This is a genomic window from Bacillus sp. FJAT-49711 (assembly GCF_018343715.1).
Lineage (GTDB): Bacteria > Bacillota > Bacilli > Bacillales > Bacillaceae_C > Lederbergia.
The window spans coordinates 832840-890510 of the sequence record NZ_JAGYPL010000001.1 but is presented as its reverse complement, the minus strand read 5'-3'; the positions used below and the strand labels follow the sequence as shown (position 1 = coordinate 890510).

The 57671-nt window shown below is 35.6% G+C and carries 50 protein-coding genes, 1 pseudogene and 1 other annotated feature (1 of these 52 running past the window's edge); of the genes and pseudogenes, 10 read left to right on the top strand and 41 right to left on the bottom strand.

What is annotated here, in order from left to right; genetic code table 11:
• The 14 genes from KHA96_RS04350 to KHA96_RS04285 form a co-directional block, all read right to left on the bottom strand.
• Positions 1-252, bottom strand: the start of a protein-coding gene (locus KHA96_RS04350) for an ABC transporter ATP-binding protein (RefSeq protein ID WP_349305673.1). It extends 795 nt beyond the left edge of the window; the window shows 252 of its 1047 coding nt (coding positions 1-252); it begins with the start codon at positions 250-252; the stop codon falls past the left edge of the window.
• Between the two features lie 15 nt (positions 253-267).
• On the bottom strand, positions 268-1416 hold the full coding sequence (locus KHA96_RS04345; protein ID WP_213128044.1) for an ABC transporter permease: 1149 nt from the start codon (positions 1414-1416) through the stop codon (positions 268-270).
• Positions 1413-2411: an ABC transporter permease gene (locus KHA96_RS04340; RefSeq protein WP_213128043.1), complete on the bottom strand. Its 999-nt coding sequence runs from the start codon at positions 2409-2411 to the stop codon at positions 1413-1415. Before KHA96_RS04340 ends, KHA96_RS04345 begins: the two co-directional genes overlap by 4 nt.
• Before the next feature lie 83 nt (positions 2412-2494).
• Positions 2495-4435 carry an ABC transporter substrate-binding protein gene (locus KHA96_RS04335; RefSeq protein WP_213128042.1) on the bottom strand — a complete coding sequence of 647 codons (1941 nt, stop codon included), beginning with the start codon at positions 4433-4435 and terminating at the stop codon, positions 2495-2497.
• Between the two features lie 123 nt (positions 4436-4558).
• Positions 4559-5941 (bottom strand): sulfatase family protein, encoded by a 1383-nt coding sequence (locus KHA96_RS04330; protein WP_213128041.1) that lies wholly within the window; start codon positions 5939-5941, stop codon positions 4559-4561.
• A 237-nt stretch (positions 5942-6178) separates the two neighbouring features.
• The gene (locus KHA96_RS04325; protein ID WP_213128040.1) at positions 6179-7039 is read right to left on the bottom strand and encodes a dimethylarginine dimethylaminohydrolase family protein; all 861 of its coding nucleotides are present in this window, start codon (positions 7037-7039) and stop codon (positions 6179-6181) included.
• A gap of 256 nt (positions 7040-7295) precedes the next feature.
• Complete coding sequence (locus KHA96_RS04320; RefSeq protein ID WP_213128039.1) at positions 7296-8525, bottom strand: MFS transporter; 1230 nt, start codon at positions 8523-8525, stop codon at positions 7296-7298.
• A gap of 39 nt (positions 8526-8564) precedes the next feature.
• A complete protein-coding gene (locus KHA96_RS04315; protein ID WP_213128038.1) occupies positions 8565-9569 on the bottom strand; it encodes an ROK family transcriptional regulator in 1005 nt (334 codons plus the stop codon).
• 140 nt (positions 9570-9709) lie between these two features.
• Entirely contained in the window at positions 9710-10249 is a 540-nt protein-coding gene (locus tag KHA96_RS04310) for a DUF1572 family protein (protein ID WP_213128037.1), read from the bottom strand.
• 107 nt (positions 10250-10356) lie between these two features.
• Positions 10357-11439 (bottom strand): branched-chain amino acid aminotransferase, encoded by a 1083-nt coding sequence (locus KHA96_RS04305; RefSeq protein ID WP_481748205.1) that lies wholly within the window; start codon positions 11437-11439, stop codon positions 10357-10359.
• A gap of 24 nt (positions 11440-11463) precedes the next feature.
• Positions 11464-12711, bottom strand: coding sequence for a glutamate-5-semialdehyde dehydrogenase (locus KHA96_RS04300; protein WP_213128036.1), 1248 nt, complete (start codon positions 12709-12711; stop codon positions 11464-11466).
• An 18-nt stretch (positions 12712-12729) separates the two neighbouring features.
• Positions 12730-13830, bottom strand: a complete 1101-nt coding sequence (gene proB, locus KHA96_RS04295) for a glutamate 5-kinase (protein ID WP_213128035.1) — start codon at positions 13828-13830, stop codon at positions 12730-12732.
• A 60-nt stretch (positions 13831-13890) separates the two neighbouring features.
• Positions 13891-14102 (bottom strand) — a binding site (T-box leader).
• A 44-nt stretch (positions 14103-14146) separates the two neighbouring features.
• Complete coding sequence (locus KHA96_RS04290) at positions 14147-14428, bottom strand: DUF6509 family protein (RefSeq protein ID WP_213128034.1); 282 nt, start codon at positions 14426-14428, stop codon at positions 14147-14149.
• 9 nt (positions 14429-14437) lie between these two features.
• Positions 14438-15049, bottom strand: a complete 612-nt coding sequence (locus KHA96_RS04285) for a DedA family protein (RefSeq protein WP_213128033.1) — start codon at positions 15047-15049, stop codon at positions 14438-14440.
• A 132-nt stretch (positions 15050-15181) separates the two neighbouring features.
• Here KHA96_RS04285 and KHA96_RS04280 point away from each other — a divergent pair, with 132 nt between their 5' ends.
• Together KHA96_RS04280 and KHA96_RS04275 are read left to right on the top strand one after the other, a co-directional pair.
• The gene (locus tag KHA96_RS04280) at positions 15182-16564 is read left to right on the top strand and encodes an amidase (protein ID WP_213128032.1); all 1383 of its coding nucleotides are present in this window, start codon (positions 15182-15184) and stop codon (positions 16562-16564) included.
• Positions 16565-16864: 300 nt separating this feature from the next.
• Positions 16865-17245 (top strand): VOC family protein, encoded by a 381-nt coding sequence (locus tag KHA96_RS04275; RefSeq protein ID WP_213128031.1) that lies wholly within the window; start codon positions 16865-16867, stop codon positions 17243-17245.
• 103 nt (positions 17246-17348) lie between these two features.
• Here KHA96_RS04275 and KHA96_RS04270 read toward each other — a convergent pair whose 3' ends face one another.
• Both KHA96_RS04270 and KHA96_RS04265 read right to left on the bottom strand, forming a co-directional pair.
• Positions 17349-17897 carry a hypothetical protein gene (locus tag KHA96_RS04270; RefSeq protein WP_349305672.1) on the bottom strand — a complete coding sequence of 183 codons (549 nt, stop codon included), beginning with the start codon at positions 17895-17897 and terminating at the stop codon, positions 17349-17351.
• Between the two features lie 41 nt (positions 17898-17938).
• On the bottom strand, positions 17939-19432 hold the full coding sequence (locus tag KHA96_RS04265; protein WP_213128030.1) for a flavin monoamine oxidase family protein: 1494 nt from the start codon (positions 19430-19432) through the stop codon (positions 17939-17941).
• Positions 19433-19739: 307 nt separating this feature from the next.
• On the opposite strand from KHA96_RS04265, the gene KHA96_RS04260 reads away from it, so the two are divergent.
• Positions 19740-21131, top strand: coding sequence for an MATE family efflux transporter (locus KHA96_RS04260; protein WP_213128029.1), 1392 nt, complete (start codon positions 19740-19742; stop codon positions 21129-21131).
• Positions 21132-21319: 188 nt separating this feature from the next.
• On the opposite strand, the gene KHA96_RS04255 is transcribed toward KHA96_RS04260, so the two are convergent.
• From KHA96_RS04255 to KHA96_RS04205, 11 genes are all read right to left on the bottom strand, one after another.
• Complete coding sequence (locus tag KHA96_RS04255) at positions 21320-22201, bottom strand: TIGR01777 family oxidoreductase (RefSeq protein WP_213128028.1); 882 nt, start codon at positions 22199-22201, stop codon at positions 21320-21322.
• Between the two features lie 219 nt (positions 22202-22420).
• Positions 22421-22924, bottom strand: a complete 504-nt coding sequence (locus KHA96_RS04250) for a PTS sugar transporter subunit IIA (protein WP_213128027.1) — start codon at positions 22922-22924, stop codon at positions 22421-22423.
• Between the two features lie 21 nt (positions 22925-22945).
• Positions 22946-24397: a glycoside hydrolase family 32 protein gene (locus KHA96_RS04245; RefSeq protein WP_249315258.1), complete on the bottom strand. Its 1452-nt coding sequence runs from the start codon at positions 24395-24397 to the stop codon at positions 22946-22948.
• A 97-nt stretch (positions 24398-24494) separates the two neighbouring features.
• Positions 24495-25901, bottom strand: coding sequence for a sucrose-specific PTS transporter subunit IIBC (locus tag KHA96_RS04240; RefSeq protein WP_213128026.1), 1407 nt, complete (start codon positions 25899-25901; stop codon positions 24495-24497).
• A gap of 191 nt (positions 25902-26092) precedes the next feature.
• Positions 26093-27082 carry a LacI family DNA-binding transcriptional regulator gene (locus tag KHA96_RS04235; protein ID WP_213128025.1) on the bottom strand — a complete coding sequence of 330 codons (990 nt, stop codon included), beginning with the start codon at positions 27080-27082 and terminating at the stop codon, positions 26093-26095.
• A 247-nt stretch (positions 27083-27329) separates the two neighbouring features.
• Positions 27330-28289 (bottom strand): UV DNA damage repair endonuclease UvsE, encoded by a 960-nt coding sequence (gene uvsE / locus KHA96_RS04230; RefSeq protein ID WP_213128024.1) that lies wholly within the window; start codon positions 28287-28289, stop codon positions 27330-27332.
• Between the two features lie 76 nt (positions 28290-28365).
• Complete coding sequence (locus tag KHA96_RS04225) at positions 28366-28866, bottom strand: hypothetical protein (protein ID WP_213128023.1); 501 nt, start codon at positions 28864-28866, stop codon at positions 28366-28368.
• Between the two features lie 232 nt (positions 28867-29098).
• A complete protein-coding gene (locus KHA96_RS04220) occupies positions 29099-30877 on the bottom strand; it encodes a DUF4153 domain-containing protein (protein WP_213128022.1) in 1779 nt (592 codons plus the stop codon).
• A gap of 232 nt (positions 30878-31109) precedes the next feature.
• Positions 31110-31745, bottom strand: coding sequence for a hypothetical protein (locus KHA96_RS04215; protein WP_213128021.1), 636 nt, complete (start codon positions 31743-31745; stop codon positions 31110-31112).
• A gap of 210 nt (positions 31746-31955) precedes the next feature.
• Entirely contained in the window at positions 31956-32345 is a 390-nt protein-coding gene (locus KHA96_RS04210) for a hypothetical protein (RefSeq protein ID WP_213128020.1), read from the bottom strand.
• A gap of 547 nt (positions 32346-32892) precedes the next feature.
• Positions 32893-33180 carry a hypothetical protein gene (locus KHA96_RS04205; RefSeq protein ID WP_213128019.1) on the bottom strand — a complete coding sequence of 96 codons (288 nt, stop codon included), beginning with the start codon at positions 33178-33180 and terminating at the stop codon, positions 32893-32895.
• Between the two features lie 725 nt (positions 33181-33905).
• Here KHA96_RS04205 and KHA96_RS04200 point away from each other — a divergent pair.
• Positions 33906-34844, top strand: coding sequence for a DNA/RNA non-specific endonuclease (locus KHA96_RS04200; protein ID WP_213128018.1), 939 nt, complete (start codon positions 33906-33908; stop codon positions 34842-34844).
• Between the two features lie 335 nt (positions 34845-35179).
• Here KHA96_RS04200 and ltrA read toward each other — a convergent pair whose 3' ends face one another.
• From ltrA to KHA96_RS04175, 5 genes are all read right to left on the bottom strand, one after another.
• Positions 35180-36442, bottom strand: a complete 1263-nt coding sequence (ltrA, locus tag KHA96_RS04195; protein ID WP_213127439.1) for a group II intron reverse transcriptase/maturase — start codon at positions 36440-36442, stop codon at positions 35180-35182.
• A gap of 758 nt (positions 36443-37200) precedes the next feature.
• Positions 37201-37572 carry a VOC family protein gene (locus tag KHA96_RS04190; RefSeq protein WP_249315257.1) on the bottom strand — a complete coding sequence of 124 codons (372 nt, stop codon included), beginning with the start codon at positions 37570-37572 and terminating at the stop codon, positions 37201-37203.
• Positions 37573-37776: 204 nt separating this feature from the next.
• Positions 37777-38160, bottom strand: coding sequence for a MarR family winged helix-turn-helix transcriptional regulator (locus KHA96_RS04185; RefSeq protein WP_213128017.1), 384 nt, complete (start codon positions 38158-38160; stop codon positions 37777-37779).
• Positions 38161-38906: 746 nt separating this feature from the next.
• A complete protein-coding gene (locus KHA96_RS04180; protein ID WP_213128016.1) occupies positions 38907-40019 on the bottom strand; it encodes a YcjF family protein in 1113 nt (370 codons plus the stop codon).
• Between the two features lie 965 nt (positions 40020-40984).
• Positions 40985-41716, bottom strand: coding sequence for a restriction endonuclease (locus tag KHA96_RS04175; protein ID WP_213128015.1), 732 nt, complete (start codon positions 41714-41716; stop codon positions 40985-40987).
• Between the two features lie 379 nt (positions 41717-42095).
• Here KHA96_RS04175 and KHA96_RS04170 point away from each other — a divergent pair, with 379 nt between their 5' ends.
• A complete protein-coding gene (locus tag KHA96_RS04170) occupies positions 42096-44249 on the top strand; it encodes a DEAD/DEAH box helicase (RefSeq protein ID WP_213128014.1) in 2154 nt (717 codons plus the stop codon).
• Positions 44250-44639: 390 nt separating this feature from the next.
• Here KHA96_RS04170 and KHA96_RS04165 read toward each other — a convergent pair whose 3' ends face one another.
• The 3 genes from KHA96_RS04165 to KHA96_RS04155 all read right to left on the bottom strand — a co-directional run bounded on the left by KHA96_RS04165 (position 44640) and on the right by KHA96_RS04155 (position 47008).
• Positions 44640-45014, bottom strand: coding sequence for a nucleotide excision repair endonuclease (locus KHA96_RS04165; protein WP_213128013.1), 375 nt, complete (start codon positions 45012-45014; stop codon positions 44640-44642).
• Positions 45015-45083: 69 nt separating this feature from the next.
• Positions 45084-45692, bottom strand: coding sequence for a branched-chain amino acid aminotransferase (locus KHA96_RS04160; RefSeq protein WP_213128012.1), 609 nt, complete (start codon positions 45690-45692; stop codon positions 45084-45086).
• Positions 45693-45721: 29 nt separating this feature from the next.
• Positions 45722-47008 (bottom strand): DEAD/DEAH box helicase, encoded by a 1287-nt coding sequence (locus KHA96_RS04155; protein WP_213128011.1) that lies wholly within the window; start codon positions 47006-47008, stop codon positions 45722-45724.
• Between the two features lie 331 nt (positions 47009-47339).
• Between KHA96_RS04155 and KHA96_RS04150 the strand changes: the two are divergent.
• Positions 47340-47429: pseudogene (locus KHA96_RS04150) on the top strand (SDR family oxidoreductase); the annotation flags it as partial.
• Between the two features lie 187 nt (positions 47430-47616).
• On the opposite strand, the gene KHA96_RS23465 reads toward KHA96_RS04150, so the two are convergent.
• The 6 genes from KHA96_RS23465 to KHA96_RS04125 all read right to left on the bottom strand — a co-directional run bounded on the left by KHA96_RS23465 (position 47617) and on the right by KHA96_RS04125 (position 54753).
• Positions 47617-47739, bottom strand: coding sequence for a DUF6884 domain-containing protein (locus KHA96_RS23465; RefSeq protein ID WP_481748204.1), 123 nt, complete (start codon positions 47737-47739; stop codon positions 47617-47619).
• 187 nt (positions 47740-47926) lie between these two features.
• Positions 47927-49237 carry a hypothetical protein gene (locus KHA96_RS04145; protein ID WP_213128010.1) on the bottom strand — a complete coding sequence of 437 codons (1311 nt, stop codon included), beginning with the start codon at positions 49235-49237 and terminating at the stop codon, positions 47927-47929.
• A 545-nt stretch (positions 49238-49782) separates the two neighbouring features.
• Positions 49783-51285 carry a serine/threonine-protein kinase gene (locus tag KHA96_RS04140; RefSeq protein WP_213128009.1) on the bottom strand — a complete coding sequence of 501 codons (1503 nt, stop codon included), beginning with the start codon at positions 51283-51285 and terminating at the stop codon, positions 49783-49785.
• Positions 51286-51525: 240 nt separating this feature from the next.
• Complete coding sequence (locus KHA96_RS04135; protein WP_213128008.1) at positions 51526-53457, bottom strand: DUF2075 domain-containing protein; 1932 nt, start codon at positions 53455-53457, stop codon at positions 51526-51528.
• A gap of 716 nt (positions 53458-54173) precedes the next feature.
• Positions 54174-54419 (bottom strand): hypothetical protein, encoded by a 246-nt coding sequence (locus KHA96_RS04130; RefSeq protein ID WP_213128007.1) that lies wholly within the window; start codon positions 54417-54419, stop codon positions 54174-54176.
• Positions 54420-54456: 37 nt separating this feature from the next.
• Positions 54457-54753, bottom strand: a complete 297-nt coding sequence (locus KHA96_RS04125; protein ID WP_213128006.1) for a hypothetical protein — start codon at positions 54751-54753, stop codon at positions 54457-54459.
• Positions 54754-55121: 368 nt separating this feature from the next.
• Between KHA96_RS04125 and KHA96_RS04120 the strand changes: the two genes are divergently transcribed.
• The 4 genes from KHA96_RS04120 to tnpC all read left to right on the top strand — a co-directional run bounded on the left by KHA96_RS04120 (position 55122) and on the right by tnpC (position 57574).
• Positions 55122-55286 (top strand): hypothetical protein, encoded by a 165-nt coding sequence (locus KHA96_RS04120; protein WP_213128005.1) that lies wholly within the window; start codon positions 55122-55124, stop codon positions 55284-55286.
• 82 nt (positions 55287-55368) lie between these two features.
• Positions 55369-55563 (top strand): hypothetical protein, encoded by a 195-nt coding sequence (locus KHA96_RS04115; RefSeq protein ID WP_213128004.1) that lies wholly within the window; start codon positions 55369-55371, stop codon positions 55561-55563.
• The gene (tnpB, locus tag KHA96_RS04110; RefSeq protein ID WP_213128003.1) at positions 55560-55913 is read left to right on the top strand and encodes an IS66 family insertion sequence element accessory protein TnpB; all 354 of its coding nucleotides are present in this window, start codon (positions 55560-55562) and stop codon (positions 55911-55913) included. The genes KHA96_RS04115 and tnpB overlap by 4 nt, the downstream gene beginning before the upstream one ends.
• Before the next feature lie 89 nt (positions 55914-56002).
• A complete protein-coding gene (gene tnpC, locus KHA96_RS04105; RefSeq protein WP_213128674.1) occupies positions 56003-57574 on the top strand; it encodes an IS66 family transposase in 1572 nt (523 codons plus the stop codon).
• Positions 57575-57671: the final 97 nt, after the last annotated feature.

Sequence of the window (57671 nt, the reverse complement as noted above, 5' to 3'; positions counted from 1 at the left end):
TCCTTCAACTCGTCCAGGGGATTCAACAATTTGCATAATTGCTTTTGCTGTAACACTTTTACCACTTCCACTTTCGCCGACTATTCCAAGTGTTTTCTTTTTCTTAATCCTTATATCTACACCATTAACAGCTTCAAGCAACCCTTCATCAAGCTTAAAATGTACCTGTAGATCTTTTGTGTCTAGAATGATCTCATTATCATCCTCTATATGGGAATCAATATTTTGGTCTTTTGCTTTAATTGTCTCCACTTTCACCATCCTCCTTTATTTATAAGGATCTGCTGCATCTCTTAAACCATCACCAAGGAAATTAAATACGAGAACTGCTACTACAATAAATGCAGCAGGCCAAAGCAGCCATGGGTGATGAGCTAAATTTTCTAATTTTTGTGACTCACCTAATAAAACTCCCCAACTCACCACTGGAGGCTGAAGTCCTAGACCTAAGAAACTCAATGATGTTTCGCCTAGAATTGTCGCCGGAATTGAAATCGTGACACTAATGATGATGTAACTTGCAAATGATGGTATTAAATGTTTTGTTATTATCCTCATATTGCTTGCTCCCGCAAGTCTTGCTGCCATTGTAAAATCTTCTTCGCGAAGTGATAAAATTTTCCCCCGGACTACGCGAGCTAAACCGGTCCAACCAATGATAGAGAATATCATAACCATTCCTAAATATATTTTGGCTGGTGACCAGTCGGATGGTAGAGCTGCCGCAAGTGCCATCCATAAAGGGATAGTCGGAATACATAATAATAAATCGATTATACGTTGAATCACTGTATCGGTGACTCCACCAAAATAACCAGAGATTCCACCTAGAATAATTCCTAGAATAACCGTCAGGATGATACCGAGAAACGCAAAGGATAAGGATATTCTGGAACCGTAAAGTGTTCGAGTAAATAAATCTCTACCTAATGAATCCGTTCCCATTATAAAAAATGGAGCATTTGGATCCTTTAATCCAATAATGTGGGTTTTTGTTTTAAACAATCCCCAAAATTTATATTCCTTTCCTTTTACAAAGAAATGAATAGGATGAGTTTTAGTCGTATCCTCTGCATATGTTCGACGGAATGTTTTTTCATCCATTTCTTGTTTCAAATCATAAACAAAAGGACGGAGGCTAAATCCTTTTTCAGGGTGAATGAAATGCAGTTTTTGAGGTGGTGCATATTTATAATCCGAAAAGCGCTCCAAAGGCAAATGTGGGCTTAAAAATTCAGAAAATGCTGCAATAATAATAAGTAGTGTCAGTACAGGCGCTGAAATAATAGCTAATTTATGCTTTTTAAATTTCCACCACATTAACTTCCATTGGGAGGCGACCTCGTAATCTTCTTCTATTTTGTTATTGTTTAGTGAAACGGCAGGGGTCGTCTTTTTATTAAAAACTAGCTTCATTCCTGAACACCCCCAAACCTAATCCTTGGATCGATCCACGCCAGCAAAATATCAGAAATTAATGTTCCAATAACAGTTAAGACGCTAAGTATGAATATAAAACTTCCAGCTAGATACATATCTTGCGTCATTAATGCATCTAACAGCATTGGTCCAGTTGTTGGTAAATTAAGTACGATGGAAACAATTGCTTCACCAGATATAATCGCAGGAAGTGTCCATCCAATGGTACTAATCAATGGATTAATTGCCATTCTTACAGGATACTTAAACAATAATTTTCCTTCTTTTAATCCTTTCGCACGTGCTGTAATGACATATTGTTTTTGCAACTCGTCCAACAGCATTCCGCGCATAACCCTTATCAAACCAGCAGTTCCAGCAGTTCCAATTATGAGAATAGGAACCCAGATTCTTTGCAGCATATCCAATAATTTGGCTATACTCCATGGTGCCGAAGCGAATTCGGGTGAAAATAATCCCGTTATGGCTACTCCAGTATTTACAAAGACCGTGTATATGACAACAAGTGCTATTAAAAAATTCGGCAAAGCAAGTCCGATAAATCCTATTAACGTAAATACGTAGTCAAGGAATGAATATTGACGAACTGCTGAATAAATCCCTATTGGAATGGCGACAATCCATGTAAAAATGAGAGTCATAATTGAGATAACAATCGTTAATCCGAGCCGTTCTCCGATAACATCAGCAACAGGTTCATTCCAAGTGAATGAACGACCAAAATCACCATGAAAGACAATATTTTTAATCCAAATAAAATATTGAACATATATCGGTTTATCTAATCCATATTGTCTTTTTAAACTTATTACTGTCCCTTCTGATACATCAGTGCCTGATAACTCTAACTGATTAATATAAGTAGTTAAATAATCGCCTGGGGGTAATTGAATGAGTGCAAAGGAGATGATACTGATGGCGATCAGCAATGGGATTAATTGTAAAAGTCTTTGCCCAATATATGTAAGCATCTTTGAATCTCCTTTATTTCATATTTTTTAAGGAAAAACTTAGGCAGTGTTTCATCATCCTACCTAAGTTTTTTGTTTATCGATTATTCTTTAAAATACATTTGTTCACCGGCAAAGTTAATGCTGATTGCGGTCCCTTTATCTGTTATATTCCCTAGCTTGGAATTGACAATTAGTGGTTGTTTTACATTTTCAATGTGTACGAAATAATAAATATTTTCTTTCATTTTATCGCGCAGCGTATCCATGATTTGTACGGCCTCTTCTGGCGGGCTAACATTCATTTTATTCATTAATTGATAGAATTCTTTAACATCCTCTGGCGGCTCTTCACCTTTTTCTCCACCTGAATTCCACCATGTATTCCAAAGATTTCCCCAGAAGCCCTGTCCCCAGTCTTGCATGTAATACAAAGGCGTATGCGTCCAAATGATCGTTGCCTGAAGCTCGTTCGCAGAATTTCTTGTTCCCCATAATGCTGAATCCAAGGTTTTAACTGTTACATGGATGCCAATTTCCTTCCACATTTCTGTAAGCAATTCAGCTAATGGAACAATATCTGGTGCTGCTGCTTGGACTTCGAACGGAATCGTAAATCGCTTTCCGTCGGGCCCTTTCCGGAAGCCGTCGGAACCTTTGTCCATCCCCATCTCATCTAATAAAGCATTCGCTTTATCTAAATCGAATGTACTATCGATAACGGTGGATGGTTCTGCAAAGCCATAATAGAGTGTGTCAATAATCTCATCACGGTCAATTGCATAGTTTAATGCTTTTCTAAAGCGCACATCTCTGACTACTTTACGCCAATTTTCATTATCATAAGTTAAATTAAACATGACATCAGTTGGAGTTAAATGCATATTTGCAAGTAATGCTTCATATCCACCTTTTTCCGCGTTTTCTCGATAGACAGGCATTTTTGATAAAGCTGTTGCTTCACGGTTGAAATCAACTTCCCCTGCAATCGTTTTCAAACCTGTCATTTCGATGTCTTGAACGATGGCACTTTTAACCATGTCGATGTAAGGTAACTGATTACCCGCTGTATCAACTTTAAAATAATAAGGATTTCTTTCATAAATACCAAATGTTTTCGTCATTTCTTTGAGTTTCCATGGATATAAAACCGGAAAACCTACCGCGTTCGGGTGACTCATTTCTCTTTCAGTAATGTCCATATAGTTAAATAGATTTACCCAACTCACTTCTTGATCTTCTTCAAATTTATGCTCGGCAATTAATTTCTTCAGATCAGCTTCATCCGCGTATTCCTTATGGAATTGCTTAAGATAATGAGCTGGTTTTAGAAGATCTGCGTAACCTCTCCAGTTTTGAATAGCAAGACTGATAGGGAAACCACCATTAGGTTCGTCAAAGGAAATCTTAAATGTGTAATCATCTACAATTTCCAGCTTTAATGGGCTTCCTTCAACATTTCCACCAGAATGAAGCCAGGCAGGTAAAATTGGCACTAATTCCTTATTGAGCTGGAAATCTTCAATTGCAAATCTTACATCCTCTGTCGTGACTGGCTCGCCATCAGACCATTTAAGCCCTTCCCTTAAATAAAACGTAAATTCCTTTTCATCATCTGATACTTCATAATCTTTTAAAACGTTTCCTGTTACTTCTTCACCTAGAATCCCCGGAGTGTTTAACAATGGTTCATTGCTCATAACAAAAAAGTCCGGATCCCATGTAGGAGATTGAGCTACTGTATTCAAAGTGCCTCCATATTTCCCAATTTCAAATTGAAGATATTCAGGCGGCATCTCGTTCGGAATTTTAGGTTCTTTCGGCAGTCTCTCCTTCACATCTGGCAAATCCATTTCATCTAGCATAGGCGATTGCTTAAACTCAGTAATATCTGAAACATCTACTTCTGGCTGCGTTTTATCGTCGCCATCAGGGCTTTCTTTTTGCGGCTCGTTTGATGTTTGATTACTTTTCGGAGAACAGCCGACGATAATTAATGAAAAGATTACAAGGAACATAAAGCACAGTTTAATGGATGACCTCATGAACTTCCCCCCTACATTTTTTTTGAACAGTTCCATTGTTTTTAATATTGAATAAATTCTTTTTACAACTCCTTTCTTTTTTTAGAATGTCCTGCATTTTCCCTTCATAGCAGTCTTTCCTATTTATGTTTTCCTTGTTGCTAAATCAATTCTTTCTCTTCTAGGATTTGCCTTCCATTCATCCCAAGTTAATCCGTACTCTTCAAGCACTTTTTCTATTCTTCGTTTAAATGGTAAGCCCTGCTTTCTTAGGACATACTCCATAGGATCTTCGGAAAATTTGATTTTATCATTCACCCAATTGGATAATTGTTTTTGAAATCTATTAGCCTGTTCTAGATGAGTTTCAATGAGATTATTCTCCTCTTTAGGATCATTATTTATGTCATAAAGCTCTGCTGGAGGTCTTGTAAAAGGACCCGAATCATACGTTTCTATATATTTGTAATTCTCTGTGCGAATCCCTCGCGATGCCTGCCATGCACATTCACTTAAATAGATTTCAGAATGGTTTTTGTCGACAATTTCGTCTATTAATGGGAAAAGACTTTTTCCATCCAAATCTGAAGGAATTTCAAGATTAAGAGCTTCAAGTAAAGTCGGCATAAGATCAGCATGTTGCACTAAACTTCTAATCCTTTTTCCAGCTGGTATAAAATTGGGCCATCTTATGATTAATGGAATATGAACAGTTTGATCATATAGACCACAATGGTCCCAATAAATATCATGCTCTGTTAAGCTTTCTCCATGATCGCCAAATAAAACAAGCATGGTCTCATCTTGAATGCCCAGCTCGATAAGATAATCATCCAAATCTTTTAATAAATCATCTAAATATCTTATTTCCGCATCATAAAGTGCGTTCACATAGTTCGTATCAGTAATTTTTCCGAGCAGGTCGTAATGGTGATATTTAAAAAATGGATAAGCAGGATGATTAAACGCTGATTCCATACTTTTATTCGTTGGGTCATATTGGTTTTTACTCGAATCATAAAATGTTGGGATGTAATCTTTAGGTGGTAAATAAGGGGTATGAGGATCCCAATAATGAAGAAATAAAAAGAAATCCTTGTCTTTATGTTCGTTAATCCATGGTTTTGCAAGGGTATTGATCGTTTGGCCATCGATCCATCTCGTTTTTCCAACCGTATTGATATAATATTGGTAGCCTCTTGCAAACCATTCCTTTAAATTGTATAAATTATCTACAGCTGCAGTTGTATATCCTGCATTTCGCAATATGGTGGGCAGCCACTTTACCTCTTTAGGCAAGTAAGTTAATGATGATCCATGTGAGACCACCCCAGTGGTTAAACCAACTTTACCGGTAAATATACTTGTATGGGCTACCTCAGTAGGAATATCTGATGCGAAAGCGCTTTCAAAAAGTACACCCTGTCCCGCTATCTTATCGATATATGGGCTCGTCGGAAGATGATAACCGTAACAGCCAAGTCTATTTGCTCTTAATGTATCTAATGAAATAAAAATTATTTTCATACTAGCCCCCAAGATATGTGATAGGAATTTACTATTTTAAGTTAAGTATCATTTTACGTTTAAAAAAGTCATAATTCATGGTCGAAATGGACATTTTGAAGGTGTATCTGGCCAAAAATTGGATATGCTTCCGATTTTCTTTATATGTGAATACTTTTTCAATGAAAATAAAAGTAAAAGTAAATGAAAAAAGGCAAAGTCAAAATGACTCTACCTATTTTAAACGATTCATATTCTTTAATTCCTCTCTCTTAATACTGGCAATGTGCAGCAGCGAAATGAGCCTCCTGATTTTATTATTTCTGAAATGTTTACTTCTATTACAGAATAACCTAACTCCTTCATTCTATTATTTACGTTCGGATTTATTGGTAAACTAAAGACTCTTTTTTGACCTATTGAAAGCACATTAGTCCCAAGTGTAAACTGTTCTTCTTCCGTTACTTCTATTAATTGAAATTGAGTCTTTAATTGATCAATTGTGTTACGATTTAGAGCTCCTGGGAAATATAATGCTTCATTTGGAGAAATAATATTAAATACGCAATCTAGATGAAGATATTTTTCATCGAATGGAATGGTAATTATTTCATATTCATGTAAAAGACTTTTCATTTGTTCAACAGCCTTAGCGTTTGTTCGACTGCTGATCCCTATATAGACGGTGTTTTTATTAACAATAACGTCTCCGCCTTCTATATATCCTTTCGTTAAGTCATAAAAAGGGATTCCTTTTTCCTTTAATAAATCCTTTAAAACCTGTTCCTCTCCTAATCTAATCTCTTTTGCCATTTCTGCTACAAATAATGTGTTTCCAATTGTAAATCCAATATCACGGGTAAAAACTTGTTCAGGATATTTTTCAGATGGAGGGATAAGAATCACTTCTATTCCCTGATTTTCCAAAACTTTAATAAAATCTTTGTGTTGCTTTGTAGCGAGCTCTGAATCAATATTTTCATTTTTATATTGCTTTTGCGTTTCATTAATCACTTCTTTTATCGCCATATATTCTGGTGGACATAAAATGACCTTATGTAATGTTTCATATTCCGAATTGCAAAAAACGTTAGACTGATTTGTAGATGCTGTAACCATGCAAAATCCTCCAATTAGTTTTATTATATGTTCTCCAGACACGTATCACATATTCCCTGTTAAGTATCTTGTCTAAACGTGAACTTAATTGAAAGGTCTTTACTGCTAAAAATATGTTGTTTCAGATTCCAATTGTCAAAGAAATCCATATTAAATTATTTGATTACCCCAACTAAAATCCAGGAATATAATAGATATACGTAATAGAAAAAAACGCTCAGCTGAATACTGAACGTTATCATTTTGCAGCATTTATTCAACTTGCCGTAGATTTTGCTGTTTTCTTAATAGAAAGTGGGTCTTTTCTTAATAGATTATTTAACTTTTCAGACCCTAGAAGCATTGCTAGAGCATAGATAACAATAAATAATGGGAGAAGCTTTATCGTGAATTGAGATGCAATAAAGCCAAACAGAGGTGGCAAGAAGGTTGCACCTGTATAGGCAACAGCCATTTGATAACCCATAATGGTTTGAGAATGTTCTTTACCAAAACGTGCGGGTGTTTCGTGCAACATACTTGGAAAAATAGGTGCTAATCCTAGACCAACTAAAATAAATCCTACTAATGAGAATCCGGAAGCAAGTGGCAAGATAAGACATAAAGCTCCAACTAAAGCAATCACTTGCCCAGCTCTGATTAACGTTTTATTGTTTACTTTTAATGTAATAAAACCTGTAATCAATCTTCCTACAGTAATTCCACCGTAATATAAAGAAACCCATCTAGCAGCAGTTTCGACAGGCAAATCCTTAACATTTACCAAGAAGCTGCTTCCCCAAAGTCCCATAGTTGATTCCGCACCACAGTAGAATAAAAATGCAATAAGTGCTAACTTAACTCCTCTGATTTTCAATGGCTTCGTATTTTTAGTATTTTCCTCAGCGTTAGCATTCGAATTATCAAGTTCTTCATTTAAATCATTTTTGCTTTGATTTCCAACCTTATTCCATAAAGGCAAGCTAAAAAAAAGAATGATGACGAGAGCAAACTGTATTCCAGCAATCGCAAAATATCCACTTCTCCAAGCATTTTGCCCTGTAATAAACTGTGCCATAATGATAGGACCAAGAGTGGCGCCCACTCCCCAAAAACAATGCAGCCAGCTCATATGATGGGCTTTGTAATGTGTAGCCACATAATTATTTAATGCTGCATCAACAGAACCTGCACCTAATCCAAGCGGGATCGCGAAAATAACTAACCAAATTAGAGTTGGAGCATATGAAAATCCAAGTAAAGCAGCTGCTGTCATCAATACACTAATAAATGTAACTTTACCTGTTCCGAGTTTTCCTATGACAATGCCACTGGCGAGGCTGGAAATAATTGTGCCTCCAGCTATGACCATGAATAGCAGTCCTGCCGTGTCAAGCCTTGCCCCCAATTCAGGCTGCATTGCTGGCCAAGCTACACCTAATAAAGAGTCCGGCAAACCTAAGCTAATAAATGCTAAATAAATAAGTATTAAAAAGAATGTCGCCAATTTTGTATCCACCTTTTATTATGTAATCAATTACTTTTTCTATTTATTCGAGATCATTAAATCAAGTCCGAGACTTTGTAATCCGTGCAAATAGTCGTGTTTCCAATTACTCATCGTAATTTCCGGAAGATGCTCTTTAGGTATATATTGCGAGCTTGATAGGATCATTTTTTCTAATATATATTCAGTTACTTCATCATTACAAAAAATAAAAGTATGCGGGTTGATGATGGCTGTAAATGAAGCAATTAATCTAGCTACTGCATCTATCTCTTCCTCACGAAATGATTTACTTTTATTTCCGATTGCTTGGAGAAAATTACGCTCATCGTATAAAGGAACAAATGAAACTTCTCCTGAGAAAAAAGTACTTCCTCTTACAACTTCTCCATTAATCATGATTCCTGAACCTGGCCCATTTTGTCCAGAACTTAAATAGATCAATGATTGATTTTCTTTATTTCCTTTATATTTGTAATATCCTAGTACTGCCGCGTTCATATCGTTTTCCACAACAACTGGGATAGAAAAATACTCCTCGTAATATTTTTTCAAATCAACATCTTGGAAATTTTCGTAATCAGGTATGAAAAATACCCGGCCATTATCAACAGACCCGGGAACTCCTATGGCAATAGAACTAATCTTTGGATACTTCTTTAATATCGATTCTATTAAGCTTGTAAGTTTTTGCTTATTGTCAACACTATTCGTTGTATTCTGTTCTTTTACTTCACCTAAACAATTAAAAATAGTGAAATTCGTCTCCGTTCTTTCTAAAAAGATGGCTAAACCTAACATATGCTCAGGGTTGTAAGCATATCGTTTTGCTCTTCTTCCCCCAGTAGAATCATCAAGGCCAACTGAAATAAGTTCTCCGTCCTTTTCCATTTGTGAGATAAATTTACTAATGGTTGGAAAACTAATTCCTAATGCATCGCTAAGTTCAACTTTTGTTGCACTTCCATTTTCTAAAAGGGTTGAGCGAATTCTTTGATGAATAATCCTTTTCATTGTTTTTGGTGTAACGTTATTGTCACTCAAGATAAATCACCTCATACTTATTAAACTTCTTTAATAAGTGATGTCGATAATATATCATAGTCTTTTTTTGCATGCAATAGATAAATAGAAAACGCTCAGACTTTCTTCTGAACGTTTTCAGGTTGAAGATTCAATGCCTTCTATTTAGGCTGATGTTTCTTTAACATTTCTTGTAAAAATTCATTTGACTTTCCTTTCGGAATACTTAAACTCTCCCAATTTTCACCTTTTATTTGTTTCCCGATGTAAACAATCTGCCCAATATGATATGAATAATGAGCTACCTGTCTTTCGATTGCATCGATTACCAAATGCTTCTCGCCACGAATATAAACATCTTTCAACAGATCAACTTCTTTTAAACTTTCTAGGGTGTCAAAAAGAGTATTCCAACCCTTTTCCCAAACCTCCATTATTTCGTTTTTAGAAGATAGATCATCCGAAAATTCTTGTTCCCGATTCCTATAAGGTTTTTCCCCGTCAGAATGTAAAAAGTCACTCCATCTCGAAATCATATTTCCACTTAAATGCTTCACAATAATGGCAATACTATTCGAATCATCATTTAATCTCCAATGAATATCGTCTTCTGATAATTGTTTAATTGTCTTATCTCCGAGGGATTTAACATTTTTCAACCTTTCGATTACGATTCTTAAATATTCAGCTTGGAAACTCATTGAACTCCCCCATTCTTTTATTGATAAGTTACGAAGGATGAAAAAGGAATGAAAATCATTTCTTATGTGATTTTCATCCCTAATAATAAGTCAACTCTTTATTTATGTTACTCCACTTTCACTCTCCACCCAAACGGATCTTCTTCCGTTCCTGTTTGAATGCCGGTTAATGAATCATATATTTTTTTTGATACATTGCCTGTTTGACCTTCATTAATAATGATTTTTTCACCTTGCCAAAATAACTCGCCGATTGGTGAAATAACCGCAGCTGTTCCAGTTCCGAATGCTTCTTCTAATTCTCCGGTATGATAGGCCTGGAAAATTTCATCGATGGAGATTTTTCTTTCGACGACTGGAATATCCCAATAATGTAAAAGCTCAAGGACTGATTTTCTTGTAATCCCTTCTAAAATGCTGCCATTTAACTCTGGAGTAACAACTTCTCCATTAATTTTAAAGAACACGTTCATACTGCCCACTTCTTCAATATATTTATGTTCTCTGCCATCCAACCAAAGTACTTGTGAAAAGCCTTCCGCCTCTGCTTCTTCCTGCGCTTTTAAGGAGGAAGCATAGTTTCCAGCTGTTTTAGCATTTCCGGTCCCACCTTTTACTGCGCGGACAAACTCACTTTCTACTGCTATTTTAACAGGATTGATTCCTTCCTTATAATAAGCCCCAACAGGTGACAATATGATCATAAATTTATACGTATCTGAAGGAGAGACTCCTAAATAAGGCTCATCAGCAAAAATAAATGGACGAACGTAGAGAGACGTGCCTTCTATATTCGGAACCCAATCTTTATCAATCGAAATTAACTTTTTCAAAGCAAATAAAGCAAATTCTTCATCGATTTCAGGAATACATAGTCTTTTGTTAGAGCGATTCAATCGTTTCATATTCTCATCCGGTCTAAATAAGGCGACTTCATCTTCTTTCGTTTTATATGCTTTAAGACCTTCAAAAACGGTTTGCCCGTAATGGAAAATAATCGCTGCTGGCTCCAATGAAATGGGCTGATAGGGAATAATCCTTGCATCATGCCAACCTGTTCCTTTCGTATAATCCATTACAAACATATGGTCCGTAAAAACGGTACCGAAGGAAAGCTGGTTAAATGCAGGCTTCTCTTTTTTCGTTGTGCTTAGCTGTACATCAATTTGATAATCTTTCAAAAATGCCATCTCCCTTTATGTCTTTCCTCTTAATTATATACGCACTTGCCCATTCCCATAAATAAAAAATTTGCTTGAAGTTAGGGCTTGTAATCCCATTGGTCCTCTAGCATGAAGCTTTTGCGTGCTAATGCCAATTTCAGCCCCATACCCAAATTCAAAACCGTCCGTAAACCGTGTAGATGCATTATGATATACAGCAGCAGCATCTACACTATTTAAAAAGATGGTTGCATTTTTTTCATCATCCGTAATAATCGATTCAGAATGTTGGGTTCCATATTTATTAATATGATTAATTGCCTCTTCTAAAGAAGATACAACTTTTACACTTACAGTTAATCCTAAATATTCTGTTTCCCAATCTATCTCAGTAGCCAATTTTGCAGAAGGTAATACTTGTAAAACTTTTTCATCTCCATGGATGTCTACGCCATTCTCTTGAAGTTTCATTAAAAGATCTTTGCCACATTGGTCAAACCACTTTTCATGAATGAGAATCGTCTCAATAGCATTACATACGGACGGGCGTTGTAATTTCGCATTAAAAACAATTTCTCTAGCCATACCATCATTCGCATTTTCGTCGATAAAAATATGACAATTACCGGCGCCTGTTTCTATAACTGGAACAGTCGATTCACGAACAACCGTTTCAATTAAGTTTTTCCCCCCTCGTGGGATGAGGACATCTAAGTATTCATTCAATTGGAAAAACTCTTTTGCTGTTTCACGGCTCGTATCTTCAATAAGCTGAATCGAATCTACTGGGACAACACTTTTTTTGAGTGCAGAATGAATTGATTTGATGAGTGCCATATTTGAAAATTTCGCAGAAGAACTCCCTCTTAATATGACAGAGTTGCCAGTTTTGAGTGCAAGTGTGGCAGCATCGATTGTTACATTTGGTCTCGCTTCATAAATCATGCCAATGACACCGATCGGCACTCGTTTTTTCCTAATCAGTAAACCATTATCTTTTTCAATTGTTTCCAGCGTTTCACCAATCGGATCTTTCAGTTCAATTAGTTGATGAATGGCATGGGACATATCGTTTATCCTTTTCCCATTCAACATAATCCGATCAAGAACAGCGTCTGTTAATCCATTCTTTTTTCCTTCAACTAGATCCTTTTTATTTTCTTGAAGAATAATTGCTTCATCTTCGAGCAATTGATTAGCAATTAAAGCTAAAGCAGCATCTTTCTCTTCAGTTGATAGCGTTACGAGTGAAAAACTCGCTAATTTCGCTGCCCGCCCCTTACTTTTTATCTCACTCATTTCTACCCCTCCATTAGATTAAACTTGAACCCAACGATTTCGATGTATGACTTCTACTGATGGCGCCAGAACTTCCATTCTTTTCTCATCGTTTCTTCTTTTAATTTCTTTTTTTAATTCGTCAGAAGAATAACTGACTTCTCCTTTTCCAATTAATCCATGCATTCCATAAACCTCAACGACATCTCCTTTTTGAAAGGTGCCATTAATTTTAAAAACTCCTGCAGGCAATAAACTTCTACCGTTATAAAGAATTGCTTCTTCCGCACCTTGGTCGACGTAAATTTTACCTGTTGACTCCGAATGAAAGGCAATCCATTGCCTACTCGTATTGATAGGTGAAAAATCGGAACTTGAAATGTACGTCCCGTCGCCATTTCCTTGCATGATTTCCATCAATTTATCAGGCCCATTTCCTTTTCCAATAAAAACCGGTACCCCTAGTGAGGTCGCTGTTTTAGCCGCTAATAATTTGGACCTCATTCCACCAGTGCCTACTTTAGAACCTACTTCATTCGTTGCGGCCAGCATGTCATCTGTGATGGTATTTAAATAATCTAATTTCTTAGCTAACGGATTTTGGCGAGGATTCGAATCATATAATCCATTAATATCCGTTAATATAATGAGTTGGTCTGCATGGATAAATCCACTCACTAAAGCCGAAAGCATATCATTATCTCCAAAGGTCAATTCTTCAACGGAAACCGTGTCGTTTTCATTGATGATTGGTAAAATTCCTCGCTCAATTAATTCCATCATTGTCGCGTAAGCATTCCTGTATCTTTCTCGATTGGAAAAGTCATTTCTCGTTAAAAGAATTTGAGCGGGAACAATTTGATACGCACTAAATTTTTCAATATAAGACTGAATCAATACACTTTGGCCTACGGCGGCAGCTGCTTGTCTTCCTTTTATCGTAACGGGTCTAGATGGATATCCAAGTCTTGCAAAGCCAGCTGCAACCGCACCGGAAGAAACTAGAATCACTTCATGGCGAGCTTGACGAAGCATTGCCACTGCTTGGACATGATCATTTAGCTTTTCTTGATCAATCTCCCCTTTATCGTTTGTTAAAGAACTACTGCCAATTTTCACAACAATCCGTTGCTTCCTCATTCTTTCTATCCCCTTGTAATTTACATTATATGGAAATAAAAAAAGCCCTTCATCCTTATATATAAGGACGAAAGAGCATTTCTTCCGCGGTACCACCATAATTAGATGCAAAACATCTCACTTTTCCTCATAACGCGAGGCACACGCCTATGTTTTTCATAAGACTCTGAAGGCAGGTTCTGCAGATTGGTTGTGGCGAAATCTTTCAGCTCATAAATCTCGCTCTCTATCACATCAAGTTCTGCATACTAATCCTTCATCAACGTTCATTGATTTTATAATATTATGACGATAAAAATCAGAAAAGTCAAGGAGTTTAAATAAGATGCTGCGCACAATACTCAGCGACCATACTCTTTTCATCTTCCTCTAAAGCAAAATCAAGAATTTGATTTGTCATCTGCTCAATAAAATCATAATGTGCGATGCGTTTTTCCTCTCCAATAATCGAAAAAAGAACACGTAATTGAATTCCATGTTCGGAAAAAAGTTCATCTTCTTCAGGTACATCAAGATCGAGAAAAAATTCATATCGATCGCCTTCCAGAATCCCGGTAGGATCGAGAAGCTGCTCTACACTATGTCCTGTAATTTCCATAAATAATACCTACTTCCTTAACAATCTTTTTTTCATGAATAGTATGGCTAGTATGATGACTATTACTACTAAAACAATATATATGATATTTGAGTAAACATCCATTATTTGAACGATATCTTCCCAAGATTCTCCTACAGCAGCGCCTAAATATACTAAAATAATATTCCAAATGAAAGTTCCAACGGCTGTTAATAATAGAAATAACCCGAAATTCATATGAGCCATCCCTGCTGGGACAGAAATTAAGCTTCGAATTAAAGGTATAAACCTACAGAAAAACACTGTCCATATTCCATATTTCGCGAACCACGCATCTGCCTTTTGTAAATCATCTTTCGTCAACCTTAATATATGACCGTATTTCTGAACCAGTTTTTCAAGCCTATTAATATTAATAAGATGACCAATTCCATATAAAACAACAGCTCCAATGACTGAGCCCAAAGTAGCAAACCATACAACCCCTGAAACAGTAAGGTTGGTTTTAGTCGTCATAACACCACCAAACGTTAAGATTATTTCAGAAGGGATGGGAGGAAAAACATTTTCAATCGCGATTAAAAAGAGGATTCCGATATAGCCGAACTTTTCCATTATCTCTATGATCCATGCTTCCATTTACTCACTCCCAAATAATCATTACTTTATCATATAAACGATGTACTCATTTTATTACTAGGGTTCAAAAAAGCCAAATTAATCTTATTGTATGCTAAGGTAGAAGTAGATTAATTGGTGGAGGTTTTATAAATGGAAAACTTATCAATTCGTTCATTGAAAGAAGGCTATGAGCAAAAACATTTTTCCCCAGTAGAAGTGACTAAGATGTATTTAGATAGAATGGATCATTTACAAGATTTGAATGCATACATAACAGTAACTGAAGATGTTGCACTCCAACAAGCTGAGATCGCTGAAAAAAAATATGCTGCTAATGAAGCCTCTGGAATATTAGAAGGAATCCCGCTTTCTTTCAAGGATAATCTGTATACAAAAGGCATTCGAACAACAAGCGGTTCAAAGGTGGACGAAAACTTCATCCCAAATGAAGATGCTAGTGTCGTTCGAACTCTTCAAACACAAGGAGCTATTAATCTAGGAAAAGTAAATATGCATGAATTTGCATTTGGAATTACATCGAATAATCCATTTTATGGACCTGTTAAAAACCCATGGAATAATGAGTTCACACCAGGTGGTTCAAGTGGCGGCTCGGGTGCAGCTGTTGCCGCTTCCTTAAGTGCCGCTTCAATTGGTACTGATACGGCAGGTTCTATTCGCATTCCCGCAGCATCCTGTGGAGTCATAGGCTTAAAACCGACTCACGGTTTAGTAGATGCTTCAGGAGTAAAACATATTTCCTGGACACTTGACCATATTGGTCCTTTAACTAAAAATATGGATGATCTGGCGATTATGATGGAAGCCATCACAGGTAAAAATTTTACAGTGAACTTGAACGAGGATATTCGAGGATTACGAATTGGTATTCCAAAAAACTACTTTAATGAGGGAATTGATGAAAATACAGCGTCACTTTATAAGAAGGCTTTAAAGGATTTAGAGAGTCTTGGCGCAATCCTTATAGAAATTGATATCCCCTATACTTTGGAGGATCTTGCTCTTTCCTTTGCAATCGGATTATCAGAAGCAGGATTTGTTCATGAAGAAACTATTTTATCTTCCTTGGATTCGCTCGGTTTAGACGTAAAAGCATCTCTTGAAAATAGCCATGCGATTCCAGCACTTGACTATATAAAAGCTCTAAAAAGAAGAGCGAATCTTACTTCACAGTTCGAACAGTTATTTGAAAAAGTTCATATCATCGCTACTCCTACTATACCTATCACGCCTCAAAAAATTGGCGAGGAAATGGTAGAGATTAATGGGGTCCAAGATAGTGTATATAATACTATGATTCGGCTTCCAGCAGTATTTAATGTTACGGGACATCCTGCCTTATCGATACCATGCGGATTAGCTGAAAATGGACTTCCTGTTGGATTGCAGCTAGCTGCCGCTCACCATAATGAACGAGTTTTGATTCATACTGGTTTTGCTTATGAACAAGCATGTTTGAAATCTTTTTACGAAAAAAGAGATAGAATAGCTGAATTAGCTATCAAAAAATAATTCGAATGTTTCCGCAAATGGAAAAATAGAGTATATTACTAAATTCGATGCTCGTAACATTGAAACCACGATGCAATAGTTGGTTCCCATTTGGGGATCGGCATGCATTCACGCTAAAAACCTCCTCCTTTTTGGAGAACAATCATTGCTAAAACTGCCAGAGTTGAGACTCTAGGCAGTTTTAGCTTTTTTTGCAATACTGAAAAAAGGTAGTCTTTCTGCAATCAGTCATTATAATTGTAAATAATTACTATTCCGATGATATAATAGGTTAAACTTTATCTTAAGGAGGAACGGTAAATGATTAATCAAGTTGGTCAAATCATGTTATACGTACATAACCAAGATGAATCAGTAAAATTTTGGACGGAACAAGTAGGGTTCGTTGTCATTTCCGAAGCTGATAATGGCCAAGGGATGAAATGGGTTGAAATTGCACCTTCAAAAGACGCACAAACAAGTATCGTTCTTCACAATAAAGATTTAATTGCTAAAATGCAGCCAGAATTAAATCTTGGAACCCCTTCTGTAATGTTTTTCACAGAAGATCTAGATAATTTATATCAAAACCTTTCAGATAAAGGTATTACGGTCGGAGAAATTGTAAATATGCCATCGGGAAGAGTATTTAATTTTGCTGATCTTGAAGAAAACTATTTTGCAGTCATGGAAAGAATGTAAAACTGAAAAACAAAAATGAAAATGCAGGGTAATGGTCCCTGCATTTTTTCAGGTGTTCCGTTTTCATTTCGTGGTTCTTATTGAATTCCCTTTTATTATTTCATTAAATATCAGATAGCTCCTCCAACGTTTTTAAAACGTGATCGAGAAACTCCCCTATTTCATTCATATTTTCCTCGTTGATTTTATGTTTAAATCTAGCATCTATTGTATCCATATAACCTGATTCTTCGCCATATACAAAACTTAACGTTTGGGTTAACTCGATGTCAGATTCCCAAATAGAATTTAATGCTTGCTCAACCTTTTTACACTGAATTGCTGTGTTATTGATATGTTTATAAAATCGTAGGGTGATGGAACATCCCGGATTTATCTCTGTCCATTCTAATATCTCACCAGCCAAATCCTGTAATGATGCCTCTAATACAATTTCTGCTGTAACTTCAGGTTGATCGACTAAAGCAAATTGAATAGAAAATTCCCTTGCAAGAACAGATAAATCGATTCGATCTACTCGGTTCATAATGGTTATGATCCGATCGATATTATCAAGATCGTATATATGATTTTCAAAAGCTACTTTCAAATTCTCAAAAATGGTTGGATCGTACATTGGGTCCTCCGATTGAAACATCTTTAATATATTCATTATAATATGATGATTTTTTGAATGCATCTGGGGTGGTCCGCTCAATCATTAGGGAAAGACTTTGGCAGATCATTGACTTCATGTGCAACTCGTATTCCAGATTCAATGGCACCCTGAATCCAGGCATGAAGGCTTGAAGCATGTTCACCTGCAAAATGAACCCGCCCTTCGGGAGTAGAAATGTAAGGCGACAATTCTTTAATTTGTTCTGGTTTGAACATCGTAAAAGCTCCCCCGGAATACGGATTTCGAACCCAACTATAACTCGTTCCAGTTTCGAACTCTCTAAACACCTGTTCACCATGGATTTTCGCCAAGTTTTTCAATGTATATTCCAAACGATTTTCGGTGCTCATACTATCCCAAATTAAAGCATCATCTCCCCAAGTATAACTGGCCAAAATGGCACCAGGTCCAGATGAACCGATTTGAGTGCTTGGATATTGAGTGTAAGCAATTGGAAGGTCAGTAACCGTTTGTCCTCCGTTCAAGTCTTCTTTTTCCCAAAACCTGTTCTTAAACTGAATAGCGGTCTTTGTTGATCCTACATAGTTAAGTTCACGAATTGCTTTCCATTTGTTATCGGAAAAAGAATCGCGTGGTTCAACTTCGACAAATTGCAAAACAGAAAAAGGGATCGTTACAATCGCAATGTCACCCGTAATTGTATATGGCCTTAAAATCTTTGTTTGAATGGAATCAATTGTAACTTGGTTATGATGCTGTGTAATTTTCGTTACTTTATGTCCAAACATAAGGTTATCTCTCAATTCAGGAAGAAATGCTTTTGGAAGTTTGTCATTGCCATCAGTGATCTCGTAATAGGTACTGTCAGGATTAAACAAAACCATTAAGTCACGCAGCACTTCTAGAAATGAAAGCTCCGGAAGTCCTTCTAAAGAAAGAACCACTTTAATCATTTCGATGGCACCCGGAGACAACGTGGTTCCAAATGGGTTATATCTCAAATAAAGGTCCATGGAATATTTATCAAATGCTTTTATGACTAATGGCCAATTTTTATGTGGGTTTTGATTAATAAAATCCGTAACAGGCTTGGTTGCTAATTTGAGTAATTGTGCAGCCGTTTTACCTCTTTCCCTTTGGGCTACTGGAAAGTCAAAAATTTCTGGATTCTGTTCATAAATCTTTAAACGGGTTTTAATTCCTTTTATATATAAGATATCGTTTGGGGTGCTATTCACAAATTGATTAATGGGAAGGTTAAATTTTTTTATATATTCCAAGGTTAAATAATGGGTATGAGGAATTCGCATTGCACCTGCTTCAATATATAATCCATTAGTAAAATCAGACCGCAGCGTGAAGACTCTTCCACCAACTCTTTCAGAAGCTTCAAGGATTGTGACATTGTGCCCTGCATCCTTTAATAAAGATGCCGCGACTAGACCAGCCATACCTGCACCAGCAATGATGATCTTTTTGGGTGCTTCAGTTTTATTAAGGCCTCTTCTGATGATTGAAAGCATCTTATTAGACGATAATTGAGGAAATGCGTATTTGTAATCTATCATTACTTTCCCCCTTTTTACCACCGACCTGATTATGAAATTTTCTTCATAAATACTATTCAATAAGATATTCATTTATGTTCACACATCTCAAGATATCCGCCAGTGCACGTTATTTGGTCTTCTTTTATTATTGGATATAGACTTTATAAATGTATTGTATTATTGATAAAATCTGATAAAATTTCACTATTGTATGAATTTATTAAATTCTTGGACTCTAGCTAATATTGGAGCTGCAACTCTAAGAAAATAATAATTCCACCTGAAAACGAAAAAAACACATTAAAACAAAGAAGGGTTCCAATCAATGAGCTTATTTGTCCGAGAAAAATCATTTTACAAAACGTTTTTTACCTTAACAGTGATCATTGGCTTGCAAAACATTATTACATTCGGAATTAACCTATCAGACAATTTAATGATTGGAGGATACAGTGAATACGCACTTTCTGGAGTTGCGCTGGCAAACCAGATTCAGTTCGTCCTGCAAATGCTCGTCATGGGTGTTGGCGAAGGAATGGTCATTATGGCCTCAAGATACTGGGGAGCAAAAAACATCATATCCATTAAGAAGATATCAAGTATAGGGATGAAAATATCCATTCTGGTAGGATTGATTATGTGGGCAATTATTTTTTTCTTCCCTGAAGCAGTTCTGTCACTGTTTACTAAAGATGCTAACGTTATTGCAGAAGGAACGAAATACTTAAAGATCATATGCTTTTCGTATATTTTCTTTTCTGTTACTAGCATTCTTATAGCTATTTTAAGAAGTGTTGAAACCGTTAAAATTGGTTTTATATTGTCCACTTCTACCCTTATTATTAATATTTGCCTAAATTACGTATTGATTTATGGACATTTTGGTTTTCCAAGTATGGGTGTACAAGGTGCAGCTATTGCGACTCTTACTTCAAGAATTATTGAATTAATTATTATTATCATTTTCGTGAAGCGCTTCGACCAAAAAATTTATTTGAAACTTCAAGATTTCATACATTTTGAGCTCAGTCTATTCAAGCAATATATTAATCTAGGCTCACCTATTATCATGTCCAACTTTATTTGGGGTTTAGCGATGGCTGTACAGACTGCAATTCTCGGACATATGGGAGCTGCTGCAATAGCTGCAAATAGCATTGCAACTACTGTGTTTGGAATTGTAGCCGTTGCCGTATTTGCTTCAGCAAGTGCCACAACCGTACTAATTGGAAAAACAATCGGCGAAGGCAATATCAATAAAATTAAATCGTATGCAAAAACCTTGCAAATATTGTATCTCTTGATCGGATTAGGTACTGGAGTTCTTCTATTTATTACAAAAGACTATGTCTTAGGCTTTTACACTATATCTGATGAAGCGAAGGCACTTTCTCTGCAATTTATGACCGTTCTAGCGATTACAGTAGTTGGGACTGCGTATCAAATGCCTGCATTAACAGGTATTGTCCGCAGTGGAGGAGATACTAAATTTGTTTTAATCAATGACACTATTTTTATGTGGATGATCGTCCTTCCTGCTTCTGCCCTTTGTGCTTTTGTATTTGAACTGTCACCATTGATCACGTTTATTTGCTTAAAGTCTGATCAAATCTTGAAATGTTTTGTGGCGATTGTGAAAGTTAATCGATTTAGATGGATTAGGAACTTTGATTCGGCAGACGATGAAATAGAGGAAACCGTTCTAAAGGCGAATTAAATAAAAGTCATCATAAAGTATGACTTGATATTAATATCTTTCGGACCCGCATATTGCGGGTCCTTTTGGTAGATGGAGTATTTGAAATAAATTAAAAAGGGATAATCCTTAAAATGAATCATCCCATCATATCCTTACATTTTTTTCTTAATCAGATTCCAAAATTTCTTTATGACTCAAACATCTTTTTAAAGGATATCCTCCAGCGCTTTATCAATTTTGTCAAAAGAAAATCTAAAACCTTCCGTCGATAACCTTTCCGGAATGACCCAACGACTTTTTAACACTAATTCTGTCTCTGTTCTTATGAAAACTGCTCCCATATCAAGCATCCATTTCGGCGAAGGCAAACCAAAATTTCTATTCATTATTTTCCTTAAAGTTTCCATTAATTCTCTGTTCGTAATTGGATGTGGAGAGGAGCAATTAAATACACCTTTCAAATCTTCCCTATCTTTTAAAAAGAAAATAATATTAAATAAGTCCTCGATATGTATCCAACTGAATTTTTGCTGACCAGAGCCTTGAACGCCTCCGAGACCAAATTTGACTAAGTTTTTGTAAGGAGTCATCACCCCTCCCTCACCTAAGACAATGGCAATCCTTAAAGCGGCCTGTCTTGTATTAGGCAATTGAAATGAAAAAAATGATTGTTCCCACGCCTTAGCTACATCAACGGAAAAACCAGATCCGATATCACCGCTTTTTTCCGTCATTGGTCGATCGTCCGCATGTCTATAAATAGTGGAAGTACTTGAATTGATCCATAATTGCGGGGGGTGATTACATTCCATAATGGCATTTCCAAGTGTTTCTGTCGTTTTTATCCTTGATTGTAAAATTTCCTCCTTATTTTTTTCATTGTAACGACAGTTTACCGATTTTCCAGCAAGGTTAATTAACATATCTGCTTTTTCCAATGCCTGTATGATTTCTTGTTCATTCTCCCAAGAAATATATGGAGAGTGTCTAGAGATGATTTTCACTTCATAGCCCAAATCTGTGAACTTTTTCTCGAAATATCTGCCTACAAAGCCTGTTCCGCCGGCCAGTACTACTTTCTTTTTCAATTTAATCACTCTTTTCTTCTTTCCCACTGTAGTAATTTAATTATTACTACTATTCTAGCGAAATAATAAAAATATTCCTATCAAAAATCAATTTGAATACGAATTAGGATAAAATAAAAATTAATAGAAAGCGGCATGAAGCTTACAGTTCTAGAGAAAAATGAATAAAAGCACCCACAATTGGGGTGCTCTTCAAAATGAAGTGATATTTTTAATGACCTATCTAGAAGTTACTCTTAAAATGATATCCTCATTTTTTGAAGCTTGCCCACCTGAAGTTGAATGGTCAATGCTTTCCATCTCATCAGAATTCGTAATAATGATGGGAGTTATTGTACTAGTTGCCTTTTCTTTTACTTTTTCGAGATCGACTGTAACCAGGTTATCTCCAGTCTTAACTTTCTCCCCTACATCTACATGGGAAGTAAAGCCCTCACCATTCATAGAAACCGTCTCTAAACCAATATGAATTAATAATTCTGCACCATTTAATGCTCTTATTCCAACAGCATGTTTTGTAGGGAAAACTTGTATGATTTCTCCATCAACTGGAGAGACAAACTTCCCTTCGACTGGTTCAATTGCAATTCCATCGCCCATCATTTTTTTCGAAAAAACTGGATCTGGGACATCTTCTAATGGTAAGATTTTTCCTGATACATACGCTTTGAGTTCGATGGTTTTAGATACTTCTTGCTTTTTTCCGAACAGATTTTTAAACATATAAACACGACCTTTTTAAGACTATTGATGATTAATTTGATAAGATTGTAGACTCCAAATTTCCCATCCAAATTTTAATTTACCTTTTACGGCAATTACACATTGATTTTTTGCTGTTTCCTCATAGAATCTGCTTGTAAATACAGTTTTGCCATCGTTAAGAAAAATTTCTAATGAAGATCGGTCTAAGAACATATGAATCTTTTCCAATTTATCGATCTTACATTGCCTAGTTTCGAGTTGGTTTTCATCAAAGCTTTTTCTTTCTAATGTTAATATACCTTCTTCATTGTAAATAAGCTTACAATTGTTCTGCAGCTGTATTTCAAATTGTTTTCCAGCAAATTGTTCAATATCAATCATGATTTCATTTAATTCGCTGTCTAGTGGGATTTCCATTTTCTCATTAGAGATTGTTATGTTATCTGAGTCTCTTTTATTTCTTAATAGCTTTAGTTCTTCTATTGGCTTTTGGTATAGACAGCTGTCTTTTACGTATAATTCTCGAGGAATGGTTAAGGCATGTAGCCATCCATACTTTATGGAATGATGGAACTGTTCCTGTTCATCTCCCATGCCCATCCAAGCAAATAAAATTCTTCTCCCTGTTTGATCTTCAAAAGTCTGTGGTGCATAAAAATCAAAACCATGATCAAGCTCAGTGAACTCACCATGAACATACATATTTGATTTCAAATCCCATTCGCCGATAAAATATCCGGATTGAAACAAATTTTCATATTTAAATGGTTCTGATTTTAATCCTTGGGGAGAAACCAATAAAATATCTTGATTATTTAAGGAGAAAAAATCAGGACATTCCCACATATATCCAAAGTTATTTGATAGGGACATGCCGTTTCCAGCTAAAGGACCTTCCATTTGCCAATGCTCTAAATCGTCCGAAGAAAAAAGAATAGCTTGACCAATAAGTGATTCAGTTTGGGCGCCAATTACCATAAACCACTTATTTTCTTGCTGCCACACTTTTGGATCTCGAAAATGAGGCGTAAATCCTTCAGGTAAATGAACGACAGGTCCTTTCTTATCAAAATGAATACCATCTTCTGATATAGCTAAACATTGATAAGTTTCCCGGTTACCGTCTTCTTTTTTAACATTTCCAGTATAAAAGAGAAATAACTTATGATCATATTCAATGGCAGAACCAGAATAACATCCGTCTTTTTCATACCATTCACTCGGAATTAATGCTGGGTGATGTTCGTCCCAATGAACAAGGTCTTTTGAAGAATAATGCCCCCAGCACTTAAACGTATGCTTTGTTTCAAATGGGTTCCATTGGTAAAACACATGATATTTTCCTTTATAATACACTAACCCATTTGGATCATTCATTAAACCAACCGGTGGAGTCAAATGAAAAGCTAGTCGATTATGATCTTTACCTTTAAACTGTGTCAGCTTTAACTTTTGAGAAATATCATTTCTTAGCTGTAATTCCTTTTCCATAATGAACTCCTTTTACAAAATATTAAGCTATAAGTTTATCAGTAGAAAAGCGGTATAGAGTAAACATTACTCCTAACCGCTCATATAGTTTTAACCATTAGTTTTTATTCAAATCTTTTACCATTTTATCAGAGAATCCAAAAAGCCATGTTAAAACAAACGCCGTAGCGATCGCAACAATGTTAACAAGTAGGTAAAGCAAGATTTGACCATTTAAATAGAGAAGTGTACCAGGGATAACTGTGATCGCCATTCCTGTTGCTTTAAGACCGAATATGGCAGACAAGAAACCGCCTACTCCCCCTCCTATTAATGCGAATATAAAAGGTTTAAAATAACGAAGATTCACACCAAAAACAGCTGGTTCTGTTATGCCTAAAAAAGCTGAAAGAGATGATGGAAGAGCTAAAGCTTTTAATTTTACAGATTTAGTTTTCAAACCAACAGCCAGTGCAGCCCCACCTTGTGCAGCGACTGAACAAGTAACGATTGCATTGTATGGATTATTGCCATACGCTTCTAAAAGCTGGATTTCCAACATATTAAAGATATGATGCACACCCGTTACAACGATAAGCTGGTTCAAACCACCGATTATAAGCCCGCTAATTCCTAACGGCCATTCTAAAATTGCTTTAAATATAGAGAGAATAATATTTTCAGCGGAATGGAAAATGGGTCCAATAACGAATAATGCCAAAGTAATCATGATTAATAATGTTAAGAATGGAGTTACAATTAAATCCAAGACTTCTGGAACTCTTTTGCGGATCCAGCGCTCAAGCTTGGCGCCGACGATACCTGCGATAAATGCTGGTAAAACTGAGCCTTGATACCCTACTACTGGAATAAATCCTAAGAACTTAATTGATTCAACATCACCAGCTGCTACTGCATATGCGTTTGGCAGTGCAGGAGTCACGAGCATTAATCCTAATACTAAACCGATCGTCGGATTACCACCGAATACTCGGAAAGTAGACCATGCTACTAATGCTGGTAAAAAGATAAAAGCCGTATCAGTTAAAACTTGAGTAAAAAGAATAAAATTCTGTGAAATATCATTGGGTGTTAACCCAAACAAAGCTAAGATCTGTTCCTGCATGACAAGTCCGCGCAACCCCATAAATAAACCGGTTGCAACAAGGGCGGGGATAATAGGAACAAATACATCTCCAAAAGTCCGAATTGCACGTTGAAAACTGCTGCCAGCTTTAACGGCTTCTTGAGCTTGATCAGATTTCGTCGAACCACTAACTCCTAGCTTGACCACTTCATCATACATCCTATTAACTGTGCCTGTTCCAAAAATAACTTGATACTGCCCGGAGTTGAAAAATGCACCTTTTACTTTTTCAATATTTTCTACACGTTCTTGGTCAATTTTATCTTTATCTTTGACCATAATTCGTAATCTTGTTGCACAATGGGCAGCGGAAACAATATTTTCATCTCCGCCGATTGCATCAATGAGGTCTTTTACAATTTGACTGTTTTCTGACATGGATTTTCACTCCTTATGAATGTTTTTAATGCACTTTACCCGAATTAAAATGATTAATTCTCACATTTTGTGGAATCGATTCCATGAAAGCGAAAAAAAAGTAAAGTGTTATAAGATTATATTCACATTTTAGGGAATCGATTCCACACTGTTTAAAAGAATAATACGCTTCTTAAAATTCTTTCTGTTAATTATAAAGTATCTCCCTCTATTATTCTATAATTTAATACTATTTTTTTCTTATCTAATTCTCCACCCTTCATTGTTTTATATAAAATTTCAGCTCCTGCCTTTCCAGCTTTTTCGTTTTCATAATCAATCGTCGTCAGTTTTGGCGATATATATTTTGATAACTCTGACGTACCAATGCTTACAATACTCATATCTTCAGGAATTCTTATATTTTTTTCTTGCAAGTAACTCATGGCACCTATCGCTATCCGATCGGTAGCAGCAAAAACTGCGTCTGGTAAGTATTGATTATTTTCAATTATTTTTTTCATGCACTCATATCCTGATTCTAGATGAAAACTACCGATTTCAATCGACTTTTCAGTTAGAGGGATATGATTTTCTTTTAATGCAGCGACATATCCTTCTTTTCTTAAAATCCCTACAGCTTGGTCTGTTTCATGTACGCCAATAAAAGCAATATTTTTCTTATCTTTATTGAGAAGCATGTGTGTTAATGATTTTGCAGCATGATAATCATCATAATAAACGGATGATATTCCGGGCATATTTTGTCCAATTACAACGAAAGGAAGCTTTAAATTATCTATCTCCTTTATCAGTTCCTGCTGAACATTTGTTGCAACTAATATGATTCCATCTACTTGCCGATTCGCTAATAATTTTACATACTCAATTTCTTTTTCAATTTGTAAATTCGTGATCGCTAATAAAATTTGATATCCGTGCTCACTTAATACCTCATCAATGCCACTTAAAACTTTACTTGAAGTTTCAGTACTAATTCTCGGCAAAATGACGCCAACGACTTTTGTTTCTTTTGTTCGAAGTGATTTCGCTTGCTGGCTAGGAACATAACCTGTTTCTTTTATTACTTTCATGACACGCTCCCTAGCTTCTTCACTTACATATCCAGTATTATTTAACACTCTGGATACAGTAGTCCGAGAAACATTTGCCATCTTTGCTATATCTAAAATTGTAATCATAATATGCAACTCCAATGATTGACTATTTTTCTTAAAAAATAATATAGAATTTAATCCTTATAAATAAAGAAGTCTCCATCCTTTGATAGACCCTCAAAGAATAGATTACTTCTAAAGTGTAGTTTACCTCAATAAAAATGTCACTAAGATTACTTGTTGATTCTTTAGAGTTTATGAGAAAATAAATTTTTAAATTGTAAAAAGATCATTTTGTATAAATTATCACTTATAAAGATCCGCTCCTCAGCTAGTCCTTAAATCTTATGGCACCTCCATTTACCCGCTTAAAACCACGTAACTTGCTTAAATCTTCAACTAGTTTTAATGCAGCTTTATCTTTTGCTTTTGCCTCTATCATAATATCAGCAGATTGGCCGTACGTTTTTAATGCTTTTATAAATGGAATTGCAAACTCCAAATCAATATAGTCTGCATGTGCTCTGATTAATTGTTCTGACTTAGGAGAGGATAAGTGAAATTTAGGCGCCCTTCCAGTACGTTCCCATGTGGTGAAAATTCTAGGTAGTAAATTCTCAAATTCTTCATTTCCAGAATTTGCGATGTGATGATGATAATCAAAAACAAAAGGTACTTCATGCTCCTCACAAATTTGTAGTGTTTCTTTTGCGGTGTAAGTCTTGTCATCATTTTCTAGCGTCGTTTGCATCCGTATTTCTTTATCAAGCTTTTCAAAGTTTTTATTAAATCTATTTATAGCATCTTCCTTATTCCCATACATTCCACCAACATGGATATTAATGGTTGCCTCTTTATGTAAATTCATGGCTCTCAACATTTCATAGTGATAGGTCATATCTATTATTGCATTGCTCGTAACATGATCATCTGGACTTGTAAACAATGTATATTGATTTGGATGGAAGCTGACCCGCAAATGATGTCTTTGTACCAATGCTCCAATTTCTTTAAAAAGATCTTTAAATGAAGTTATAAAATCCCACTTTACCTCTGGATGTGTGGCAAGTGGTACTAGTGAAGAAGACATTCGATAAACCTCAATGCAATGTGCAATATTATAGTGAAGAATTCGAAGCGTATTTTTTAAATTTTGCTCAGTAAGATGATATAACTTTTCCTTTCTACTTTCTTTATCTAGTTTCTTCCAGTTCGTAAAGGTTACCGTTCGAGAAGGAGAAGCCTCCCACAGAGAAAGTGCTGTTGAGACGTAACCAAATCTAAGGATCATCGTTTTACTCCATTTCATGAGATTTGAAGAAAATAGTGGTGATTTAGTGTATAAGGTGCCAAGGACTGAAACAATACTAAATTGTTTTAGTCCCTGACACCTTAATAAAAGACCACGACCTTTTTGTCTTCTCGTACAGATACTGTAAGCCATATAATAAATACGCTTTATAGTGTAAGTATATAAAAAACTGAAGGTGATTTAAGCGATTTAAACGGATGATTTTCAACTTTTTAAGAATATTAATAAAAAGGAATGCAAAGAGCCCATCACACATGAGATTGAGCAACACATATTTTTTAAAGTTTCCGTAAGAATATTTTAGCAACCACATGGATAAAGGCATGTAAGGCCCAATGCTAAAAGGAAGTTCATCCCTTATAAACGATTTCTTCTTATCGTAAAACCCCCACCATTTCCGTTTGTGTCCATACAAATGATTTAAGATTTCATAAAACACAATAATGGCGCTTGCAAAAGAATAACGTTTTATATTTCGCTTTCCTAGAAATAGCAATGATAGCCAAGGAACTGTTAACATCAATATATTAAAAAGTATATGCCTTTTTGTTATCATAAGCGATTTCACCTCAAATGATAATATTTCCATTCCCTTTTCAAAAAATCCATTCAGGTGATATCTTCTTGTTAGATCGTATGGATAAAACCGGAAAAGGCGAATAAAGGTTGAATCTGAATAGGCTCCATTCCTTCATATCATATGAACATTAAACGATGATGGCTGAATAGATGGATAAAGCGTACACGATCCTTTTCGTGTACGCTTTATTTAGGAGATTAATGGCGCCTTACTTGATTTTAAGGAAAACAAAAATATCCGCGTTGTACTGAGAATCATAGTTATCAATGGAGGCAGCCAATATGGTCATTTTGACTTTATCATTTTCTTGGGTAACCATCATTTTCTCCGCAGGTAACATGTTTTTTCCTGAATCACTTTCAAGATGATTCTCAAAAATTTGATCAATCGCTTTCTTCATATCAAATCGGAACAATTCATTATTTTGTTCATCCACTAAAATAAGGGTAGGATCCTTCCTATTGTCATTCTTTAAAATGTAAGTTTTATTTTCTATTTGAATTGGTATTTTCAAATCGGTTTGAGAACCTTGAAAATACAAATGAATCATCCGGTCATAATTCTCAATATTTACTGCAGGGCTGCGTTCCCAATTGATGTGAGCATATTTCCCTTCCGATCTATCAGTTGGTTGATCGTATGTTTCTTCGAATCCGAACGTTTTATTAAAGTTATCAACGTTAAATAATTTTGCCGGCAGCCAATCGATTTCAGCTATATAGTTCAAGTCGTTTAAATAACTGGCGGTCCTTGTAATTGTTTTCTTGTCATCAATGGAAATATCCGAATTCGGGACAATCTTCCCATTTTGAAACATATCATTTTCCACCAATGTTCTTTTTAGTAAATGTACTTGGCTTACTTTTGCAACTGTAAAAGCATCGACAGGCGGAATGATTGAAACAGCAGAAAAAACAATTAATACAGAAGCGATCAGCCCATTTCTTTTAACAGGAAAAAAGCTGAATACAATTCCGGCTATAAGAGCAAAAATGCCGAACATGATTGCGTAATAACGGCCATAAGTGACACCGATATCGCTGATTTTTAAAATCGAAGCGACCGTTTGGAATAATACAATCGGTATTAATATTTTTGGGAAAATTTTTCTAAATAGCTTAGCAAACCTATCCTCTAGATGACTCGAAAGAATATAGACCAAAATAACCGTAATGGCATAAGAAACGAGCATTGGTTCCAATAAGTTATTTGTCCAGAAATCGCCGCGGATATTTAGGATTGTATATGCCAACAAGATGATTGTATATACCGCTGTTAAAGGAATGATGATAAAAGAAATCAAAATTCCTAATGTTTTGGGGCATGTGATTGCCTTTTCTATCTTTTCCCATTCACCGCTCAACTCGTTAGTTGGACGATTGCTGTCCTTTTTGCCCGGATATGGCGGGGTATAGGATAGAAAGAAAACGGGTGCAAACAAGGAAAGTACAATATTCAATACATGTGCATACGTTTTTAAATCTAATGAGAAAAGAAGCTGGTCAATCGCAATAATAATTAAATTTAGACCTGCCGCTAGAACGGATGAAAAAAGCACTGTAAGGAAAAAGGCTTTAAATGCAGACATAAAGCTTTCGTTAAACGTTACCTTACTTTTGATGGCTGGGATCCATATAAAGGCCATCATCAAGGCAAATATAGAAATGGCGGTTTTTGTACCAATTTCTAAGCTAAAGGTGGATGCGGAATGAATGGCAAAATAATAGCCGGCCGTCAAAAGTATGGATCCAAACATGAGCACGAGACGCTCACTAACTTTTATAAAAAAGCGTTCATAAACTTGCTGGCCGATCACGCTTAACAATGACCCAATAATAAAAGTAAATAAATATTTAAGGTAATCTTCTGTTTCGCTATTAATCATATTCACGTTTACAGTAGCAATGGCCAAAAGAAAGAGCATCGTTAAAGGATACCGGTTTACAGCCTGAATAAGCCCGATCAACTTATTTCGTAAGTTTTTCATTATAAATCAACTTCCCCCCTCTTCTTTATACTATATATATTCAATATGTTTTTAACCTCAACCTGAAAGACAAGCATTTAGCTTAAATAAAAAGCATGGTTAATATTGGTACCGTGAGGCATATAGTTTCCATGATCTTGAGTACCCTTCCCAACACTCTTTAGAAAAGCTGAACCCCTGCTTCGTTAAAAAGTGGACACTCCATGGGGGTGTCCAAAAAACAAGTTATAAGTTACTTCCGCCTATATTCACTTTCCATTTCATAAATTCGTTGTTCGAGCTCCATACTTTTGTGTTCAATGAAATTTATTTTTCTTCCAACGTATTCGCGATTGGTGTCCAGCTTTTCGCCATTTTGGATCACAAGCCTTTCAAGAACCTCTAGACGATCATTTGTTTCCTTGCGAAATTCTTGCATTTCATTTCGAAATCCGAGCATATCTTTTTGAAATCCAAGAGTTTCTTCCCGAAAATCATGCATATCTTTTTGAAATCCAAGCGTTTCTTCCCGGAATCCGAGCATATCATTTTGAAATCCATGCATTTCTTCTTGAAATCCGAGCATTTCTTTTCGAAATCCAAGAGTTTCTTCTCGAAAACCGTGCATGTCCTTTTGAAACCCAAGAGTTTCTTCTCGAAATCCGAGCATATCCTTTTGAAACCCAAGAGTTTCTTCTCGAAATCCGAGCATATCTTTTTGAAATCCAAGCGTTTCTTCTTGAAATCCGAGCATTTCTTTTCGAAATCCAAGAGTTTCTTCTCGAAATCCGAGCATTTCTTTTTTAAATCCAAGCATTTCTTCCTGGAACGCTTCTTGTTTCTTTTGTCCTTCATGAAGGACTTGTAACATTTCAAGGATTTTTTCCATATGCTATAGCCCCCAAATACAAATAATTATATTCAATTATAACTGAAAATTCGCTATTTTTCTACAAAGGTCTACCGAAAGGTTCAACTTATACGCGGTTTCAGTCATTATCGTTAAATTGCAGTATTTCTGCAACATTTTTCGTGGGATAGATCGAATTTCTTCACGATATCTTATTTTCACGTAAAACTACAAACATCATAGAGATGCTTAACTTATTATTTTTATTGCTTTTTCCTTCATTTCTGTATATCTTTCATTAAAAAGTTTTACATAACTATCGTCTACAGTTATGCGCATAATGATTGCCTTTATTTCACTTCTATTGAATCGGCCCTGGTCATGTATTTTATATCCCCTGCCATTAAGTTTAAATCTTACTATAAAATTGTTGTTTTTTTCATTCTCTCTTGGATAGGTCTGTAAAAAATTTAGAACTACCTCTTGGCATGTACAATCTGGGTTCATACAATAGGAGTCTGCAAACAAAAATAATTTTCCAAGATAATTAAGATGTAAATAATCGTTATCTAGATTGGGGAAAACTTCTGAATAACAAATAGTAACACCTTTGGCAATCTTACTCAGCACGGCATCCATAGTATCTCTCCTTTTTAAGTGGTTTTGATACAACCGGCAAAATTCCCATTTATTCAAGAATTTAACAGAATCTATTCACTTCAGCATTTTAGTAGAATGTTTTTATGAGGATATGATGAGTGGATTTAAAATGGTGAAACAGAACGGGGGAAAATTGCAGATTTAATACGAAGTAAGCAAACTTAAACAGTTTTTATTTTCATCTTAATTTCAACATAATCATCAACCTCCCTTTCAGAAAGATTATATCATACATTTAGTAAAGTTATGTGAAGGTTTAATATTTTTTCAATCTTTCAATCAATAGGATCCATACATAATCTTGTTTTTCCTAAAAAGTGCATCTCCTAGCACGGTAAATCTCTTATTCCCTCATGTTGTCAATAAACAAAAGTGCACTAAAATAATTTTGAATTGTACTGGAATTGTGTCTGTGCCTGGACCATGTAAAGCGCTAGTCCTCCCTACTTTAAATCTTTTGTAGGAGAGGACTGGCATTTGATTCACTGAGTATTTGTTATGTGATTATAATTCAAGCTTTTTTGGATTATGGTTGTGAATCATCCTGCATAGCTTGAAGATTTATGAGTGCTCTCTCCATGTGCCCCACCGAATCTTCTACACGCAAATGAGCGTCAAATAAAGGCTCACCAGGAGTAACATTTCCTTTCATCTCTCTTCCCTGTGCGTTTATTATTCGATGCTGTAGTTCATGTAATTGTTGTTTCACCTCTTGAACAGCTTCAATATCCGCACTATTTCTTGCGTCAATTGCTTCTTGTTCAAGTTTATGGGAAAGTTCGATAAGCTCCCAGTTATCTCTAGCATTCGTCATACAGCATTCCTCCCAATATATTCTCAACCATATCTTTAGCTAATTTTTATTTTTGTAGACTCTTTTCTTAACTAAATATTATTGTAAAATAAAGGGATTTACATGCACTACCCACTCCCTAAATAATTGTGTTTACATTCTAGAAAAATAGAGGGAGGATTATGGACTCCATATGTTTTGGCAAAATCTTTAAAAAGGTACCTGACCCTTAGTAAGTAACGGGGGTCAGGTACCTCCATGCCATCCTCTGCCATAAGGGAAAATCTATTCCCGTTCAGGTGGTGTTATTCTCGTTCAAACAAGTAAAACATTCGCACATTAAGGTCGTACACGATATACATATTACTAACTTTTGCATCGATCCTTGCACGTTCACCAGTCATCTCCACCCATAAGACAGCCCACTCAAATTTTCTTTTAGGTATTTCATCCTGTCCCTCTATAAGATAAACACCGCCTTATTAAAACTTGAGCGGATAATAACTGATTCATAAAACATTCAAATTTGGGAGGACGACAATTACGTTTTAAGTTATTTTATGTGGTAATATTCAACTGTTAAAGTAAGGGATAATAAGGAATTAGAAAAACTAAAGGGTACTTTTTTATTCTTTCTTTTGATTACTTTAACAGTAGTAATTGGTTTAGTTTACAACATTAATCTCTGTTAACATTCCGAGATTATTAGAATGAACAACATGAAACTATTTTAGGGGAGTCTTAAAATGAAAAAGAAAATGACCTATTTAATCTTACTTTTAACGACCATCTTTATGGTTGGTTGTACCAACGTAGAAGATTTATCCATTACAGATGGAGAAACAGATCCACAAGAAGTAACCACAATTAATACAAATGAAAATAGTGAAAAAGAAGAAGCTATTACTACAGTAGCTGATGAACCAGTAGTAGAGAAAACACCGACCCAACCAAATAATGAACTGTTCTCAGGATACAAACTTATTGAAGTTGATGGTGGTGATTTGTCTGGATATCGTGAAACTAACGTCGTCGTTGATATTGGTTATGGGGACCGTGAATATTGGGCATTTACTAATGAATACGGGCAACTAGTACGTGTCATTGCTGAGGAAATCATTGTACAAGATGATAATAATGAACCTGTATTATCATCTGGCAGATATTATTCTGATGAGGCAAAGGTTCCTGGTGTTGAAAGTGACGTTTTAGATGAAGGACATATCATTGCTGATTCTCTCGGAGGGGTATCGAATGCTTATAATATTACCCCACAAGATAGTACGCTCAACCGACATGGTGATCAAGCTTATATGGAAGACGTGATTCGTAGCGCCGGTGGAGTCACTAATTTTGAAGCCATTATCACATATCCGAATACGGAAACGCAGATTCCTACACGTTATCAGTATACCTATACTTTAATGGGTAACGAGATCGTTGATACATTTGACAATGTGAACCCTGATGAAGTAAATTCATCACTCGGTTTAACAGGCAGTGAACCTTCTGATTCAACTAGTTCAAATACAAACGGTGATATTTCTAGTGTTGATACAAACGGTAATGGACAGGTGACGATTAAAGAAGCAAAAGCAGCAGGTTTCAGTATGCCAATAACGAGTGATCATTGGTTGTACCCTTATATGCGCGATAATGATAATGACGGTATGGTAGGTGAGTAAGCCCCTAGAACTTTGAGGCAAACTAAATGTACGATTGAGTATTTTCCTCTCATATGAGCAAACCAACCCCTACCTCTCTTTATTGAACTTAGGGAATATGAGAGTATATACACACATGAAAAGGTATCCCTATATCTGGGGCTCTACCAACAAAACGCGGAAAACATACGTTAAGAGAATTTTGGAATAAAAAAAGTCGATTTTCCTACGCTAAGAGAGTAACATCAGGAAAATACGGGTTTACAACGGTAAGGAAATCCAATCGAGTAGGAGGGAGTGATTAACCCCCGACCTCTCACACCACCGTACATACCGTTCGGTATACGGCGGTTCAACTAAGATTGGTGACGCAAAGTTTCGTAACGAGATAATAGACTTTTGAGCCCTTGGGAATTCCAGTAGGAGTTTCCAAGGGTTCTGTGTAGTATCGGACTTTTGGAGATTCTCCAATAACTTCTACGTGAGTTTCCCCATTCATAAGCCTTTCCTTTCGGAACGCCAAGTCTAATGAGGTTCCTCACCTTCGTGCTTGGTTTCTTCCAATTCTTCCACATACACATCCGAAGTCTTCTTCTAATCCATGAATCAAACTCCCTGAATACACTTGGCGTATCTGCCAGGGCGAAGTATCCGCACCATCCCATTAGATATTGGTTTAGTTTCTCTATTCGATATTCCATGGGATAAGGTTTCTTTCTTGAGGTAATTTCTCGGATTTTATTCTTCATCCGTTTCACGCTTTCTTTGGCAATCCGAACTTTGGGTTCTTTATGAAAGGTAAAACTGAATCCAAGAAATTTCCTCTTCCAAGGACGGTCTACAGCTGACTTTTTCAAATTAACTTTCAGCTTAAGCTTTCCTTCTATAAACAAGGTGATGGAATCCATCACCCGGTTTCCTGCTTTCATTGTTTTCACATAGATATTAGCATCATCGGCGTATCGTACAAATTTGTGACCTCTTTCCTCTAACTTCTTGTCAAATTCGTCAAGGACAATGTTAGAGAGTAAAGGACTGAGAGGTCCTCCTTGTGGAGTTCCTTCCTCACTGGTTGTCACAATGCCATTTATCATGATTCCCGATTCTAGATATTTACGGATTAACTTAAGCAGGCGTTTATCTTCGATTCGTTTCGCTAGTGTCCCCATTAATTTGTCATGGTTTACTCTGTCGAAGAACTTCTCCAAGTCGATATCAACCACCCAACGATAACCTTCCTGTATATAACCTTTTGCTTTCCTAACCGCATCATGGGCGCTTCGACCTGGTCGAAATCCATAACTATGGTCTGAGAACATCGGGTCATATATAGTCGTTAAAACTTGGGCAATTGCTTGTTGAATGAGACGGTCTGTTACGGTAGGGATACCTAATAATCGCACCCCACCGTCAGGTTTCGGGATTTCGACCCTGCGGACGGGTTGCGGTGTATAGGTACCCTCAAGAAGTTCCATTTTCATGGATTCCCAGTGTTTCTTGATATGCTCTCGTAGGTTTTGTACGGACATCCCATCCACACCATGACTTCCTTTATTTCGTTCCACCCTTTTCAGGGCGGAAAGGAGGTTTTCCCGTGACAGTATTCGTTCCATTAACATTGGTTACGCCTCTTTCCGTGAACAACGATTCCACTTATGCCAGTTCTGCTCCACCATCTTGAAGTCCCCCATGGGATTCACCATATCCTCCTTCAAGCATGCCTTATCGGTTATCTGTGTTCATCGCAGGTTACTGAATGCCAAGATGTTGCTCTCTCTTAATTGTTCAGCCCTTCCCATTCTTCTCGAGTTCGAATGGTACTATGGCCTCTGCTGACTTCTGATTGTTCAGCTATCCATCACTGGATAGGTTACCAAGTGAACTTGGCGTTCCAATCAGACCTCCCCAGGTAAGAACGTAGTCTTTCCCTCCACCTATCTGCTTCATTTACTACATACAACCTTCGGCAGAAAGGGCTTTGTTCTGTACTGCAAACTCACCCAATCGTAAATAGCCTAATATGAAGTTCGTGTTCCTCAGACCGGAGGTTTGCCGCTCGCTTCCTTCAGATTCCACGTCACCGTGGACACCCTTGCGTTAAGCTAACTGCTACTTCTGCCTTCGCAGTTCGGGACTTGCACCCTATAGACTACGCCCATGCTGGGCGCACAATAAAAAAAAGCCTAATTTCTCGCTTTTAACACCGAGAAATTAGGCTTTAGTTACTCCATTAAAGCGCCCGTTTTGCTGAAAATCATTGCCTATACTTTATTCAAAATAAGTACCTGTTATTTCGATGAGAACTACGGTAACAATACGTGTTCTTGTCCCTTAAGAGTTGCTTCGATAGGACTACTCAGCCAATGAATTCTCAACATTAAGTTCGATAATAGGACAGCACCCAGCACACGCCGTTTCGGTCGGTAACGATGGCAAGCAGTCCGTTAAACGGAGCTTCGTACACTTCCGAATTAATAGTCCCGCCAGCAGCAAAATCTCCGTAGATCTTTCGGAACGCTTCCTCCGTCTCGATTTTCAAGAAGACTCTCACGTAATCGCCTTTTAGCACCGGCTTTGCCGCTCGAGTATCTGCAAACTTAAGGGTTGCCCCCTCTACATGTAGGTCCGCGTTTAGCACCTCTTCCCCTTGCTTGCGCAGAATCTCAATCTCACCACCAAAAACGCTTTGATAGTACTTGATTTCGTCTTTGCAGTTCTCCACTACGATAAACGGGTTCGCTATCATCATTTACATCCTCCTAAATTTTATTTGATCATATTTGAAACGCACGATTTCAATCATGAGTAAGTAAACAAGCGGTTTCCGTAATGATGCCCGACTTCATTGCCGTTCAACTGAAATTCATACCCTTCGAATCGATGAACTTGCTCGTAATGCCAGCCCAAATCAACAACTCTTCGATCAAGCCTAACCCTCCATTCCCGCTCATCCCTACGTCTTCTCCCGTTCGGTAAGATTGCTAAGTACGGTTCTTAGCAAGCCAACCAACAAGTCATACTCCTCATCGGTAATGCCCATTCTGGTTTTACTTTTAACGCGGTCCAGCCCTTCCTGTACTCTCGGTACCACCTCACGTCCCGAGTCCGTCAAATAGAGCAGATGATAGCGGTTGTCGGCGGGATCGGGTTCCCTCCGCACGTAACCTTCTGCTTCCAGCTTGGTAATCGCCTTGGCTGTAGTCGTTTTGTCAATGAGCAGTTTCTTGCTTAGCTCCTTCTGAGTGATTGGTTGTTGAAACGCAATCGCCATCAGAAATATATACTGTCCGCTTCCGATTCGATACGGCGCCAACTCGTTTGAGATCAATATCTGCATGTGTCGGTAGATGGCCGAGATGTATTGGCCGTGCGATTTCGTTAATCCCTTGTCATTTTGCCTCGACTGCTCGCTCAGTTTACTTCCCCCTTAAATAGGATGTTATTGCAACTAATTTCATAATACGCCATATAGGATGCCATTGCAACTACTTTTTTGTAAACTTTTCCAAATTTCCGGATTTCATTTATCTTTTTTAATACATTTACCGAAATTGGAATGAAATTAATTCGCTATCCTGCCAAGTTAGCTGAATAAAACATCTTCAACAATGGCCTGTTTGTTGAACAAAATTTAAAAAGTCATTTAGTTCATTAGTTATGGATAAATGACCATAAACGACCGTTTTTGGATATGGTAAGTGAACTTCTCTAAAAACCTTAAAAACTACTTAAAAACATGACCAAAAATACAACCAAAATCTAAATACTTCGGGAGGTGGCTCTGTCTTATGAAATTCATCTGGTTGTCAGTATTGTTGGACCCGACTTTCGTTTTACGGACAAATACAACAAGCCTATATTGATTCGATCATATGTTTATGGTGGAACCGTTAGAATTTTAGTGTATTCGTCAGATGAGATTATTATAAGCAACTAAAGGATAAGCTTCCGGAAGAAGCATCTCTCAAATTAGAAAAAAAGATGCCTGATCCCCGGTGAGGTAATACGTTACCGCACTGGGGATCAGGCACCCACATATGGAATAAAGGATATAGTTTTTTCATCAAAATACATATTAGCATGTTATTTTTTAATGTTTTCTTCGTACATCTCTTTCATCATTCTAGCAATTTGTTCATTATCATAGCTTTTGCCTCTATACTCCGCTTCGGCAACCTTTTGCATAACCTCAATATAGGATAAAGCTAAAGCAGTCGTTAACATTGATGCAGTGGAACCACTAATTAATCCACCTGCAATAGTGCCAACTCCCGGTATGAGTTTTAGTAAATTAGAAACAATATATCTTCCTAATAATGCCGCTCCTCCACTACCACCAATCGAAGCCACAATTCCACTTACTAACGCTTTGTCTAAAGAAATTCCAAAAATAGCTGTAATGTGAGCTAACATTCCTACTTGCATTGGTACTAAAACAGCAGCATCTGAAAATGGTATCGGTGTAAATCCCGCACCAAAACTGCCAGCTATATAACCGGTTGACCAAACCCTTGCTTCTTTTGCTTTTTTTTCGATATCAACTTTCTGAGCATTGTTAAAAGACTTTTTTACAGCTTCAGGTAAAACCTCATAAGTTTTTCCAACTAATTCTTTCAGCCCATGGGAAGGAATATTGATGTCCTTGGATATTTTAAAAGGCTCTGCTAAAACAGTTTGAACTGCTTTTACATTAAGATTCAATTCTTCGATAACCTTTTTAAATTCAAAGGCGCTTTCACCAAAACTTTGAGTCAACACAAGAATTACGGGTACATTTTCTGCAAATGAGTTAATTAAGTCTATTTCTAATTCTTCAATTCTGTTTGAATTTGAATTAATGCAATACCATATTGCATGTATATAATCTTTTTCTTCACCTTTTAGATATAAATCTTTAATTTTACCGTTAATTTCTTGAATAATTTCTTCTTGAACTTCCTCTTTTAACTCTAAGCCTTTTGTATCATATATACAAAGAGGAATTTCTTTTTTTGTAATCTTTCTTAGATGTTGAGTTACTGGTTGTCCAATTCCTGTTTCTGCTAGGTTTTCTCTGAAAACATTATTAATTAAGGTACTCTTTCCTATACCGGTTTTACCAATTACCATGATATTTACAGGCATTAGCTTATTAATTTCTTCTTTAGTCTTATTGAAAATATCGTCAACAATGCTGAAACCAGTTTGTTTAGCCATAATGACACCTCGAATTTTTATATAATATTGCTTTTAAAAGATAGTCTACTTGTTTAAAAATACTTGATTTGTAGAATTAGGTATATTTCACAAGTACCTCATTTTCGTTTACAGAATCTTAGAAGTCAATGTTTTTCCTCGATATGATACTAGGAAATGGTAAACAGTCTTGCACTCCCTAGTACATTTATTGCCACAAGGTCGGAAATGTTATGTATAGGATACTACATTAAAATTCTCTTCCAAATTTCAATAAAATCGGTACGAAAGATTCGCAAATGACTTCTGTATAAGTAATCATCCGTGTTTCTTATACTAAGCCTTTCTATTATACCAAAGTAGCCTAGGTAAAACTTTTACCTCAAAAATGCCAGTAATAGGTGGGGAAGCCCCCACTCAATGAACTTTTACTTTATAATGTCATCTGTAATAATTTTATTAAGAGTTTTTTTCCACATAATATAAGCTCTCTACATTTCTGTGCAGTCGATAAAGGAATCGCATCTTTATGTGCCATTTGATTTCGGTAATCTTTAGTGACAGCTATATCGCATTGATTTTTCATGCGTGAGCATGTTTAGTAGATTTCCAAATTAGTTCCAATCCTTGATAAATATACCAACACAGGAAATAAACATTAAATTAAGATTTGCATTAGAGTTTCATATGTAAAACATAATCATCGAGACGTGGCATGATGGTGTTTTTAATGATGTAAAGGGTTTTATCAATAAAGCAGATAATATTAGTCAGAAAGTGTGGATTATTGAACTGAGTAGTGATTTGCATAAGATAAAGTAACTTTAAAATTATCGGTTTAGAATTTGTAGATTGAAACCCTTCAAAATGAGAAGGGCTTTTTTTATTCCACTGAATCATCCTATTATCTAAGCAATTCTTCCAAGTCATTTTCTTTCATATTGAGTTCTAAGAATTGTCAGTGGTCCTATTAAGTTACAATGTCTTTATTTACTATGTACATCAGGAGCTGCCATAAATGACTTATTCTGTTCATATCGTATACCCATTGTTTGCCTACAAGAAGGGAAATTAGAACAGCCAAAAAACTCATTACCTTGTCTGCTTTTCCTTATAACCATTTCTTTTTCACACCTTGGGCAAACTGGAATATCAATTTTTTCTCTATTACTGTTCGCTATTTTTTCCGGTGGAAGATTTTTTTGTTTTTTACGGCTGTCACCTGGTCGTACTTCCAGCAACATTTTGACAAGTTGATCTCTGTTAATTAATTCTACATTGTTTGTTTTAGCCAATTCAATCGCTGGATTAGTGAAATAACTATTTGTAATCACCATGGATTTATCAGCTTTATAGTGTTGAACTGCACCAACCACTTCCTGTATAGCCTTTATTCCTACATTGGAGGAATAGCGCTTTGCTTGTACAACCGTTTTCACATTATCTTTAACAAGAATTAAGTCGGCACCAAAATCACCACGAGACTTTGTTATCTTTGCATTATATCCACTCATCTTAAATAATAATGCTAAGTATTCCTCAAATTGAAACCCATCCATTTGATCTACTTCATTAATTCCAGACTGGATAAGCTTTTTATTTTTAAATCCTATAATAGTAAATCTAACTACCTGTATGAGAAAAATTCCACCAAACGTAGCTAGTCCAGCATATGTCAATGAATGCATTTTGAAATAAACATATAAACCTAGAAACAAAGATAGACTATTAAGTGCGTCAATTATTTTTGCAACTTCTTTTTTCTTGATTTCTTTTCACCTCCTTTATTAATGACAAAAAAGCATGCGCATATTATGGATTATTGGCTCCTTATGATTGTTACTGCTATTTTTCCAGCTGTGTAGCTATTAACTATCAATTCCACTAATTCGATAAAAAGTTGCAAATTCCTGCATAAAAGAACATTATTGGGACGTCATTTTAACTAGCCTATTCTTATATTAATTTTCCATGCCTCTCATCGTCTTGAGCATAATCACTTTTTTTGTCCTAACGGTTTGATTCTAGTTCTATTGTTGTTTCAGGTTAAAGCAATTACAATGGCTTTAATGAACAAAAAGATGCGGGTGATCAGTGATGATTAGAAACAAAAGAGATCTAAAGAGCTTCGTTTCTGAATTAAATCGTATTCAGGAGAGCATTCACCAATTCTCAGAGGATTCCTTTAATCAAGAAATTAATGATGTATTGGAAAGAATGAAGATTAATGAGGGTGCAGAAAAATTAAAGTCGATGCCAATGGATGTGATTTCGACTCTAGAAAAAGGGTTGCCCATAAATTTATTGGTCAATAATGGCTTCCGAACCATTTATGATATTGTAAATCATGAACCTGAAGAGCTGATGCAAATGGATGGCATCGGGGAGAAAAGCGCTTATTCGATTTACAATGCTGTCTCCAGAATCAAAGAATCTGTTTACCAACAAGCGATTCCCAGAATCAATCCGGATAAAGTATCGAATGAAGGTATAAATTTACTAGAATCTATTTACAATAAATGGCAACTACTAAAGGTTATTGAAGAATTTAAAGCGGATTTCAATCAATTTAAAGACGCGATTACCCCTGATATTGAAACTGCAAAAAAGCAGAAACACATGATTGGCTCCCTATTTCAATCTAGAGCTGAAAAGGAAAAAATAAAGTTAGCCTATGAAAATCTGAACCAAGAAAAAAATAAAAAGAATTTAAACAACATAAAAGAAAAACTAAATGAAATTCTTCATTTTAGTGTGAACAAAGAGGAATTGATCCAACACTTTGTTCGTGAAAATGCTTCTTATTACACCGAAATAGAAAAAGTGACAGGCGCAGCACACATTGAGTCTCTCGAAAATTTACCAACAGACTTTGTAGATAAAGTGAATCAATATACTTTAGATGTGACAGATTTAAATGTTACATTAAGAGGATATCAAGAGTTTGGAGCCAAATATGCGTTATATCATAAGCGGACTTTACTCGGAGATGAAATGGGATTAGGTAAAACCATACAGGGACTAGCAATAATCAATCATTTATTCCAAAACAATCAAAAATATACCATGGTTGTTTGTCCATTAAGTGTAGTAGCAAATTGGAATAGAGAAATTCATCAGCGATCTAAACTACATACATATATTTTCCATGGCCCTAAACGCGATGAGGAATTTGCAAAATGGCAAGCAAATTCCGGTGTTCTCATTACAACGTATGAACAAACATTACGAATGAACTTTGAAGAAGAACACCAATTAGATACGCTCATTGTGGACGAAGCACACTATGTCAAAAACCCGGAGGCAAAACGGTCACAAAGTATATACAAACTTGCAGATATGGCGGAATATGTTTTATTTATGAGCGGAACACCACTTGAAAATCGGTTGGAAGAAATGAAGCAATTAATATCCATATTACAACCGGATATTGCTGAAAAGTTATCGAACGAATTATATTTGTTGCAACCACACGAATTTAAGCAGGCTGTGGCACCAGTTTATTTAAGAAGAAATAGAAAAGATGTTCTATGTGAATTGCCTGAACTGGAAATCATCCCACAGTGGATGGATTTTGCTGAAAAGGAAGAAAGGTACTATAAGCAAGCGGTCATGGAAGGAAAATTAATGTCCATGCGGCGGGCAGCATGGCAAGGTGGTTCACCGGAGCATTCACCAAAATTGGAAAAACTATTAGATATATGTGATGCCGCAGCTGAAAACGGACACAAGGTATTAGTGTTTTCCTTTTTCAGGAGTGTAATCCATACAATCCAACAGCATTTAAAAGGAAGAACATTTGAAGCTATTACAGGTGATGTTCCAATTGCAAGAAGACAAGAAATTATCGATGTATTTACAAATGCTCACCCCGGATCCGTCCTACTCAGCCAAATTACAGCTGGAGGAGTTGGATTAAACATACAAGCGGCCAATATTGTGATTCTTTGCGAACCTCAGTGGAAACCCTCTACAGAAGAACAGGCCATTAGCCGGGCCTATCGAATGGGGCAATCTAGAAACGTGATCGTGTATCGACTATTAACGGAAGATAGCATTGATGTCACCATGCTTGAAGTTTTAGGAGAAAAGGCTAACTTATTTGATTTATACGCGAGAGAATCCGATGTTGCTTCACTTGCATTAAATAAGCAAGAGGAAGCGGAGGAATCCATTAAGCAAAAAGTATTAAATCTAGAGAAGGAACGTATTCAACGCAAAGTTGGGGAGTCTTTAGAAAGCTTGATTTAAATATGTAAGGGTTAAATTAAATGTAATCCCAAGTGCGTATCATCTATCTGGTAGATAAAAAATTAGATTATACTCATTTTAGTTATGGTACGGTTACCCATATTGATTTAAGAAGAAAAAACGGCACTGGAATGTCCCCCAATGCTGTTTCTTTTATTATTTCTGTTATTTGAAACCAAACTCTAATATATGCAAATTATAGGTTGGATACTCGTGGTCGGGGTCGATATATAACTTCTTAAAATTAGTTGGTTGTAACAAAATCTCGACTATTGAGTATGCGATTATCTTCTCTATTAGAATTGTCATATCAAATAACTTAAAAAGTCACTCGAAAGTTAGCTACAATCAAAAGGTGTATACAAGCAATAATTTTTACGAAAAACAACCTTATTTATAAAATACTTTCTCCACGTTATATTTCGACTGGAGTTTATTAATGATATACGTTTCATATATTTCTCGTTCCATTGGATCTTCTACTAAACAAATATCGATTTTATATACTTCGTCTCTGTGCTGTTTAATAGGTGAAACTGTATCTTCAAAATGTTTTTTAATTCTTTGACGTAGTTTCCGTGCTTTTCCAACGAAAAGAAGTTCATCATTTTTATTGAAAAATAAGAAGATGCCGCCTTTGTCTCGTGGTATCTTGTGAAAATCAATGAAGCCATAAATATCTTTGATTTCTGGTTCGTTTTCTTTCGGAGTTTGTTTCCGTTGTGTGATTGTAATATCTGATGTAGGTATGCTAATTTTTATCATGTTTGTTCACGTCCCTTTTTGTATAGAGATTAATGCTAACATATGTGAATAAGAAATGCGATATAACAGTTAATTCCCGCCCTTACTTCTATCTTCTATTCTTTCTACTAATGTAAATAAAAATCGATAAATGAATCGATATGCTTCCTCTAATGACATCTCTTCTTGGAACCCATCCACATAATTCAACGGAAAATTTAAGTCCCATACGCCATCATTTTGATTAAACATCAATTCAAATCTTGCTGCATCTCCATGTAATTCTTTGCGTAAGTTTTCTTTAAGTGCTGTCTCAAACTTTTTCTGCAGCTTTAATCCGACCATGATGTCGTACGTTCCAAATACATCATTGACTTCAAAGGTAATAGCATCAACGCCGATTAGTTCCAACCAGTTAGATTCTAAGTAGAGAAATTCATTCCTATGTTTTTGCAGGTAGACCACCGGTTGTTGTAAAAATGCGTATGATTCTTCAGATAGCGTTTCTTCTGTTTCTTTATCACATCTCTCTATGTAAGCATCTTGAAAACGTGTAGTAGGATCTTTTTCTATTAATGTTACGTCGTTTGAGATTAAATCATGTTTCTCAATATACTCCTTTTCCTCTGTATATATCTCTAGCTTTTTCTCTGCATTCATTTGTGATGTAATGTATCGTTGCATTTGTTTATGTAGCATAGGTGTCCCCTCCTATTATGATCAATTCTTTAACGGGCACGTTTTCTACCTGTTCTTCTATTATCGCTATTCCCTTTTGTTCGACTATTATTCGGTTTTCTATCGGAAGAAGGTGTCGCTGATTTTTTACGACCTTCCGAGCGTTTACCAGATTGTTGCTTGCTGCCTACTCTCTCATAATCCTCGCGATCAGGGATACTGACTCCTTTAATCACTTGAATTCTCAAACTTTGATGAATCCCTTTTTCAATCATTCTTAGGAACTCTAGGTCCTTAGGAGCCACTAACGTAATGGCAATTCCATCGCCACCTGCACGGCCAGTTCGTCCAATCCGGTGAACATAGCTTTCCACATCATGTGGAATATCATAGTTGTAGACATGTGTCACCCCTTCTACATCAAGTCCCCTTGCAGCAACGTCTGTTGCAACTAAAAACTGAGTTTTCGCATCACGAAAACGTTTCATCGCTTTTTCCCGTTTAGACTGCGATAAATCACCGTGCAACTCGTCTGATTCGTACCCGTTGGCAAGCAAAGCTTCGTGAAGCTTGCTGGCACGAATTTTTGTACGACAAAATATTATCGCTAAAAAAGGACGATGTTCTTCGATTAAATGGAATAAAGTTGCTTGTTTTCTCCGATCAGTTGTTTCAATAACTACTTGTTTAATCTCCTCAACCGTTACGTTTTTAGCTTTCGCTTCAATGTATTCTGGCTCTACCATATATTTTTTTGCAAGAGATTTTATTTCATTTGGGATTGTCGCAGAGAATAGCATTGTTTGTCTGGAAGAAAGTGTTTCTTGTATGATGTCATCTACCTCTGGAAGAAAACCCATATGTAACATTTGGTCCGCTTCATCTAATACAAGCATCCCAACCGTTGAAAGGTCAATTGTGCCACGGCGAATATGATCTAATAACCGCCCAGGAGTTGCAACGACAATATGTCTGGCACCTTTTAACTTTTTTAATTGGTGCTCCACATCTTGACCACCGTACACAGCTAACACATGGATGCCTTCTACGTTCTCCATGATTCTCTTAATTTCTTTTGAAATTTGCTGAGCCAATTCTCTTGTGGGAGTTAAAATAAGTGCTTGAACATCCGACTTGTGCACATCTATCTTTTCAAGAATGGGAAGAACAAAAGCCAACGTCTTTCCTGTTCCCGTTTGGGCTTTTGCAATAACATCCTTCCCCTCCAGTACGGATGGGATCGTCCGTTCTTGGATGGAAGTAGGAGCTACTATTCCTAATGACTTTAATGTATAGTTAATTTCTTTTCGAATACCTAGTTGTAAGAAGTCAAGCAAGGCTAATCACGTCTCTTTTCTTATATGAATGCCGTAGTATTTGTACAAAGGCTTATTTACTATAGCATATTTGTTAGTATTTACGGAGTGATTCGGAATATTAATTTTGTATTTTAATGATGTGGCTCTTTTTTGAAAAAAAGGGGCCAGCCCCCGGGTGCGGTAATGATTTAAGCTATATCAAACTTTGGGACAGGCACTGTGATCTTGTCCATCCAAGTCTAATAAAAATCCAGTTAGAAGAAACTGCATTGAAAAGAGATCCTGATTTAAGAAAGACACTAGAGGTCAATTTCCCAATTCCACCGCATGCAGCAGAGCCTAGAGATCTTCTTATATGGTATTGTTCTTAGCATCTGATGAGTCTAGTTATGCTACAGGAAGTGAATTTGTTGTGGATGGAGGATTTACTTCTAAATAATGGATAATGATTAACTAATCTTACAGTCCTTTTAAATGTTGCTATATAATTGTTTCTGACTAATAAATGATACTGGTGGTAGGGGGCGAATTAGGTCTGAAATAATTGAATTTATAAGTTTTTTACAAGTGATGTGTAAAATGATTTAAATTAAAAATCTGTTCTTTTAACTAATACACTACTTTCATTAGTCTTTTGATTCAATGTAACTAACTGCTTTGTTAAAAAGGGTTGATTTACTGTACAGTTTCTTCGCTTCACATGGAAACTCTTCCTTAAATTTTGTGCAACTTAATAAGGCAATTTTCATATTCCCTTCCCCTTTTTATAGAAATTCAATCATGACTCAATTCTTTTTATTCTTTTTTAGTTCTATCTTCGCTTAGAATAGGGGAAAAATGGTACATAATTAAAGGGATTCAGAAAAGTATCTGATTCCCTTTATATTTGAATACTTAGCTTAATAACTCAAGACATTTTATGAAAAGCTTACCTCTTCAATGAAAAGACAATTTATTAGAAAATAATTCCTTCCACTCATCAGTAGTTAGTAATCTTTCACGGTATTTTAAATCATTAGGAATATTCTTATTTATAAAGCATTTATTTTCCAAACAGTCTAAGTACAGTGCCAATTTTACTAGTGCATAGTGCTCAAAATCACTCTTAGCACCTTGAAACGAAACATACTTTTCCAGAAATATTAGTGCTTGATCTAATTGAATGTACGCCCATTGTTTATTGTTATAACCTGCATCATAACTTAAATAACTGATTTTTTCCAAATTATAACCGTATCTTTTTTGCTCATCACTATTGCTCCGAGGTGAATATAATTCAATATACAAAGATGATTCAACATTATCTTCAGAATATAATAATCCATTATTTTCAAATCCGTAATAATTCATATTTTGCAATCTGTTATGTTCAAATTCGATAGCGTATTTTAATGCGTTTAGGTATAGATCCATCATAGCTTTATTTTCGGGGTTCGATAACTTAAGTTCAAATAGTTTAATCATGTAATTAAATGGATAAGAGCAATCTGAACCGTATCGTTCTTCCAGTTCTTTGTCTAGATTGCTTAGATAATCAATATAATTTTCAAACTCTACTTCTTTTTTTATGGTTTTATTCTTCAAGTCAGAGATAACCTGTTTTTGATATTGGTCAATTGCATTTGTTATTTCTTCAACAAAATCTAATCTCGTCTTTACATATTCAAATATTTGTGAAATGTATATCCGAACCCTTTTATTTGTCTCTCCATCATTACTGGTATAGACAACTGCGTAGATATCACAATCGTCTTCATGCCATAATTTTCTGTTATTCCAAAGTACAAATGGGCTACATTCAAAATCGTTAGCTTGATATCTTTTGTGTCTGCTTGTTTCTACTGGATGAAGTGAACATAAAGAACGTAGGTATTCGAAATACTTCTCATCTGTTCCTTTTCCATCACTGCCAAGTTCATTAAAAACCTGTGTTGATTTTTTGATTTTATCATCGGGTACATTAAAAATTTTTACCAGTTCTTTTATACAATCCACAACCACAGATGCATTATTCATAAAGTCAAAAAAATCAAACGCACTACTTTTGTACCTACCAGTATTTAATTTAAGTTTATTTAAGTAATGAACCGTATCATCAAGTCTATCCATTATAGCGCAAATTTTATCCCATGCACGGTGCTCACGATATACTTTATTATAGGATATATTTTGTTCCTCGTTTACTTTATTTCGTAATAAATCTAGTACATCAGTATCTATATTTATTTGAAAAACATCTTTAACCATTTCGATTTCCTTTCCAGTGAGGTATTTATGAGATTAAGTAACCAATAATGAAAAAGTTTGAAGTCCAATTATAACTCAAGGCTTTGTCCATAATTAAAATATTATTATAAATTTCTCCTCAAAATTGTAAATTCCTTCAACTTAACTGAACGGTTTGGTTAAATAGGAAGTGATGGACCTTTTTATAACGGCAGATAAACTAAATGTGAAAATTAAAATAACCCATTATAAGGTCAATTTAAGACTGAATTTTCAGCTGGTACAGAATTAAATTTGCCTTGTAATAACCAACTGGTTGATTCATGTTTTCAAACTTTCCTCCAATGCCTAACCCATACTCTAATACTTTGGCGCTAAAATCAGCATAAACATTAAAGTCTTCTTTATATTCTAGATGTAAGGAAAAGTGCTTTTTACTATATATATAAGAATCTTCATTCAATTAATAATACAATTAACCAAATAATTAAAAGGAACAAGGAGTATTGTTATTCTTTTATCTTGTGATCTTTTAAATTAGTTTGCACTTGCATCAAACGTTTATTTCACCTTTGTAAAACACTCTCAATTAATGGTTCTAAACCTCTATCAATCAATCTTTCAACCATTCTTTGTGCACTAAAGCGATTAACTGAGAAAGCAATGTGAGAAAGGATTCTTGCAGCCTTTTCCTTGGTAAGAAAGGAAAACTGGTCTTGTAAAATTGTATTCGCAAGGGAAGCAATAGGGTCATAAGACTCAAAAGTTGGACATGAATCCTTAAAGTTTTCTTCGATATCATTGATAACATAACTCTCGTTGTTATTATTTAACTTCATATAATTGATCAATACGATTTTAAATGAAGGATTAATTACTAATTCACTACATAATCCTTCTCCATCCAAGTTGTGGATATATTGCTGTACAACCGTGGTAAGCTCTCCATTTAAAATATCTTGCTTTGCTTCTTCTTTAAGATTGCTTTTTTGGATAATTTCATAAAGTTTTTCCATAGCCTGTAACATTTCTATTGCGGATAGATAACGATCTTCACTATTCTGACTTGTAGCTTTATTAACTACTTGTCCAAATTCATGCCTTTCATTATCCGGATTCCCTGTGAAAATAAAGTTAATTACTTTTCCTAATGAGAATACATCACTTTTTTTATCCCCATCTTTAAGTGCATACATTTGCTCAGGGGAACAATAGTAGAATTGCCCAAAAGCCTTAGTATGCAGTGTTTGATGAGAGTGTATTTCGTCAAAATTTTTCCCGAGTCCAAAGTCAGCTATCTTTAATTCTCCGTTAACGAACAGGATATTTGAAGGACTAAGGTCTCTATGAATAATGTTTCTACCATGGATGGTGCCCATTATCTTCATTAATTGCCAAGAAATTTCCATTTTTTCATTACTAGAAAGTTTGTTTTCAGTAACATGTTTAAATAAAGTAAAATCACCTTTCTCCATTTCATACAGCATTTTATTTTCATCAAAATCATACAACCTTATTACACCCAAAATATCCTGTAGAGATTTAGTAATTTCATATTCCCTCTTAAATCTACTACGAATTCCTGGATTAGCAATAAATTCGTCATGTAGTTTTTTTAAGACCTTATTATCACTTCTCCGGAGATACACTACCGCAAATCCACCTTCACCCAATTGCTCAAGGTCTTCATCCTCATTTATCAAAATAAATTTACCATCTTTACGAATTATTTGATTCGCTTCAAACTGAAATTGTTCATTAAAAAGGATTAAGGCTTTTTGGCTCAATTCCATAGCAGTAACTTCATTCACTTTGTTATCTCTCATAATATATCTTTTGCTCAAAATCAAAGAAAAAAAAGCATCTGTCTGATTTCTCTGTAGCAAGTCCTGTAGTTTATCTACTACATAGAACCACCTTGAGGGAAAGCCAGATTGATAGGTTTCCTCATAACCAAAATACTGGTTAAAAAAGCCTACCAAATCCCCTCCAGCTTTATACGAATAGCATTCTCCTGTGTCTCCGATAAACACCTCTGAAATATACCTTAGAGCTTCTTCTGAAACCATTGTATCCCCCTTTTCATAATCTAATTTGTATTCTAGTGACTTTAGATTCGATTCTTTGGAAGTTTAGGGCCAGCCCCCCCAGTACGTTAACGCTTTAGCTTACGGGGGCCTGGCCCTTTAACTTTATGTTGGTTGAGGTAATTATGGACTTTTTTCTTATAGCTTTGCAGATGATAAACATGAATCATCGAGCCATTTTCTTTCACTACTAGAAGCTTATCTTGGAAGTCTGGATTTAAATTAATATTCTCCTCCATCTTCTGCTACCATGGTTCCCAAATTCGGCGATAAGTCGTTATATGTTATAGTCTTTTTCAAGCGATTTTTAAAATAATAATTTAACTTGGGATCTGTGCAAAAGATAAAACAACCTTTTTGTCCACGAGTCATCAGTGTTCTGTATGTATTACGAATAATTTGATCGGCAACTCTCTTTGCTTCTTCTGGATTTTCCTTGGCCATTTTTTTTATTCCTTTTAATGACTGGTCTGTTTTTGCACGTTTTTCGTAGTCGGTAATTACCTCATCATTTTCATATTTCATATCAGGTCCAATTATTACTCCTACATAATCAAACTCTAATCCCTGCGCTGTATGAATGCATCCTGCTTCATTAACAGAATCTTGGTCAATTGCCCAGATTGTATCTGACAAATTCCAACTGATTTGAAAATTATGTTCAGGAATGACGATATCCTTATGTTTAGTGTTGGTTCTATCAGCAGTTGGCCACTCCCAACAATAACCCGCTAGCATACGAGATTTATTGTTCACCTTATTTAATCTCTCAATCTCTCTTAACATTTCATGCGGATTGTCAAACACTTGAAAATCATAATCAATCCCAAAATAATCAGTATTTGCAGTCTCTCTTATATGGAGTACATCGTCTAACCAAGCGATATACGCATCTGAACCCTCACAACGAAATTGAGAAACTAGTTCACCTGTAATAATCTCTGCATCGAATTCTCTAGCATATTTTTTGATTAAATCAACACTACCAATATCCTTTAATGTCACTCTTTGGTTTTCATCAATGAAAAATAATGTGAATTTAGATGCTTTTATCAATTCTTTAACCTGGTTTTCTCCCTGATTTCCGTAAAATCCTGACTTTTCATTCAAACGATGGGCTTCATCCACAATTATCACATCAAACTCATTTAATTTAGATTCAGTAAAACTGCCTGAACCTTTAAATAAATTGTCTATTTCCGTCTTTCTAATTGTTCCTTTTAACTTGGATGCATACACTTCCCTAGGTGCAGCATTTTTTGAAACGTACATCGTCATTAAATCTTTATTAATTAAATTTACCAGCAAATTAACTGCCATTACAGATTTTCCAGTTCCAGGTCCACCTTCAATGACCATCACTTGTTTTTTATTATTTTTCACACATTCAAGTGCAAAATGAAAGGCTTCTTCATAAAACACCTTTTGCTCGTCAATCATTATAAATTCTTCATTCCCCTTTAACATGCTAGTTAAAGAGTCTTGTAATGATTTCGATGGCCGAATCCTGCCGTGTTCTATTTGATATATTAATTTATTATAATCCCCTTTCCGAACATATTGCTTGATAAAATCTCTAAGTTTTTGAATTTCACCTTTTGTAAAAACAGGTGCCTTCATCAAATGCTCTTGGTAATGTTCATCAGTTAGGGGATCATTTGCGATTTTTCTATAATTATGTAAATATGCACAAGGTTTTAATTCTATATGTTGTTCCTGAACATTTTCATTGAAATTTCTAATCAATGCTGCATAGGACCAAGCTTGATATGATGGATGGGCAACTGCCCTCTTAGCTCCACCAAGGTATGTATTTACTAAAGCATCCCTACCTGTAATTTTTTCAATTTCAGACCATTGCTTTAATTCAACAATCACTACATGATCTTGATTTCCGTTATTCCCAGCAACAATAAAATCAACTCGTTTTGATGTATTTGGGATTTTAAACTCAATAGCAACTGCCGCATCATTTGGTATGTCCTCATCCTGCATAACATTCGACATTCGTTGAAGTGAGTTTTCCCATGAAATTATTTCTTGCTTAGACGTACGTCCAATTTTCTCTTGATACGAAGTGTATAATCGTTCGACTAATAATTCATTTGTAACATCTGAAATAAATTCCGTTTTCGTTGCTTCGTATATGATCATTTCTTCTCAACTCCGACTAGCATTCTCTTGTTCTCGTATAAAATATATCTATTCTAAATATTAATACTTATAGGAAATATAGCAAGTGATAATAAATTTGCGGAAATAATTATTGCTGCAGTATTGAATATATAGGAACCTAGCTTGTGTATAAATCTTATATATCGGAAATCGAAAGTACTAAGAAAAAATATATCTTTAAAATTTCGGAAAAGAATATGGAGTTTTTAAACATATAACCAGATGAATTGTGTTTAACCCATTTAACCTAAAGTTACAGATGTTCGGGGTCAAAATAGGTCAATCATATTGAGGTTAAGAGGTTTTGTACTAGCGTTGTGTAAAATGATTTGGTGTATAAACCTATAAGACAAGTAAATAGTTAATTATGTTTCCGTACTCCACATGTGTTGAATACATTTCACAGACAAATTCAAAGGCGACTATAACTACTTAATAAAGAAGCGGTATTAAACCGCCTTTTTAATTTTGAGTATTTTCCCATTATTCTTCCCCTACCCAGTGCGGTATGAATAATTAATTGTATTCATTTGTTTTGTAAGGCTTGTTCACTCCGTATCAAATATTATGAAATTGAATGATTTACTGTGTTTTTATTTTCTTCCTAACCTAGGTATTCTTTATAATATTAAGAATTACTCTTTATGTTCATGGGGTAACTATACCTTTTAATAAGTTTCTCTATTACTCACATCTCAAACGTCTTCTTTTTTGGTCATGTCTGTTGGTTTTTTTAATAATAGTGTATTATTGTAAATTTCATTTGCTTTTGATTGTTTTTCTCTACTTATTTTGATTGAAATAAATGACATTAGTTTAACTACGATTGTTAATGTAACACCAAGTAACAATGCAATTAATGAAATATTGTTATCAATTGATATATCACGAATTTGTTTGTCATTTGTGTAAATTGGGGAGAAAATTACACTTATAGTCATTGTCATAACAGTTGTAGATACTAATAAAGATAGTTTATTAGTATTTGGATATGTATTCCGTTCTGCTCTCTTTTCTTCTTTCCTCTTTATATTCTTTACTTTCAATTTGTATAATCGTTTCTTCTAGACTCTCTGATATGCTTGTTTTTTTATCTATAGCAATAAAGTTAGTGTCAAATATTTCCCTTATTAGATCCTCAAGAATTTCCTTTATACTATTCATATCTTGCAGCTTAACGTTATATTTTCTTGATAAAGAAGATAATAATGAATTAAGTATTTTCAGGGAGGGAAGCTCTCCCTCGGAAATAAATAATATTAATAAACCTATCATTTCCTTATTACTTTGATGCACCTTTTTAAAATAGACTTTTTTACTTATCTTGTTGAATATGAAATTTGTCATATAAAATACAAATAAACCACTTATTATTTCTCAATCAATACCAACAAACCATGGGTTATTTCCACATGCTAAACACCCCTTCAATATTACTATATGTACTCGTTTATCATTTTTCACTTTAAGTCTGTTCACTTTAAAGTAAAATAGAAATAGAAGTGATAATTATTAATATTAATTCTATAAATACTGCCTATGTCGATCTAAAATCTATACAAAAACTCATTTTATGTTCCACAAATAATGAGGAATTTATAAATACTCATATATATTCTATACTTAGAGATACTTGTTTAATTTTGGATGAAGTATTTTGTTGCTTTATTCCTGATAAAACAGATATTGATGAAAGAATTAAATTAATAAGAAATCGGGTTCATCTCTTTTCTAAGAAAAAAGGACGAAATCAAAAAATACATCATAATATTATTGATTATCATATTAGCGTTTTTGGTGATGAGTAAGCCCGAATTCAAACAACGCATATAAATAGATCCGCACCTCCAGTAGTATTAAAATATCAATTTAAATGGAGGTGCTTTTCATATGCCGCAACAAAAACTTACCATTGTCCCCGTTACATTACATAAACAGAAGGAAAATAACCCCGCAACTGTTCCAGTAGCCCCATACTCCAATCCTACTTGCAGGATCAAAACTGGCAATACTGAAATTACCTTCTTCAACGGCGTAGATGTGCACATCATCCAAACCATCATGAGGGAGTTGAAAGATCGATGAAACAGGATTATACAAGCGTGAAAAACATTTATATCATTTGTGGTAAAACGGATATGAGAAAAGGAATTGATGGCCTGGCAACACTTATTCAAGATTCTTTCGAACTTGATCCATATGGGGATTCCATTTTTTTATTTGCAGGATGGAGTAAAGATCGCTATAAATGTTTGTATTTCGATGGTGATGGCTTCGCCATGCTTTATAAACGTTTAGATAACGGTAAACTGCAATGGCCAAAAAATGAGAAAGAAGTACGCAATCTTTCTCAACAGGAGCTACGCTGGCTCCTTGAAGGATTATCCATTCAGCAGCCGAAAGCGATTCAACCTTCATCAAAAGGAGTGTTCTAAATTCCTTAAAACTACTAACTTTATCTTTATTCCATCGTTCGAACTAGTTATAATAAAAAGAACAAAACTGAACGAATGTGGTGAATAATGTGACGAACGCTTCTTCTACGAATGAAAATCAATACGAGAAATTAATTCGGCTGCTCGAAGAGCAATTGGCTCATTCGAATCAACAAAACAAAGAGTTATCAAAACAGATTGAAGCGTTAACCGAGCAAGTTCGCCATTTAACTAAGCTTTTATATGGATCCAAAACTGAAAAAATAAAATATAACTCACCGGACGGACAAGCGTCCTTATTTGACGATGATCCGACTTTTAGCGAATCTGAGCACACAGATGAACAAAGCCAACAGACAATTTCTTATGCTGTTGTACGAAAGATTCAAAAGAAAAAACGAAATGATTCATTGCGGAGTGATGTCGAAGTAGAAGCATTTCATCATCATCCGGAAAATACTCTTTGTGACTGTTGCCATGGGCAAATGATCGAAATCGGCACTACAATCGTTCGCGAAGAAGCGGAATTTATTCCTGCAAAGATGAAGAAAGTTCAACACGTTGAACACGCATATGAATGTACTAAGTGCAAAGGAGATTCATTTCAAAAAGCGCAAATTAAACGTGGCAAAGCACCACATCCAGCTATTCAAAGGAGTATTGCCAGTCCTAGCGTACTGGCCAAAGTAATATATGATAAATTTTCACAATACTTACCACTTTACCGTCAGGTAAAGGAATGGGATCGTTATGGTCTTAATACCAATGATAAGAACCTTTCAAATTGGGTCATTCGTGCATCGCTGGATTGGCTATTACCGATTTACCTACGAATGAAGCATTTGATGATGGATAAATCGATTTTGCATGTCGATGAAACATATGGCCAAATTATTAACCGGTCCGATGGGAAATCTGGTCAAGCCAATGCCTACAATTGGGTGTATCGAAGTGTGCCAAGCCAAGGACCAATAATCACCCTGTTTCAAAGCGCATTATCACGGGCTCGCTCCGTACTTGAAAGTTTCATAGAAGGCTATTCTGGAACGATTGTTTGCGATGGTTATTCTGCTTATGGTAAGTTGGAAGGCGTTACCTTCGCAAATTGTTGGGCGCATGTTCGCCGTTATTGGCTAAAAGCTGACAGTAAAAATGGTCGCATTGGCGTGAGCTATTGTGATGATTTATATCGTCTGGAAAGGAAATTCAAACATTTGTCTCCAAGTAAGCGAAGAAAAAAACGCCAGAAATACTCGAAGCCAATTGTAGAAAAATTCCTTGATTGGGTTGAAACATCACCGTTCTACGGAAAAAACGCCCTTGGCAAGGCAGCTGAATATACCCTGAATAGAGTAAATGGACTTAAGGCGTTCTTGAATGATGGGCGCATTGAAATCGATAATAATCCAGCTGAAAACGCCATTCGCCCCAATGTTTTAGGTAGAAAAAACTGGTTGTTTAGTGTTAGTGAAGCCGGTGCGAGAGCGAACGCCATATGTTTGAGTATTGCAGAAACGGCCAAAAGTAACGGCGTTGATTTTTATGAATACATAAAGAAACTTTTGACGGATCTTCCGAACGCCGGTATTAACCAGAACCCAGAAATTTTAGATCAATACCTGCCTTGGTCAAAAATGATTAAAGCAGAATGTAGCAAATAATTGAAGTAAGCCGTATTTCGATTGAAAAAATCGGGTCATACGGCTATTTGTGATGTGTACCGGATAGGTACGCTTATTTTTTATAATTCGGGCTTAC

Excerpts from the sequence above, each read along its gene's own strand:
- KHA96_RS04275 (WP_213128031.1), top strand. The coding sequence starts at position 16,865 with ATGATTAATCAAGTTGGTCAAATCATGTTATACGTACATAACCAAGAT.
- KHA96_RS04265 (WP_213128030.1), bottom strand. The coding sequence starts at position 19,432 with ATGATAGATTACAAATACGCATTTCCTCAATTATCGTCTAATAAGATG.
- KHA96_RS04165 (WP_213128013.1), bottom strand. The coding sequence starts at position 45,014 with ATGATAAAAATTAGCATACCTACATCAGATATTACAATCACACAACGG.
- KHA96_RS04190 (WP_249315257.1), bottom strand. The coding sequence starts at position 37,572 with ATGATGATAGCGAACCCGTTTATCGTAGTGGAGAACTGCAAAGACGAA.
- KHA96_RS04140 (WP_213128009.1), bottom strand. The coding sequence starts at position 51,285 with ATGGTTTCAGAAGAAGCTCTAAGGTATATTTCAGAGGTGTTTATCGGA.
- KHA96_RS04145 (WP_213128010.1), bottom strand. The coding sequence starts at position 49,237 with ATGGTTAAAGATGTTTTTCAAATAAATATAGATACTGATGTACTAGAT.
- KHA96_RS04325 (WP_213128040.1), bottom strand. The coding sequence starts at position 7,039 with ATGGTTACAGCATCTACAAATCAGTCTAACGTTTTTTGCAATTCGGAA.
- ltrA (WP_213127439.1), bottom strand. The coding sequence starts at position 36,442 with ATGTTAATGGAACGAATACTGTCACGGGAAAACCTCCTTTCCGCCCTG.
- KHA96_RS04225 (WP_213128023.1), bottom strand. The coding sequence starts at position 28,866 with ATGATAACAAAAAGGCATATACTTTTTAATATATTGATGTTAACAGTT.
- proB (WP_213128035.1), bottom strand. The coding sequence starts at position 13,830 with ATGAGGAAGCAACGGATTGTTGTGAAAATTGGCAGTAGTTCTTTAACA.
- uvsE (WP_213128024.1), bottom strand. The coding sequence starts at position 28,289 with ATGATCCTTAGATTTGGTTACGTCTCAACAGCACTTTCTCTGTGGGAG.
- KHA96_RS23465 (WP_481748204.1), bottom strand. The coding sequence starts at position 47,739 with ATGAAAATTGCCTTATTAAGTTGCACAAAATTTAAGGAAGAGTTTCCA.
- KHA96_RS04310 (WP_213128037.1), bottom strand. The coding sequence starts at position 10,249 with ATGAGTTTCCAAGCTGAATATTTAAGAATCGTAATCGAAAGGTTGAAA.
- KHA96_RS04285 (WP_213128033.1), bottom strand. The coding sequence starts at position 15,049 with ATGGAAGCATGGATCATAGAGATAATGGAAAAGTTCGGCTATATCGGA.
- KHA96_RS04170 (WP_213128014.1), top strand. The coding sequence starts at position 42,096 with ATGATTAGAAACAAAAGAGATCTAAAGAGCTTCGTTTCTGAATTAAAT.
- KHA96_RS04260 (WP_213128029.1), top strand. The coding sequence starts at position 19,740 with ATGAGCTTATTTGTCCGAGAAAAATCATTTTACAAAACGTTTTTTACC.
- KHA96_RS04125 (WP_213128006.1), bottom strand. The coding sequence starts at position 54,753 with ATGATAGGTTTATTAATATTATTTATTTCCGAGGGAGAGCTTCCCTCC.
- KHA96_RS04180 (WP_213128016.1), bottom strand. The coding sequence starts at position 40,019 with ATGGCTAAACAAACTGGTTTCAGCATTGTTGACGATATTTTCAATAAG.
- KHA96_RS04205 (WP_213128019.1), bottom strand. The coding sequence starts at position 33,180 with ATGACGAATGCTAGAGATAACTGGGAGCTTATCGAACTTTCCCATAAA.
- KHA96_RS04130 (WP_213128007.1), bottom strand. The coding sequence starts at position 54,419 with ATGACTATAAGTGTAATTTTCTCCCCAATTTACACAAATGACAAACAA.
- KHA96_RS04235 (WP_213128025.1), bottom strand. The coding sequence starts at position 27,082 with ATGATTACAATTTTAGATATAGCAAAGATGGCAAATGTTTCTCGGACT.
- KHA96_RS04240 (WP_213128026.1), bottom strand. The coding sequence starts at position 25,901 with ATGTCAGAAAACAGTCAAATTGTAAAAGACCTCATTGATGCAATCGGC.
- KHA96_RS04160 (WP_213128012.1), bottom strand. The coding sequence starts at position 45,692 with ATGCTACATAAACAAATGCAACGATACATTACATCACAAATGAATGCA.
- KHA96_RS04115 (WP_213128004.1), top strand. The coding sequence starts at position 55,369 with ATGCCGCAACAAAAACTTACCATTGTCCCCGTTACATTACATAAACAG.
- tnpB (WP_213128003.1), top strand. The coding sequence starts at position 55,560 with ATGAAACAGGATTATACAAGCGTGAAAAACATTTATATCATTTGTGGT.
- KHA96_RS04280 (WP_213128032.1), top strand. The coding sequence starts at position 15,182 with ATGGAAAACTTATCAATTCGTTCATTGAAAGAAGGCTATGAGCAAAAA.
- KHA96_RS04245 (WP_249315258.1), bottom strand. The coding sequence starts at position 24,397 with ATGGAAAAGGAATTACAGCTAAGAAATGATATTTCTCAAAAGTTAAAG.
- KHA96_RS04270 (WP_349305672.1), bottom strand. The coding sequence starts at position 17,897 with ATGAATATATTAAAGATGTTTCAATCGGAGGACCCAATGTACGATCCA.
- KHA96_RS04250 (WP_213128027.1), bottom strand. The coding sequence starts at position 22,924 with ATGTTTAAAAATCTGTTCGGAAAAAAGCAAGAAGTATCTAAAACCATC.
- KHA96_RS04345 (WP_213128044.1), bottom strand. The coding sequence starts at position 1,416 with ATGAAGCTAGTTTTTAATAAAAAGACGACCCCTGCCGTTTCACTAAAC.
- KHA96_RS04200 (WP_213128018.1), top strand. The coding sequence starts at position 33,906 with ATGAAAAAGAAAATGACCTATTTAATCTTACTTTTAACGACCATCTTT.
- KHA96_RS04185 (WP_213128017.1), bottom strand. The coding sequence starts at position 38,160 with ATGCAGATATTGATCTCAAACGAGTTGGCGCCGTATCGAATCGGAAGC.
- KHA96_RS04135 (WP_213128008.1), bottom strand. The coding sequence starts at position 53,457 with ATGATCATATACGAAGCAACGAAAACGGAATTTATTTCAGATGTTACA.
- KHA96_RS04340 (WP_213128043.1), bottom strand. The coding sequence starts at position 2,411 with ATGCTTACATATATTGGGCAAAGACTTTTACAATTAATCCCATTGCTG.
- KHA96_RS04305 (WP_481748205.1), bottom strand. The coding sequence starts at position 11,439 with ATGGCATTTTTGAAAGATTATCAAATTGATGTACAGCTAAGCACAACG.
- KHA96_RS04300 (WP_213128036.1), bottom strand. The coding sequence starts at position 12,711 with ATGAGTGAGATAAAAAGTAAGGGGCGGGCAGCGAAATTAGCGAGTTTT.
- KHA96_RS04290 (WP_213128034.1), bottom strand. The coding sequence starts at position 14,428 with ATGGAAATTACAGGACATAGTGTAGAGCAGCTTCTCGATCCTACCGGG.
- KHA96_RS04215 (WP_213128021.1), bottom strand. The coding sequence starts at position 31,745 with ATGGAAAAAATCCTTGAAATGTTACAAGTCCTTCATGAAGGACAAAAG.
- KHA96_RS04210 (WP_213128020.1), bottom strand. The coding sequence starts at position 32,345 with ATGGATGCCGTGCTGAGTAAGATTGCCAAAGGTGTTACTATTTGTTAT.
- KHA96_RS04220 (WP_213128022.1), bottom strand. The coding sequence starts at position 30,877 with ATGAAAAACTTACGAAATAAGTTGATCGGGCTTATTCAGGCTGTAAAC.
- KHA96_RS04335 (WP_213128042.1), bottom strand. The coding sequence starts at position 4,435 with ATGAGGTCATCCATTAAACTGTGCTTTATGTTCCTTGTAATCTTTTCA.
- KHA96_RS04330 (WP_213128041.1), bottom strand. The coding sequence starts at position 5,941 with ATGAAAATAATTTTTATTTCATTAGATACATTAAGAGCAAATAGACTT.